Raw genomic sequence first — 56,477 nt, forward strand, 5'->3', positions numbered from 1 at the left:
GATGCGATGGCCGAGGCGGGTGCTGATGTGGACGAAGCGCTCGTGCGGCAGGGCCAGTTCACCTATCGCTCCGGCCTTGATGCAGCGATCGACATGCTGGCTCTCTCCACCCCGCCAAGCGCGATCTTCGCCTCGAACGACGACATGGCGGCGGGCTGCATTGCCGCTGCGCACCGGCGCGGGCTCGATGTGCCGCGCGATCTCACCATCTGCGGGTTCGACGATACCGCGCTCGCCTCAACCATCTGGCCCGAGCTGACCACGATCCGCCAGCCGATCCGGCAGATGGCCGAAACCGCGCTCGATCTGCTGGCGCAAGAGATCCGCAGCGACCGCGCAGCCGATGCGGCAAGGCCGCGGCTTGCAACGCTCGATTACGAGCTGGTGCAGCGCGATTCCGACGCACCGCCGCGCACCTGAATCAAGGCGCGACGGGCAACTGGAAGCCCGGAACAGGCAAGACCGGCAAAGTCGCTTCACCCGCCGCAACGCAGATTGGCCACTGCGGCCAAGCCAGAGCGCCGGGCGCCCCGTCCTAATGACAGCCCAGACAGATTCGGCAGGACCATCCACGCGCCGAAAGCTGATAAACCTGCCGGTGGGCACAATCACCGGACCAAGGTGCTGGCACCACATACGGCGGGGACCAAGGCGTGCTCCGCGAGCGAGGGGAAACCAAATGAGCGACGCGACACTGTTCCTGACCGACGAGCGCACCTTCTGGCACTGCACCGGGGTGCAGGCGCTGTTCTTTCCGATCGGCGATTGGGTCGAGCCGCCTTCGGGCAGCTATGGGGCAGATACGCCCGCCTCGAAGCGGCGCCTGCTCAATCTGGTGCGCGCGGCAGGCCTCGATCAGCATATGGAAGTGCGCAGCGCCGCACCGGCCACGCGCGAGGATCTGCTGCGCATCCATCCCGCCAGCTATATCGACGAGTTCAAGCGGGTGAGCGATGCCGGCGGCGGTGAGCTCGGCCTGTTTGCCCCCTTCAGCAAGGGCGGCTTCGAACTTGCGGCGCTCTCTGCCGGGCTTGCCATCGAGGCGGTGGACGCGGTCGTGACGGGCCGCGCGCGCAATTCCTATGCACTGTGCCGTCCGGCGGGGCACCATTGCCTTGCCGATCAGCCGATGGGCTTCTGCCTGCTGGCCAACATTCCCATCGCCATCGATGCGGCCAAGGCGCGCCACGGCCTCGGCAAGGTCGCGGTGGTCGATTGGGACGTCCACCACGGCAACGGCACGCAGAGCATCTTCTATGATCGCGGCGACGTGCTGACGATCTCGATCCATCAGGATCGCTGCTTCCCGCCGGGCTACACCGGCCATGAGGATCGCGGGACAGGCGAGGGCCTCGGCGCCAATCTCAACGTGCCGCTCCCCGCCGGCAGCGGCCACGAAACCTACCTCAGGGCGCTGGACCGCGTCGTGATCCCGGCGCTGCAGCGCTACCAGCCCGATCTGATCGTGATCGCCAGCGGGCTCGACGCCAATGCCGCCGATCCCCTCGCCCGGCAGATGCTGCATTCGGAAAGCTTCCGGGCAATGACCGAACGCATGATCGCGGTGGCGGACGAGCTGTGCGGCGGACGCCTCGCGGTGGTCCACGAAGGCGGCTACTCGGAAGCTTATGTACCGTTCTGCGGCCTTTCGCTGCTCGAGGCGCTGACGGGTGTGAAGACCGAAGTCGTCGATCCCGAAATGGATTTCTTCGGGCCGCAGCAGCCGGATGAGCGCATGCTGGCGTTCCACTTCGAACTGATCGAGGAAATGCGCGCGGGCGCAGGGCTGTAAAGTCCCTCCCCCCTGCCGCGCCGGGCCGGTTCTCCGCAGGGGGACTGGCCCGGTGTGGCAACGCAGCAAGGCGAATGGCAGCACCGGCCAGTTAGTTGGCAGGCTGCGACGTTGCATCGCGCGTCATCTTGGCGAAATTCGTGACCATAGCCGGAGCGATGCGTGTCGCGACCGGACTCAGGCCGAATGGGAGCGTGATGTGACCGATGTAATGGAAAAGCCGCAGCTGGATACGGGCGCGGCAACGCAGGATTTCGACGTCCTGATCGTGGGTGCCGGCATTTCCGGCATCGGCAGCGCCTATCACCTCAAGACACAGAACCCCGGCAAGAGCTTCGTGATCCTCGAGGCGAAGGACGACATCGGCGGCACGTGGCACACCCACAAGTATCCGGGCGTCCGGTCGGACTCCGATCTCTATACCTTCGGCTACCGCTTCAAGCCCTGGATCGGCCCGCCGATCGCCACCGCCGAGGAAATCCGCAAGTATCTGCGCGATGTGCTGGCCGAGAACGATCTGGACACCGCCATCCGCTTCGGCACGCTGATCACGCGCTGTTCGTGGTCCACGGCCGAGAAGCTGTGGACGGTGGAAACGCGCAAGACCGATGGTTCGGCCGGGCCGACCTATCGCGCCAACTTCCTGTGGATGTGCCAGGGGTACTATGACCACCACAACCCCTATCTGCCCGACTGGCCGGGCATGGCGGACTACAAGGGGCAGCTTGTCCACGCGCAGTTGTGGGATGACAGCATCGACTATGCCGGCAAGGAGGTTGTCGTCATCGGTTCTGGCGCGACCGCCGCAACGGTGATCCCGGTGCTGGCCGACAAGGCGAAGCATGTGACCATGCTGCAGCGTTCGCCGACCTACTTCTACTGCTATCCCAACCGCAGCGATCTGGCTGACAAGCTGCGCGAGATCGGCGTGGACGAGGATACCGTGCACCGCGTTGTGCGGCTCGATTATCTGCACAACCTCAAGATGCTGGACCACCGCGCGCGGGCCGAGCCCGATCTGGTGTTCGAGGAACTGAAGGAACTGATCCGCCAGTATGCCGGGCCGGACTTCGAGTTCGAGCCGCACTTCACCCCGCGCTATCGCCCCTGGCAGCAGCGGCTGGCATTCATCCCCGATGGCGACATGTTCGAGCGCATCCGCGACGGCAAGGTCTCCGCGATCACCGATACCATCGATCATTTCACCGCGGACGGGATCAAGCTCGGCTCGGGCGACGAGCTCAAGGCCGACATCGTCATGGCGGCAACCGGCTTCAAGCTGCTGATGATGGGCGGCATCGAATTCCAGGTGGACGGCAAGACCATCGATTGGTCCGAGAAGGCGACCTATCGCGGCATGATGTTCGAAGGCGTGCCCAACATGGTCTGGGTCTTCGGCTATTTCCGCGCGGCGTGGACGCTGCGGGTCGATCTCCTCGGTGATTTCGTCTGCCGCATGCTGCGGCACATGGACGAAAAGGGCACGTCCGAAGTCAACATCGTGATCCCGCCCGCACTGGCGAATGAACCGCTCATGCCGTGGATCGAGGATGACAACTTCAATCCCAGCTACCTGATGCGCGACATGGACAAGCTGCCCAAGCGGCTTGGCGAGCAGCCGGAATGGCGCCACACGCAGGATTACTGGCGCGAGGCGGTAGACATCCCGGCAATCGATCTGGAAGGCGCCGAGTTCGCCTACAGCTGATACCCTCGGCGGCAGGCCTCAGGCGAGACGCGTGTTGCTCGTCTGGGACTGCCGCCGGAATTCCAGGGCGCCCATGCCCGACCAGCGCTTGAACGCGCGGGAGAAGCTCGACGGTTCGGCGAAGCCGACCGCAACGGCGATCTGCTCGATCGCCATGTGCCCTTCCATCAGCAACTCACGCGCGCGGCAGTAGCGTGCTTCGTCGATCATTGCCGAAAAACGGGTGCCTTCCTCTGCCAGCCGCCGGTGCAGCGTGCGTTCGGAAAGGGCGAGCATGCGCGCCGCCTCCCCGGCAGTCGGGAAATCGCTGTCGCTGCGGCTGAGCCGCGCGGCGAGCCGGCCCTTGATCGTGGCATCGGTCTGCGCGCGGCGCAGCATGGTGTCGCACCGCGAGCTGTAGAGCGTGACGAGATCGCTGTCGGCCATCGGCAGCGCCAGGTTGGCCGAACCCGGCAGGAACAGCCACTGCGTCTGGTCCGCGTTGAACTGCACCGGACATGGGAAGTGGTGCTGCTGCTGCGCCCAGTCCGGCGGGGGCGGCGTGGTGAGCGTGACGCGCTCGAGCGGCAGAACGCCCCCCATCAGATCGGCCACAAGCGTGCGGATCGCGCCGAGATCGCGGTAGTGGGTAAAATCGTGCAGTGGCCCCGCCAGCTTGCTGCAGCTGCCGATCAGCGCGAGAGCGCCGTTGGGCGCAGAGGCATAGCGATAGTTGATGAGCGAATACGTGAGCGACTGGCAGCGGCAGGCGATCTGCATGGCTTCGCCCAGCGTACGCGCCGTCATCATCGCAAGGCCAAGCTCGCCATACTTGATCGCCCGGTAGCGCAGGCCGATATCGAACCAGATGTTGCGCGCACCCACCGTGCAGGCCGCGAACGACTTCTGCAACTGCAGTTCCTCCTGCGCGAGGAGCTGCCCCGAGTAGGCGTCGAAACGCACGGGCCGGACATGGCTGTTGCGGCAGAAATCATCCCAATCGACCCTGGTTTCGCTCGCCAGGGCACTGCGCATGATCCGTGCGCTCAGATCCGGCAACGTCGCGTAGAGTGCATTGGAGTCCATGCTCCATCCCCTCCTCTTTACCCTTGTGCTGCCTTTTTTGGAGGAACGTAGCGGGCGCTGGCCACATCCGTCAATAACTTGGCGCGCAGCGACATGGTGCGCAGCCGCCCATTCGCCTAGCTTTCCTGATACATGCATGTAGCTTTTGGAGTTACTGTTATTTTTCAGATGTTTGCCGCAAGACCCGATCAGATGGACTCCTTCAGTCCAAAACCGGCCGGGATGCGGCAATTCATCCTCGGTGCCCGCGCGCCTCTCCGCAGCGGGCCGAACGTGTTTTTGCAGATGGCAGGAGCCTCTTGATGGAAGAACCCTTTGTCTTGCCCGAGACGGCGGCTGTGCTGGCGGGAATTGCCGAACAGGGCGGCCCGCACCTGGCCGATCTCTCGGCGGCGGACATGCGCGCGACCTACCTGCAAATGGGCGCGCTATTCGATACGCCGCCCGAAGCAGGTGTGCGCTGGAAGGATATTGCGGGCCCCACTTGCGCACTCCGCGCCTATTTCCCCGGTGAAGCGGCAGCGGGGCCGGTCGTGCTCTACATGCACGGCGGCGGCTGGGTGATCGGAGACCTCGAGACCCATCATCCCGTCTGCACGACGATTGCCGCGATCACCGGGCTGCGCGTGGTTGCGGTCGATTATCGCATGGGGCCGGAAAGCCCCTTCCCTGCCAGCCATGACGACTGCGTCGAAGCCGCGCGCTTCGTTCTCGCCAGCCCGGCGGAACTCGAAGCGCCGGTGACCGGGCTTGCCACGGCGGGTGACAGCGCGGGCGGCAATCTGGCATTTCATGTTGCAGCCGCGCTCGGCTCCGCTGCGGTCAAGGCGCAGTTGCTGGTCTATCCCTGGCTCGATTGCACGGCCCCGGATCGCGGATCGTACAAGGCCTTCGGCGAAGGCTTCATCCTCGATGCCAAGCTCCTCGCCCGGTTCGCGGCGGATTACCTCCCCGGCGAGGGCATGGCTGCAGGCGCAGCCGCATCGCCGCTGCTGCACCCGCTGCCGGCAGACCTTGCGCCGGCGGTCATTCTCACCGCCGGGCTCGATCCCTTGCGCGATCAAGGCCGGGCCATGGCCGGCCGCATGGCAGAGGCCGGGATGGAAGTTCATTTCATGGAAGCGAAGGGCCTGATCCACGGGCTTGCCACGATGCGGGCCGCCTTCCCCACCGCCGATCGCATCCTGCGGCGCGCCATCGGCGTTTTCGGAGATCTGGTGAACGGCTGACCGCAACGACAACTGACCACAACAAAAAAACGACAACCCAAAGGAGAGGGAAAATGAGCAAGATCAGGCGCACCGTTCTGGTGGCATCCACGGCAATCGGCTTGGCCGACATCGCGCAGCCGGCCTTCGCGGCTCCGGCAGCAGAAACCGCTGCCGCCGCAGAGGAAGCCCCCGTCGGCGAAATCATCGTTACCGCCAACAAGCGCAGTGAAAGCATCAGCAAGGTCGGCGCGAGCGTCGCCGCGTTCGACACCACCTTGCTCGACAAGCGCAACATCGTGCGGCTGGACGAACTCGCCAAGGCCGTGCCGAACCTCGCGCTCGCCCCCTCCACCCACGGCACGCCGGTGTTCACCCTGCGCGGCATCGGCTTCAACTCTGACTCGCTCGGCGTCTATCCGGCAGTCAGCCTCTCGCTCGATCAGGCGCCGATGCCCTTCCCGGTGCTGGCAGGCCACTCGCTCTATGATCTGGAGCGCGTCGAAGTGCTCAAGGGTCCGCAGGGCACCTTGTTCGGCCAGAACTCGACCGGCGGTGCAATCAACTTCGTCGCGGCCAAGCCGACCAAGGAGCTGCAGGCCGGCTTCAACCTTGATTACGGCCGCTTCAACGAAGTCCACGGCACGATGTATATCAGTGGCCCGGTCAGCGAGACCGTCGGCATGCGCCTCGCGGTCGATGCGATGCACCGCGATGACTGGCAGTACAACTTCACGCGCAAGGACTCGAACGGCGAACAGAACTACATCGCCGCGCGCCTGATCACCGACTGGCAGGCCTCCGACAAGCTGAAGTTCGAGCTCAACCTCAATGGTTCGGTCGATCGGTCTGACCCGCAGGCGCTGCAGATCATTGCTTCGCTGCCGTCGAACCCCGCCGCCCCGACGCCCGAGGAGCTCAATGCGCCGCTCGCCCCGCGCGATCTGCGTGCGGCCAACTGGTCCAATTCGGGCCGCCGCGGTGTGGGCACGCAATCGGATACCGAATCCGCCCGCCCGCGCGGCAACCGCAAGCTGTTCCAGGCCTTCCTGCGCGCCGACTACAACGTGACCGACGATGTCGCGCTGACTTCGATCACCACCTACAACCACCTCAAGCAGAACATGGCGTTCGACCTCGATGGCTCGCAGTACGAGCTGGTCGACAACCCGCGCGGTGATGGCACGATCAGCGATTTCAACCAGGAACTGCGCCTCTCGAACGCTTCGGCGCCGGGTGCGAAGTTCCGCTGGACCGTGGGGGCGAACTACAACCACAGCAAGGTCGACGAACTTCAGATCATCACTTACGGTGCCAACTCGCTGAGCAATGCGGGCACCAACTTCATCCACGAATCCAACGTGCAGAACCGCGGCCGGATGGACAACTACGCCGCCTTTGCCAACGGCGAGTACGACCTGACCGACCAGCTGACCTTCAAGGCCGGCATCCGCTACACCAGCTCGAAGAACAAGAACCGCATGTGCGGCTCGGACACCACGGGCGACCAGCAGCTTTCCTCGCTGTTCCGGCTGCTTGGCAATCTGCTGGGCGGGAAGGACATCCCGATCGGTCCGGGCGATTGCATCTCGCTCAACGCGCAGAACCTGCCGGGCGATCCGATCAACATCACGCTGAAGGAAGACAACGTCTCGTGGCGCGCGGGGCTGGACTTCAAGCCCAACTCCACCACGCTGCTCTATGCGAACATCTCGCGCGGGTACAAGGCGGGCGCGTTCCCGGTGATCACCGGCGCGACGCAGGAAGTGTTCACGCCGGCCAAGCAGGAATCGGTGACTTCGTATGAAGCGGGCGTGAAGACCCGCCTGATGAACAACGCCATCTCGCTCAGCGGCGCGGTGTTCTATCAGGATTACCGCGACAAGCAGATCCAGGGCACGGTCAACACCGCGCTGTTCGGCCTGCTCCAGCGGCTCGACAACGTGCCCAAGTCGCACATCTTCGGCGTCGAGGCTGAAGTGACCATTCGTCCGACGGCAGGCCTGACGCTGTCGGGTTCGATGAGCTACCTCAAAACCAAGGTCGACGAGTATTCGGGCATCACGGTGTTCGGCGATCAGCGCAACTTTGCCGGCAGCCGCCTGCCCTTCGCGCCGTCGTGGTCGCTGGTCGGCGATATCGACTACCGCGTGCCAACCAGTGCCGGCGGCGAAGTCTTCGTGGGTGCGGGGATCAACTACCGCACCTATCAGGATGCCTACATCGCCGGCAGCCAGTTGCAGATCCCCGACAACGGGGTGAACCGCTGGATCGACCGCACCGCGTTCCGCATCGAAGGCTATGCGCTCGTCGATGCCCGGATCGGCTACGTCTTCCCCGGCGAGAAGCTGACCGTTTCGGCCTGGGGCAAGAACGTGTTCAACACGTTCAACGTGCAGAACAAGATCTCGTACAACAACATCATCACCCAGGCGACCGGCATGCCGGCCACCTATGGTGTCTCGCTCAAGGTGCGCTTCAAGTAAGCACCGGCTTCAAGGGGGGAGCAGTGCCGCTGGCGCTGCTCCCTTTTTGCTGCTTGTCGCTCCCCTCACCACCAGCCATTCCAAAGGGTTCCCATGTCAGCGGAAACGCATTCTGATCCGGTTATCGCCCGCGCGCGGGCGCAATCGCTTTCGGCCATGCTCACCCGCGCGGCGGAGCGCCATGGCGCAAAGACCGCGATCATCTGCGGCGATGTGACGTGGAGCTATGCCGGTTTTCACCGCGAAGTGGAGCGGCTGGCTTCAGGCCTGCGCCGGCTGGGGATGCAGCCGGGCGACCGCATCGCGATCCTCGCGCGCAACAGCCATGCCTTCATCGCGCTGCGCTTTGCCATCGCGCGGGCCGATGCCGTGCTGGTGCCGATCAATTTCATGCTCAATGCGGAAGATGTGCGCTACATCCTCGATCATTCGGGCGCGCGGGCGCTGTTCGTGGATGAGACCACGCTGGCGACGGGCCTTGCCGCACGCAGCGCTGCGGTGGAGCACATGTTCGGCATGGCGGGTGAGCTTGTATCGCCGCCGGCGGGCCTTCCTGCCTGGACCGAACTGCTGAGCGACGAACCGCTCGCCCCGCAGGAGCGCGGCGGCGAGGACCTGCTGCAGATCGTCTATACCAGCGGCACGGAATCGCGGCCCAAGGGCGCGATGCTTTCGCACAACAGCGTGCTGTGGGAATATCAGAGCTGCATCATCGATTGCGAATGGACGGCGGGGACGGTCGCGCTCCACGCCATGCCGCTGTTTCACTGCGCGCAGCTCGATTGCATGATCGGCCCGGCACTGCATGTCGGCGCGACAAACGTGATCACGGGATCGCCTGCGGCAGACAACGTGCTTCAGCTTCTGGCGCAGCACAGGATCACCTCGTTCTTCGCACCGCCGACAGTGTGGATCTCGCTCCTGCGCTCACCCCTGATGGAAACCTGCGATCTCACGGCGCTCGAAAAGGGCTACTACGGCGCCTCGATCATGCCGGTCGAAGTGCTGCGTGAAATGAACGCGCGGATCCCGCAGCTGCGGCTGTGGAACCTCTACGGCCAGACCGAGATCGCCCCGGTCGCCACGATCCTGTTTCCGGAGGAACATGCCGCCCGGCTGGGTTCGGCAGGGCGGCCGACGCTGCATGTCGAGACGCGCATCGTCGATGACGCGATGGAACCGGTGGCGCCCGGCGCAGTGGGCGAGATCGTCCACCGCTCGCCGCAATTGCTCAGCGGCTACTGGAACGATCCCGCACGCACGGCGGAGGCCTTTGCGGGCGGCTGGTTCCACAGCGGCGATCTCGGTGTGGCGGATGCCGAAGGCTACATCACCGTGGTCGATCGCAAGAAGGACATGATCAAGACCGGCGGCGAAAACGTCGCCTCGCGCGAGGTGGAGGAAGTGCTCTATCGCCACTCCGCGATCAGCGAAGTGGCGGTGATCGGGATGCCCGATCCCAAGTGGATCGAGGCGGTGACCGCCGTGATCGTGCTGCGCGAAGGTCATGCGCTGGAAGCCGAGGCCGTGCTGGCACACTGCGGCGAGCACCTCTCGGCCTTCAAGATCCCCAAGAAGGTGGTGTTCGCCGAGAACCTGCCGCGCAACGCGAGCGGCAAGATTTTGAAGCGCGAACTCAGGCTTTCGCTGCTTTAGTGGACCACCCCCAACCCACCTTCGTCATTGCGAGCGCAGCGAAGCAATCCAGAGCGGTTCTGCGCGGCTCTGGATTGCTTCGCTCCGCTCGCAATGACGAGGTAAATGCGGCGGATTGCGACTGTCCACCCTAGGCCGCCAGATACGAGCCGCCGGTCACGAACACCACCTGCCCCTGGATCATCGCGGCGGAGGGGCTCGCGAGATATTCGATCAGGCTACAGTAATCGTCATCGACCACATTGCGCCCGCTGGGGCTAGCAGCGGCAGACTGGCGCATGATTTCTTCAGTCTGCGCGCCATAAACCTGCCGCAGCGCTTCGGTGTCGACCGCGCTCGGCGCGACGCAATTGGCCCGCACGCCCAGCGGGGCAAGCTCGAACGAAAGGTAGCGAATCAGGCTTTCCGCCAGCGACTTGCCCGCACCCACGGCGGCGTAGTTCGGGATGACAGTTCGGCTGCCCCGGCTAGAGAGGAAAAACACCGTGCTGCCGCGCCGGAACAGCGGCACCGCGGCCTGCGCCAGATAGACCAGCGCCGTGCCGTTGAGATTGATCGCCTCGGTGAACGCCACCGGATCGACCGTCAGCAGCGGTTCGGGCAGCACTTTCACCGCGCAGTGGACAAGCTGGTCGAGCCGGTCCGTCTTCGCCGCGACCTCAGCCACCACCGCCTGCGCCCCTTCCGGTGTGCTCACATCGCCCTGGATCAGATGGCAGCGCGCGCCCTGCGCCTCGATCTCCGCCTTGGCGCTGTCCGCCGAGGCCTGATCGGCGCGGAAGTTCAGGAACACATCGGTATCGGGCTTCGCAAAACGCTTGGCGATGGCAAGCCCGATACCTTTGGTACCGCCGGTGACGAGAATGGCCATGGCGCGCGCCTAACCGACGTTGCCGATGGAGGACGTCAGCGTCACGCCGAAACGCTCGATCATCCCGCCGGCATCGGTGCGCAGCGCGAGCCATTCCGGCGTATGCTCATCGCGCTCCATCGCGGCCTTGTCCGCCCAGGTCATGATCGCGAAGCGGTAGGCATCGGCCGGGGCGCCCTCGAGCCCTTCGGCGACCAGAATGGTCTCAAGGCTGGTGAGGTTCGGCAGGGCGCGGGCGAGCGGCGCATGCACATTGGCATAGGCCGTTTCGAAGGCATCGCGGTCTTCAGGCTTCGGCGCGGACCACACGGCAACAAGCTTCAGCATCACGTTCTCTCCCGCGCCGTTTTGCGCACAATGGCGGCGGGTTCGGCCCGCCCCTTCTCATCTTGCCGCGATGCTACCAAACAAGCGATTGCTATGGCAAGAGCCGGGTGATAGCCAGATCCGAAATCCGGAGCTTTTCCTGCATCATGCCCACCCGCCAAATGGTCTTCGATCCCCGCGATCCGGACGTCATCCAGCGCCCGCTGGAAACGTTGCTGCGCTTGCAGGCGCAAGATCCGGTGCACTGGTCGCCGCTGCTCAAGGGCTGGGTGCTGACACGGCACGACGACGTGAAGTCGGTGCAGATGAACAGCGGGATCACTTCGGACCGGCTGACCCCGTTTTTCGAAAGCCAGCAGGGTGAAGAGCGCGCGCGGCTGAACGATCTGATCCGCTATCTCAACACCTGGGTCGTCTTCAAGGATCCGCCCGATCACACCCGGCTGCGCACCTTGCTCAACAAGGTGGTGACGCCTGCGGTGATGCGCGACCTGGAAGACGGGATCACCGAACTGGCCGATGGATTGCTGGATCGCATCGCTGCACGCGGCGATGGGCGGTTCGAGTGCATCAGCGAATTTGCCAATCCGCTCCCCGCCAGCGTGATCATGGACCTGCTCGGCGTGCCGCGCGCGGACATGGATTTGCTGCGGGACTGGTCGATGCAGTTGCAGCCGTTCCTTGGCAATGCCACCGGCACCGGCGACAAGTACGAGACCGGACGCGCGGGCATCGTGGCGATGGCGGACTATTTCCGCGCTGCCGCCAAGGACCGGCAGGCGAAGCCGCGCGGCGATGTGATCTCGCACTTCGTCATGCTGGAGCAGACGGGCCAGATTACCGAGGACGAAGTGATCGGCTCGTGCATCCTGTTCCTGTTTGCGGGCCACGAGACGACCACCAACCTCATCGGCAACGGCATCCGCGCGCTGCTCGCCAATCCCGATCAGAAGGCAAGGCTGCTGGCTGACCCATCGCTTGCAGCCAGCGCGGTGGAGGAAATGCTGCGCTTCGAAGGGCCGACCGGCGCCGTCGTGCGCGTGGTGAAAGAGCCGTTCGAAATGCGCGGCAAGACACTTAACAAGGGCGACCGGGTCTATGCCATGGTCAATGCCGCCAACCACGATCCCGCCGTGTTCGAAGCCGCCGCGCAGTTCGACATCGGCCGTTCGCCCAACCGCCATCTCACCTTCAACCACGGCATCCACTTCTGCCTCGGCGCGCCGCTCGCCCGGGCCGAGGCCCGCATCGCGATAAGCCGCTTCTTCGCGCGCTTCCCCGATGCAGCCATGGCGAGCGATGCGGTGGAATACATGGACACGCTGACCATGCGCGGCGTGCGCGAAATGCCGATGGTAACCGGATAAAAGCGCGATGATCGAAGCCCCCGCCTTTGGCATGGCCAGCATCTGGGCCGCCCACGCCCGCTTCGCGCCCGATCGGATCGCGGCAATCTGCGGCACACGGCAGCTGACCTGGGGCGAATTCGACCGCGCGACCTGCCGGGTGGCCAATGCGTTGCGGGCGATGGGCGTGCGCCATGACGAGCCGGTCGCGCTGGTCATGACCAATTCGCTCGAAATGCTGGAAGTGATGTTCGGCATCGTGCGCGCCGGGGCCTGCATGGTGCCGATCAGCGGCCTGCTGACCGGTGCGCAGATCGCGACGATGATGGCCGACAGCGGCGCGCGCACCGTATTCGTCTCCGCCGGAAACCGTGCGCTGGTAGAAGCGGCAGAGCTTCCCGCCAGCGTGCGGCGCATCGCCATCGGCTTTACGGGCGAAGGCTGGGAAGCGGGCGACGCGCTGCTTGCCACCGCGCCGGAAACCGACCCCGGCGTCCGCAACCGCCCGGAAGACCGCTTCAACATCATCTACAGCTCCGGCACCACGGGCCTGCCCAAGGGCATCGTGCAGAGCCACGGCGCGCGCACGCATTTTGCGTGGTCCAATGCGCTGGAGCTGGGCATGTCGCGCGACACCATCGCGCTCGTCACCACCGCGCTCTATTCGAACGGCACGATGTTCATGGTCCTCCCGCCGTTGCTGCTGGGCGCGACCGTGGTCATCATGGAGCAGTTCAGCCCCGCCGGCGCGCTGGCGCTGATCGAGCGGCACCACGTGACCCACGCGTTCATGGTGCCAACCCAGTGCATCGTCACGCTCGATGATCCCGCGCTGGGCGCGCATGATCTTTCGAGCCTCAAGGCGCTGCTCTCTGCCGGTTCCTCGCTGCGGGCCGATACGCGCGAGGCTGTCATCGCGCGGATGACCCCGCATGTCTACGAGCTCTACGGCTTCAGCGAGGGCTTCGCGACGATGCGCAAGCCCGGCGACGCGCCCGCGCGGCCCGGTGCGGTCGGACGGCCGGTGATCGGCTTCGACATGCGCATCGTGGGCGGTGACGACCGGGAATGCGCGCGCGGCGAGGTGGGCGAAATCGTCGGGCACGGCCTTGGCGTGATGGCCGGATACCACAACCGTTCGGACCTCGACGAAGCGATCCTCTGGCACAGCCCATCGGGCGAGGCATTCCTGCGCAGCGGCGATCTGGGTTATGTGGATGAGGAAGGCTTCCTCCACATCGTCGACCGCAAGAAGGACATGATCCTCTCCGGCGGGTTCAACATTTTTCCGGCTGATCTCGAAGCCGTGATCGGCGAGCACCCCGCGGTTCAGGACGTGACCGTGATCGGCATTCCGCATCCCAAATGGGGGGAAACGCCGCTCGCGCTGGTTATCCCGCGTGGTGAGCCTGATCCGGAGACGCTGCTGGAATGGGCCAATGCCCGGCTGGCGCGCACCCAGCGGCTGGCGGGGCTGGAACTGAGGACCGAGTTTCCGCGCAATGCGCTGGGCAAAGTGCTGAAGCGCGAACTGCGCGCACCTTGGTGGGATAACGCGAAATGACGGACGCCTACATCGTCGGCAGCTATTCGAGCAGCTTCGGCAAGTTCCCCGATCGCAGCTTCAAGGATCTGACGCGCGAGGTCTATCTTGGCGTGCTGGCCGATGCGGGGCTGGCAAATGGCAACGATATCGGCATGGCCTGGTTTGGCAATTGCGGCATGTGGACCGATGGCCAGGGCAGCATTCGCGGGCAGGTCTGCCTCACCCCGCTGGTGCGCGAAGGGCTGTTTCCCGAACGCGTGCCGGTCATCAACGTCGAAGGTGGCTGCGCCACCGCATCCATTGCGCTCCACGGCGCGTGGAAGGATGTGCTGAGCGGCCAGACCGATCTCAGCATCGCCATCGGGGTCGAGAAGACGTTCAATCCCGCCATGCCGGAGCGGACCAAGGCGCTGTTCGATGGCGGCATCGACCAGTATGATCCCGCAGAGTGGATGGCCTACTATGCCGAGGCCGGAGAGGCATCGGGCAAGCCGTTCGAACCGGGGCCGGGCCGGACCATCTTCATGGATACTTACGCCATGCAGGCCGCGTGGCACATGCGCACCTACGGCACGACCGAGCGCCAGATCGCCATGGCCTGCGCCAAGAACCACACGGCATCCGCGCACAATCCCAAGGCGCAGTACCGCTTTGCCCTGACCCCGGAGGATGTTCTCGCGGACAGGCCGGTCAGTTGGCCCCTCACCCGCGCGATGTGTGCGCCGATCGGCGATGGCGCGGCGGCGGCGCTGGTCTGTTCGGGCGCATGGCTGGCGCGCCAGCCCGCAGCGGTTCGTGCGCGCGCCGTCCGGATCGCGGCGAGCACGATGACTGCGGGCAAGTATCGCCGGCTGGACGAGCCGGGGCTTTCCAAACTCGCCGCCGAACGGGCCTACAAGGCAGCAGGGCTGACACCGGCCGACATCGATCTCGCCGAAGTGCATGATGCGACATCGTTCTGCGAGATCTACCAGTCCGAGATGCTCGGCTTCTGCGGCATGGGCGAAGGCGGCCGGCTCGTCGAAAGCGGTGCGACCACGCTCGGCGGGTCGATCCCGATCAACCTTTCGGGCGGGCTCGTCAGCAAGGGGCACCCCGTCGGCGCGACGGGGCTTTCGATGATCGACGAGCTCATGCTGCAATTGCGCGGCGAGGCCGGCCCCCGGCAAGTCAGCGGTGCGCGCATCGGCCTGGCCGAGAATGGCGGCGGCGTCATGGGCTTTGACGAGGCGGCCTGCTCGGTTACCATTCTGCAGCGCGATTGAGGCGGTCATGCCGAGGGGAGCTGTGCGAGTGACCAACCGAGTCGCCGAGGCCCCGGCGGACCCCCAGCCCAAGGCCGAAGCGCGCGGGGGCGAAAGCCGGCGCGAGGCGCTGCTGGATGCGGCCGCCGCCATGTTCGCAGCCAAGGGGTATGACGGCACGTCGATCCGCGACATCGCCGGCGCGGTCGGGATGCTGCCGGGCTCGCTCTACTATCACTTCAAGTCCAAGGAAGACCTGCTGATCGCGGTCTACCGCAAGGGCGTGGCGCGCTTCGAAGCCGCGATAGATGAGGCATTAGGCAAAACTGGGGTCAAAACCGTGGGCGAGCCGTGGCAGGCAATCGAGGCGGCCTGCGCTGCGCACCTTTCGATCCTGCTCGATGGCGGCGATTATGCGCGGATCGTCAATCCGGAATTCGTGCGCTCGTTCCCGCCCGCGATGCTGCCCACGCTGAATGCAGAGCGCGACCGCTATGAGCGCCATTTTGAAAAGCTGATCGCCGCACTGCCGCTTGCTCCCGAGACGGATCGCTGGCTGTTCAAGGTCGCGCTTTTCGGCAGCCTGAACTGGTCGCAGACCTGGTATCGCAAGGGCCGGTACACACCCGGTGACATTGCCGCAGCATTCATCGGCATGCTGCGGCAAAAGGGAGCCTGATACGGCCCCTGACTACCCTCGGAAAATGGCACGGAAAGCCAGAAAAATGGCCAGATAAATCATCGTACTGAAGCGCTGCGTATGGTGCAATCAGGCATGGCGGTCTAACCAGTCGATAAACATGGACCCGGGCAACGCCGGGCCGCGAGGAGAGGGATAAAGATATGCGCATTTCCTTTGTGCGAAAGCTTGGCCTGGCATCCAGCCTCGCGCTGGCAGTGGGCGCCATCGCGGTCCCGGGCGCGATGGCCACGGTGACCGAGGCGATGCTGCGCGCCGTGCCGGGCGCCGAATGGCTCACCTACGGCGGCGACTATGCCGAGCAGCGCTTCTCCCCGCTCAAGCTGGTCAACGAGTACAACGTCGATCAGTTGGGCCTTGCCTGGTATGCCGACATGGACACCGCACGCGGGCAGGAAGCGACGCCGCTGGTGCATGATGGCGTGCTTTATGTGACCACCGCCTGGTCGATGGTGAAGGCTTACGACGCGAAGACCGGCAAGCCGCTGTGGGCCTATGATCCCAAGGTGCCGCGCAGCACGCTGTACCGCGCCTGCTGCGATGCGGTGAACCGGGGCGTGGCGCTGTATGGCGACAAGCTGTTTGTCGCGGCGCTGGATGGCCGGCTGATCGCGCTCGATCAGAAATCGGGCAAAGTGCTTTGGGAGAAGGTCACCGTCCCCAACCAGACCGACTACACCATCACCGGCGCGCCGCGCATCGTGAAGGGCCGGGTGCTGATCGGCGCGGCGGGCTCCGAATACAAGGCGCGCGGCTATATCGCGGCTTACGACACCGAGACCGGGAGCGAGGTCTGGCGCTTCAACACCGTGCCCGGCAACCCCGCCAAGGGCTTCGGCAAGGAAGGGCTCAACAAGGCCGCGCACGAGGCCGCGTCCAAGACCTGGGGCAACAAGTGGTGGGAGCTGGGCGGTGGCGGCACCGTCTGGGATTCGATCACCTATGATCCGGAAACCAACCTCGTCCTCTTCGGCACGGGCAATGCCGAACCGTGGAACCCGGCGGCGAACGGGCGTGAGGGTGACAGCCTCTACACCTCCTCGATCGTGGCGGTGAATGCCGATACCGGCCAGTATGCCTGGCACTATCAGGAAACCCCGGAAGACCGCTGGGACTTCGATTCCGATCAGCAGATCACCATCGCGGATATCAACATCGGCGGCGCGAAGCGCCATGTGGCCATGCACGCGCCCAAAAACGGGCACGTGTATGTGCTCGATGTGAAGACCGGCAAGTTCATCTCTGGCACGCCGTGGGTGCCGATAAACTGGGCAACCGGCCTGGATCCGGAGACAGGCCGCCCGTCGATCAACCCCGATGCGCAATATGAAAAAACCGGCAAGCCCTTCATCAGCCTGCCCGGCGCGGTCGGCGCCCATAGCTGGCAGCCGCAGAGCTACAGCCCCAAGACCGGCTATCTCTACATCCCGACCAACCTCGCTGGATGGCCTTACCTTGCCGCCAAGGACTGGAAGCCGGGCACCTTCGGATGGTCGATCGGAATGGACGGCTATGCCGTGGCGATGCCGGCCGATCTCAAGGTGCAGGAAGGCGCCAAGGCGGCAACCAAAGGCCAGCTGGTCGCGTGGGACGTGGCAAACAAGAAGGCCGCATGGCGAGTTGACCTCACCGGTCCTTCGAACGGCGGCGTGCTTTCGACTGCGGGCAACCTCGTATTCCAGGGTACTTCGGGCGGCGAGTTCGTGGCCTACACCGCCGACAAGGGCGAAAAGCTGTGGTCGTTCCCGGCCCAGAGCGGCATCATTGCCGCGCCGATGACCTATGCCATCGGCGGCGAGCAATATGTCGCCATCCTCGTCGGCTGGGGCGGCGTGTGGGATGTCGCCACCGGCGTGCTGGCCAACAAGGGCGGCGCCGGGCGCAATATCAGCCGTCTGATGGTGTTCAAGCTCGGCGCTTCGGGCCAGCTGCCCGCGCCGCCGCCGATGAACCAGATGGTGCTCGATCCGCCGCCGTTCACCGGCACACAGGCGCAGGCGACCCATGGCGGGCAACTCTATGGCCGGTATTGCGCCATGTGCCACGGCGACGCTGCCATTTCGGGCAGTCTGAACCCGGACCTGCGCCATTCCGGCGTGATCGGTTCGGCTGAAGCGGTGAAGGCGATCGTCATCGGTGGCCAGCTGCACCAGATGGGCATGGTCTCGTTCAAGGCGGCACTCAAGCCGGCGGACGCCGAAGCCATCCGCCTGTACATCATCAAGCGGGCCAACGAGGACAAGGCGCTGGCCAGCCGCTGAGGCATTGCTTCAAACTGCCGGCGACGTGGATGCCGGCCCTGCAAATGGGCAGGGCCGGGTCCGCTTCGCCGGCAGTCGGCATCTCACGAAACCGGCGGATCAGCCGTGCGGGTAGAGCTTCGGGAAATCGGGGTGACGGAACCGGTCGCCCGGAACCAGCCCCTCGTAAAACTCGCTGACATCGCGTGAGCCGGTTTCCTGCCGGTTGAAACCCACAGCCGATTCCTTGCTGACCCCCGGCCGAGCCACGAAGTTGCAATCGTCGCCGAAGAAGCGGAGCGAGATCGTGCGCCGCTCGCCATGCGCTTCGGTATGCCCGCCGCCGTGCAGTGTGCTGGGGTGAAACACGAGCGCATCGCCGGGTTCGAACGGCCATGACACGATATCGAACCGCTCCCGGTCCGCCTCGATATCCGGCAGCCGGGGCATCTCGCCCACATCATAGAGCGGGGCGGTATCATCATCGCCGGTGAAGGCCGAGCCATTGTAGAGGCGCCCGCGGTGCGATCCGCGCACGAATTCCAGCGCCTGCGAGGGCGGTACGGGATCGAGGCTGATCCACAGGACCGACATGTCCGCCCCATCCACGGGGAAGTATGACGTATCCTGATGCCAGGGCGTGCGGCGGCTCGCGCCCTTCTTGTGGAAGACCTGCTCGAAGAAGAACCACACGTTCTCGCAGCCCCATAGCCGCGCCATCACCTCGCCGAGCCCTGCCTTGCGCAGCAGCGGATCATAGTGCGGCCAGCTCAGGGTGTTGAACAGGTCCTGATAGAACACCGTGCCGTCCTGCGGGAACAGCTGCTGAGCGGCCGGGCTGGGGTTGGCGAGGCTCCACTCGAAGCCCTGCCGCGCCAATTCCAGCATTTCTGCGTCGAACAGCCCGGGCAAATAGACCACGCCATCCTCGCGGTAGCGCTGCATCAGGGTGTCGGCGTCCCCGGCCTCGGCGGTCATCACGGTCATCGCGGGGTTTCCTTGGAAGGAGGGGATGGGCGCGATCAGCGCGCTTCGGCCAGCCAGGCGATGCAGCGGCGGAGCAGTTCCTGAAACGCGGCTTCGTCCCACGGGCCGCGCACGACCGGCGCCTCATCCATCAGGGGTCGTGCATCAAAGCGGCCGCAGGCGTGGCCGAGCGGGCTGTAGGCCACCTCGCCGCCGCCGAAACTGCGGACATAGAGCTGCGGGCGCGGCGGATCATCGTCCCACTGCCCCAGCAGGTAGCCGGGCGCCTCGCCCTTGTAGCGCGCGGTCAGCAAGGTGCGGTAGTTGCACAGGGGCGCGGCAATATAGGGCTCGTCGGTCACGGTGAAATCATCGAGCCCGCGCGTGATCGGGTGATCCGGATCCTCGACATGGATATGCATGGTCTGCGCCGAGAGATGCGCGACAAAGCGGCTCCCGAGGAGCTCCATGAAGGCCGGAGCCACGGTTTCCGCCGTCGGCTTCACGAGGCCGGGAATGCGCACGCCGCTGGCGACGATTTCCGGCCCGTCGGTAAATTCGAGACCGGCGTTCGCACCGTGCAGCGCCAGCAGCCGGCCGCCCGCCGCGACAAAATCGGCGAGCGCCTGCGCCTCGCTTTCCGAGGGCATGAGATCGCAGGTGTAGAGCACCACGGCGGCGAAGCCCGCAAGATCGCCCACATCGCGGAAATCCGCAGCGCAGCGGACCCGGATGCGATCATCCTCGGCCATGAGGTTCAGCATCACCAGCCGGGCAAGATCGAAATCGTGGTACTTGCCCCCCGAGATGAGATGGATGCGGACGGGCTCGCTCATGCGGCGCTCTCCAGGGGAATGAGGAAGGGTGCGCCGCCGTCCCACCGTGCGGCGGCGCGCTCGGAGAGATCGAAGAAGGCACGGGTTGCCGGGCAATCGGTGATCAGTTCGATGTGAAGGCCCAGCGCGGTGCGGCAATCGTAGTAGCGCAGCTCGACCTCCTCGTTCAGCTTGCCGGTCGAAACCGGCGGTCCGGCATCGAGCGCAACGCCCGCGCTATCGAGATCGGTGACAAGGAACGCATGGTGGTGCGCCTTGCACGCGCCGGCGGGCAGGGGCCCATCACCATAGACGCTGGGCCAGGGCCCATGGGGCTGGATCAGTTCGATCATCTTGTCGCCCAGCTGGCCGAAGGCGATGTCGAGCGTCAGCGCCTGCGGTTCGCCGTGGAAGGTCCAGCCCGCGAAGGCCATGCCCGGCATGTGGATGAAGGGCCCCGCCCCGGTGCGCCGGACCCAATCGTCGACGCTCGTGGCAAGATCCCCGACGACGTAGCCAAGCTGCATGATCGGGCCGTGCATTGTGCGTTTCCTGTTCAATCGAGTGAGGATGGCGTCCCGTGCCAGGCGAAGGGCCGCGCTTTCATCCGGACGAAGAAGTCCTGCAGCCAGGTCGCTTCCTCGGGGATCGGCTGGCCATGGTTTTCGCCGAACTGGAGGAAGCAGTAGAGGTAGATATCCGCCAGCGAGTAGCGGCTGCCGCAGACGAACTCGCGGCCCCGCATCACGCCGTCGAGCCAGACCATGCGGTAGCGCGACTTGGCCTTGAGCACGGCGGCGGCTTCCAGCGGCAGGAGACTCTTGGTCACCGCGCCATCGATGTCCTTGTCGCCCTCGAAGAAGGCGCGGCCTTCCTCGGTGGAGAAGCCTTCGCCCATCGGCCAGGCGATGTTCTGGTCGATCCGGCGCACCCACATGCGGGTTTCCGCCCGCTCTTCGGGCGTGGAGCCGATCAGCGGCGGATCGGGCCGGATATCCTCGAAGTATTCGCAGATCGCGGTGACTTCGGTGATGGCGGTGCCGTCGTCGAGCTCCAGCGCGGGCAGCTCACCCATCGGATTGATCCGGCTGATGAAGGGCTCGCGCCGGTTTTCGCGCGTGAACAGGTCGATGAAGCGTCGCTCCAGCGCGATGCCCTTCTCCTGTGCGAAGATCCAGGCGATCCACGGGTTCGGTGCAAACAGGTCGAAATCATAGAAGATCATGTGCGCCTCGTTCGTGGAAATCGCCCGGATATTGGGGCACGCTCCGCGCTAGAACTTGCCCTCGATCGAGATGCCGATGGTGCGCGGATAGACGATCTGGTTCTGGCCGCCGGGCCGGTTGAGCGGGCCGACCGTGTTCCCCACGTTGTCGCTGAAGATGCCCGCTTCCCAGCGGTCCGTGCCGATGCTGGCGCGGACGTAGCCGATCCCGTTGAACGGCGCATAGACCCCGTTGAAGATGCTCTGCTGGCGCGAGCGGTAGCTGTAGCGCGCGTTCAGCCTGAGTTCGAGGCCATCGGGCCCGATCTCGCGGTTGTAGGTTCCGCCAAGATTGAAGGTGGTCTTGGCGGTGCCGGGCAGCTGGTTGCCCTCACGCAGCTGCGGGATCTTGGCGACAATCGGCGCGGCCACGTTGTGGATCGTGGTCGAGTTGAAATTGCCGTTGAAGTTCAGCGTCAGCCCCTGCACCGGCGTGCGCCAGGTGATCGACGGCTCGATACCGTGCCCGCGCACGTCACCGACTTGCGCGACGATGGTTTGCAGCGCCGGCGAAAGCTCGATCTGGGCGCGTGGCCAATCGACGTAATAGGCCGCCAGTTCAACCTGCACCGTGTTGTTGAAGAGTGCCCACTTGAGCCCAGCTTCGTAGTTCCACAGCGTATCGGGCGGTGAGATGTTGGAGAGGTTGACCCCCAGCACCGCGTTGGACGCACCGACGATCGAGGCCGAGGAAATCGCGCCGCTGCGGAAGCCCTTGGCCGCTTCGACATAAAGCAGCCCGCCGCCCGGTGCGTGGTAGGCAAGGTTGAAGCGCGGGTTGAAGGTGCTGTTGCTGGAACGGGTGGTGCTGCGATTGGGGATCACGCCGCCCGCGATCTCGAGCTGGCTGTTCTCCTCGAACCGGCGCTTCTCCTTGTAGTAGCGCCCACCGACGGTGATATCGAGCTTGCGATCAAACGCCGCATAGGTCGCTTCGCCATAGACCGCCCAGCCCTGGCTGAAGAGCTGGTTCCTGTCGTTGACGGTGTTGAAGCCCAGCACGCCGGGCGCCACCACGAAGTCTGGCAGCTGCACGGTCTGGCCGCCGAAGGTATCGCCCTTCTGGTAGAAGAAGCCGACGATGTACTGCAGCGGCCCCTTGCCCGATGAAGTCAGGCGCACATCCTCATTGAAGTTGTGCGTGGTGAGCGGCCAGAGCGAGGAGAAATTGCCGATGCCGGGGATGAAACCGCCATTGTTCGAGATGACGGTGTTCTTGATGTGGCCGGTCGAGCTTTGCAGCGTGGCAAAGCCCAGATCATATTCGACATCGCCGCTGAACAGCCAGTAGTCCGAGAGCGCCTCGCCGAAGCGCTGGTCGATGCTGGCGGGATCGGCAAAGGTGATGCGATCGGACCAGTTCTGCTTGGTGTTGTTGCGCCAGGCAGAAAGGCGGATCGTGAGGTTGTCGGTGGGCTTGGCCAGCAGCTTGACGCGGCCGGTGAAGCTCGTCGCGTAGTTGTCGTTCTTCACGCCGGTCGGGATGATATCGGCATAGCCGCCCGTCCGCTTGTAGGTGATCACCCCGCGCAGCGCGACCTTGTCGGTCACCAGTGGCAGGTTGACCATGACATCGCTCGAATACCCCGGCTTGCCGCCCGTCACGAGGTTGCCCGAAGCGCGCACCGAGGCGGCGTTGCGGTCAAGCTCGGGATCGTTGGTCAGCACCTTGATCGTGCCGCCGATCGAGCCGAGGCCGTAGAGCGTGCCCGAAGGCCCGCGCAGCACTTCGACGCGCTTGAGATCGTAGAACGCGGCGACCGGCGCATAAGGACGGCCAGGCATGGTGAAGGCAAAGTTGTCGAGATAGTAGCCCACCGCCGGATCGCCGTCGGTCTCCGAGGCGGCGATCGCGCGGATCTGGTAGGTCGTGCTGCCCGCACCGATGGTCGCGCCGGTCGTGGCGCTCGGCACGAGCGAGATCGCCTGCCCGATATCGGTGACACCCGAACGCAGCAGCGTTTCCCCGCTGATGCCCTGCACCGCCTGGGGAACCGAGGTCAGCGTCTGTTCGCGGCGCTGCGCGGTCACGATGATCTCGCTGTCATCCTTGCTCTCGGCGGCTTCGGCCTGCGCTTGCTGGGCCAGTGCGGCCTGCGATGCGAGAAGGACCGCAAGTGCGGCGGACGAGGCGGCGGCGCGCCATGCATAGGCGGCAGATCGGCACGTTTTCATTGGTTCTCTCCCCTCTTCTTGTTCATTGCCGCAGGGTTCGTGCCCGGCGGCTGTTCGGCGCCGGATCAACCGTGATCAAGCCACGGGTAGTCCCCCATCAGGCAGCGATCGATCTGCTGGTGGAAATGGCGGATCCGCACTTCCTGATCGCCCAGGATCATGCCTCTGAAGCCCTGCGACGCGGTTCCATGCTGCATCGTGGTCATGTTCGAACCATCCTGCTTGAGCACATTGGCAAGGAACGGATCGAACGTGCCGTCGAAGGCTTCGGCATAGTCCTGCAGTTCGCCGTGGCGATAGGTCCGGTGATTGACGACAGGCGGCTCCGATCCGGGCGCGCGGCGTTCGGTGATCAGGAAGTCGTAGTAGCAGATGCCCGGATCGGATGGGTGCGGCCGATAGCGGAACATGATCGAGACTTCGGGAGTCTGGGTCAGCGTGGTGCCCGGGAAGAACGTGTAGTGATACTGGTGAACGAGCTGCTCGTCGTTCATCCGGCGATAGGGCATGTAGGTATCGTTCTCGATCGCCCGCTTGGCCTTGATCACCTCGAGATGGATGTCCTTCAGGCTGCCCTTGTAATCCGCCGGGACGAGCGTGCCGATGCCGAGGAACTTCTCGCGCAGCGGTGTCATCTCCTCCGCATTGCCGAGCAGTTCGCTCACCGTCAGGTTGAAGTTGATCATCCGGCTGTGCATGCCGATCAGCTCGATCGGAACGTCATAGCCCTCCGTGATGTTCATGAAGTCTGCGTGCAGCGATTCGAAATGATAGCTTTCGTTGAAAGCATCGTGCGCGTGCTTCCAGTTGCCGTTCCATTCGAAGGTGGCGCTGTCGATCAGCTGGAATTCCTCAAGCTCGTAAGTCTCGAGGTGCGAACCCGCTTCGCCGAGATACTCCCTGAGGCCGATTGCGTGCCGATCGAGATTGAACCAGACCCAGCCGCCCCAGATTTCGGTGCGGATCGCCGCGAGATCGAGTTCGCCGTTTGGCACGCCATCGCGGTATTGCGCGAAGAGTTCGGGCCGCGCGATCCGGTTCAGCGTGCCGTCGTTGTTCCACTTCCAGCCGTGATAGGGGCAGGTGAACGTGTCGAGCGAGCCGGAGTCCACCTGGCAAAGCAGATTGCCGCGATGCTGGCAGATGTTGAAGAAGCCGCGGATCTCGCCATCGTTCGAACGGACGAACAGCAGCGACTCCTTGCCCAGCGTATGGAGGCGGAAATCGCCCGGCTCGGCGAGTTCGGAGACATGGCAGCCGACGTTCCAGGTCTTGGTCCAGACGTGATCCCATTCGCGCTGCATGAATTCGCGGCTGTGGAAGCGTTCCCCATCGATGCGCTGATAGCCGATGACCGGGATGGGCTTGCGCGGGACGAACGCAGGCGCCTGCGTATCCTTTTTTGCCGGCCCCAGCGCCTCGATCAATCGGTCTTCGATCTTTGCCATTACCCAACCATCCTCGCTCACGGCGCTGGCGGCTTCCGGGCTCGTCGAGGAGATTGCCGGTCATGACCGGCGCAGCGCGATCCCGCGGCCAGAGCCCGCAGACGCGCTACCTTGCGTTCTCCCAAACGTGCCGTGGCTTTAAAACATGCCAACCAGCTTGTTTTTGAAAACACCACAGCACCCGAGGGCTGTCAATAAACAAGCGGACTGGCTGGTTTTAATGATAGGGCCTTGCTGCAGGCTTGACTTGGGGCGGCAAATGCCCAGACCAATGCGCCATGAACCTGCAATCGGACCGTATGATATCGATGGATCAGGACGATCCGGCGGTCGATACCGCAATCCCCCGGGTCCGGCGGCCATCGCGCAGCGCCGGGGCCTCCCCGCGCCAGATCGCCAAGAGCGAGGCCATGCGCCTGCGCGTGCTCGAAGCGACGGTCGATTGCCTGCAGGAAGGCAAATCGCACGAGGTTTCGATCGCGGTGATTGCCGAGCGGGCGCAGATTTCACGCGGGGCGGTGCAGTATCATTTCGCAACGCGGCGCGAGCTGCTCTGCGCCGTGATCGCGCACATCAACGCCCGCCGCCTCCAGCAGTTCCGCGCCGATCTTGCGGAAATAGGTCCGGGCGAAGACCTTGCCGAGCGGATCGTCGACACCCACTGGAAGCACCTCGGCGAGCGGGACTTCCTCGCCTATCAGGAACTCGTCCTGCTTGCACGCAGCGATCCCGATCTGACCGAGGGCTTCGCCCCGCTCTATCAGGATTTCCTGGGCGAATGGTACGAGACAGCGCGCCGGGCCTTCGGCTGGAGCTACCGCGACCGCGAGGTGATGAAGGCGGGCAACATCGCGCACTACCTGCTTGAAGGCATGGCCTATGGCCAGCTGGCCGGCCAGCTTTCGAGCGAGGTCGTCGCCGATATGCTGGATCACACCAAATCGATCCTGCGCGCAGCAATCCAGAAGAAGCAGGAAGGCGGCTGACCGCAGCGCCCCTTCCCGAAATCCAAACAAGACCAGCACGGGAGAGCGATATGGGCGGCAGATTTGCAGGCAGGACCATGGTGGTGACCGGCGCCGCATCGGGCATCGGGCGCCGCACGGCAGAGCGGCTGGTGTCCGAAGGCGCGACCGTGCACGGCGCAGACCTCACCCCCGTCTCCATCGCAGGTGTGACCGGACACCGGCTCGACGTGACCAGCGAAGCGGACTGGGAAGCGCTGATGAGCAGCATCGCGGCGCAGCACGGCCATCTCGACGGCCTCGTCAATGCTGCCGGGGTGATCCGCATGGGCACCACCGCCGAAACCTCGATCGAGGACTTCCGGCTGGTCATGGCCGTGAACGTCGAGGGCACGTTCCTTGGCAGCAAGCACGCCATGCGCGCGATGCAGGCACGCGGGACGGGCGTGATCGTCAACATCTCATCCACCGCGGGCATCTGCGGCTCCCCCGGTGCCGCTGCCTACACCGCGAGCAAGGGCGCGGTCCGGCTGCTGACCAAGACCACCGCGCTCGAAGCCATTGCGCTCCCCAGCCGCATCCGGGTCAACTCGGTCCACCCCGCGCTCACCAACACCCCCATGGCCGATGCCATCGTCGACCAGCTTGGCGGCGCTGCCGAAGTTCGCCAGGCGCTCAGCGATATGATGCCATCGGGCCGGCTGGCGGAGCCGGACGAGATCGCCAGCGCGATCCTGTTCCTGCTTTCGGACGATTCAAGCTACATGAACGGTTCGGAACTGGTGGTGGACAACGGCTTCACCGCCCAATGAGCAAACGAAGCCAGGGCGCTACCCGGCAGGGAGGTGCCGTTCGAGGAACGCGGTCACCGCATCGTTGAACGCATCGTTGCGATCACCGGCCACCATATGCCCGGCACCGCCAACATCGGCCACTTCAAGGTCCGGCACGAGCGCACGGAAGGCGGCTACGCCGGCATCGCTCACCACGTCGCTCTTGAGGCCGCGCACCAGCAGCACCGGTACGCCGATCTGCGGCAGCTTTGCCGCTGATTGGCGCACCATGTCATGAAGGTCCTGCGGGCGCGCTGCGACGATCCGGGGATCCCAGTGCCAGTAAAGCCTGCCGTCCTCGCGCTGGCGCAAATTGCGCATCAGCCCGTTCGGATCGCGCGGACGGGGCCGCTCCGGATTGTAGGCCGCAACGGCATCGACCGCCTCGTCCAGCGTGGCAAACCCCTCCGTATGGGCGCGCATGAAGGTGACGATGCGGCTGATCCCCTCGGGTTCGGGATGCGGGACGATATCGACCAGCACCAGCGAGGCTGGCCGCATCGCCCGGGCCACCGCGTGGATCGACGTCGGCCCGCCAAGCGAGGCCCCGACAAGCGCGAAAGGCCGATCGAGCTTCGCGACAATCGCTTCAAGGTCAGCGACACGGTCATTGAGGGAATAGGCTCCCGCTTCGGACCATTCGCTCTCGCCATGCCCGCGCAGGTCGACGTTGATCACCCGGTAGCCGCGCTGCGCAAGCGCCGTGGCGGCGCCCGACCAGCTGTGCCGGGTCTGCCCGCCGCCGTGGAGCAGGATCACCACCGGCGCATCGAGCGGCCCCAGATCATCGACGGCGAGTACGAGCCCATCGTGCGAGGCGATCCGGTGCAGCCGCACTGCACCAGTTTTGGCAGAAGGGCCGGGGGAATTGTGGCTCATTGCGGAAGGCTTTCGATCGAAGTGGTGCCCAAGCGCATTTGCGCAGGCGCGGGTTTGGCCTTGATCCGGCACAGGCGGCCCATCATCGCGGCAGGAACCCCCGTGCGAGAATGCCCACCATCTGTCGGGCAACGGCCTCGGACGAAAGCGCACCGCCATGATCGTGCCAGCGCGCGGGCCAATTGAGCGCACCGGCCAGCGTGAAGGCCATCAGCCGCACGTCGCACGGCGGGATCGAGCCGTCCTCGATTGCGGCGGCAATCAGGCCGCGCATGTCGCTATCGATCTGGCGCTTGAGCGCACGGAAGCGCTTGCGGCTTTCCGGCGCCAGCGCCTCGTCTCCGGTGCGGATCACGCAGCGGCCGAAATCATCCATGTTCACTTCGGCATAGCGCACAAGGAAGGCGATCAGCCGGTCCGCGCCGGTGCCCTCGCGCGCCCGCGATTGCTCCGCCGCCTCGATCAACTGGCCGAGCCCGATCGAGACGCATTCGAGCAGGACCTGATCCTTGTTGCCAAGGTAGTGGTAGATCGTCGGCTTGGAGATCCCCAGACGCGCCGCGACATCATCGAGCGAGGTCTGGTGAAAGCCGCGTTCGTTGAACATCTGGACCGCCGCGCGCAGCACTGCGGCGCGCTTCGCCTCACGCGCGGCGCGCTTCTCCTGCGCGGAGGGAAATGGCGATTGAGCGGCGTCCATGGTCTGCTCGACGTTGACCGAAAACTTGCCAGCAAGCAATCTACTCATGCGTAAAATTTTCGCGTAGGAACGGGCTGCGAGTCGCCGCGGCGGCGCTGAAGGAGATCGGTTTCATGGAGATTGCAGGACTGGCCGCCATCGTGACGGGCGGCGCATCGGGGCTTGGCGCGGCAACCGCAGAACTGCTCGCGGCGCGCGGGGCGAAGGTGACGCTGTTCGATCTCAATGCAGACCTAGGCACGGCCAAGGCGGCGGAAATCGGCGGGCGCTTCGCGGCGGTGAACGTGACCGATGAGGACGCCGTGGCGAACGCCATTGCAGAGGCCGAGGCGGTCAACGGCAAGGCGCGCATCCTGATCAACTGCGCCGGCATCGGCCCGCCGGCCAAGGTGCTCAACCGCGATGGCAGCCCGCTGCCGCTGGCGGACTTCGCGAAGATCATCCAGATCAACCTGATCGGCACGTTCAACGTGCTCTCGAAGTTTGCCGCGCGCATCCACGATGCCGAACCGCTCAACGAGGATGGCGAGCGCGGCGTGATCGTGAACACCGCCAGCGTCGCCGCGTTCGAAGGCCAGATCGGCCAGCCCGCCTATGCCGCATCGAAGGGCGGCGTTGTCGGAATGGCGCTGCCCATCGCGCGCGAATTTGCCCGCTATGGCATCCGCGTGAACACCATCGCGCCGGGGATTTTCTGGACGCCGCTGCTCGGCTCGCTGCCACAGGAAGCGCAGGATTCGCTGGGGCGGCAGGTGCCCTTCCCCAGCCGTTTGGGTAGGCCCGAAGAGTACGCGAAGATGGTAGAAGCCATCGTGACCAACCCGATGGTCAACGCCGAAGTGATCCGCCTCGATGGCGCGATCCGCATGGCGCCGAAGTAAGCACGCGCAGGTTTCAGGAAGGTTTGAGGACATGACGATCAGCAGCGAAGCGCTGGAAATGGCCGCGAAGGTCGAGGCATTCGTTCGGGAAAAGATCTTCCCCTACGAGCAAGACCCTCGGCGCGACCACCACGGCGCGCCGACCGACGAACTCGTCATGGAAATGCGCGAACTGGCGCGCGCGGCGGGCGTGCTGACGCCGCATATCCGCCCGGATGGCAGCCACTTCAACCAGCGCGAGACGGCGGTCATCCTGATCAAGTCCGGTCTTACGCCGCTGGGCATGCTGGCCTGCAACACGCAGGCGCCGGACGAGGGCAACATGTACCTCATCGGTCATGTCGGCAGCCCGGAACTCAAGGAACGGTTCCTGAAGCCGCTGGTCGAGGGCCGCGCACGTTCGGCCTTCATGATGACCGAGCCCGCGGAGCTGAACGGCGCGGGCGCGGACCCTTCGATGATGCTGACGACCTGCCGCAAGGACGGCAACCACTGGGTGGTGAACGGCAAGAAGTGCTTCATCACCGGGGCGGAAGGCGCCAAGGTGGGCATCGTCATGGCGAAGTCCGAAGACCCTGACAGCAAGGGCGGCGCGTGCATGTTCCTTGTTGACCTGCCCGATCCTGCGATCCAGATCACCGGCGTGCCCAACACCATCGACAGCTCGATGCCCGGCAGCCACGCCGAGATCACCATCGACAATTTGCGCATTCCGGCGGACCAGATGCTGGGCGATGCCGGCGAGGGCTTCAAGTATGCGCAGATCCGCCTCAGCCCCGCGCGGCTATCGCACTGCATGCGCTGGCTGGGCGGCTGCATGCGCGCGCAGGAGATCGCGACCGACTATGCCAACCGCCGCATGGCCTTCGGCAAGACGCTGATCGACCATGAGGGCGTGGGCTTCATGCTCGCGGAGAACATGATCGACATCAAGCAGTGCGAACTGATGATCGACTGGTGCGCCTCGGTCCTCGATACCGGCTCGCTTGGCACGGTCGAAAGCTCGATGACCAAGGTCGCGGTTTCCGAAGCGCTGATGCGCATCGCGGACAAGTGCGTGCAGGTGATGGGTGGCATGGGCGTGACCGACAAGACCATCGTCGAGACGATGTTCCGCGAAGTGCGCGCCTTCCGCATCTATGACGGCCCGACCGAGGTCCACAAGTGGAGCCTCGCCAAGAAGCTGCGCCGTGACTGGAAGGCCGCGCAATGACGGCAGACCTTGCGGCAGCGAACAGCGGCGCTGGCAAAGTCCGCACCGCGTTTGACGAGGCATCGCTCGCCGCGTGGATGGCTGGGCATGTCGAGGGCTTTGCCGGGCCGCTGACGGTCGAGCAGTTCAATGGCGGGCAGTCCAACCCGACCTACAAGCTCACCACGCCAGGCCAGCGCTATGTGCTGCGCCGCAAGCCGCCGGGGCCGCTGCTGAAAGGCGCGCATGATGTGCTGCGTGAGGCGCGGGTGCAGCAGGCGCTGGCGGGGAGCGATGTGCCTGTCGCGCGGATCTTCGCCGTGTGCGAGGACGAGAGCGTGATCGGCAGCGCGTTCTACGTGATGGACATGGTCGAGGGGCGGATCTTCTGGGACGCGGCCTTCACCGCAGTGCCCAAGGCCGAACGCGCGGGCTACTTCGATGCGATGAACCGGGTGATCGCGGCACTCCATTCGGTCGATGTCGAGGCCGTGGGGCTGGGCGACTATGGCCGGCCGGGCAACTACTTCGCGCGGCAGATCGGGCGGTGGAGCAAGCAATACCTTGAGGACGAACTCGCCGGTCGCCTGCCGGACATGGACGCGCTGGTCGAATGGCTGCCGACCGCGATCCCCGAGGGCGACGAGACCGCCATCGTCCACGGCGATTTCCGCTGCGACAACATGATCTTCCACCCCACCGAACCGCGCGTACTCGCCGTGCTTGACTGGGAGCTTTCGACGCTGGGGCATCCCCTTGCCGACTTCGCCTATCACGCGATGATGTACCGCATGCCGGGCGACATCGTGGCAGGTCTTGGCGGCGCGGACCCGGTGCCGCTGGGGCTGCCAGCCGAGGCCGAGTACATCGCCGCCTACTGCGCGCGAACGGGGCGCGACGGGATCGCCAACTGGGACTACTACCTCGCGTTCAACTTCTTCCGGCTGGCGGCGATCATGCACGGCATCAAGGGGCGGGTGCTGCGCGGCACCGCCTCCAACGCGCAAGCACGGGAACGGGCAGAAGCCCTCCCCCGGCTGGCGGCGCTGGCGCGGGCGGCGATGGAAAAGGCGATCTGAACCCGACCGAGGCAATCGTGATTAGGGCCGAGACAGCCAGCTCTTGCGCTCTGCCGCAGCTTCCTCGTCCGAGTAGACCGGGGCGTTGTCGTCGAAATGCGTCCAGCCTGCACTGCGATAGGCCTCGCGCCGGTTGCCCAGTTCCACGTGCCGTGAACGGTCCAGCACGGCTTCGACCGATGCCGCTTCCTCATCTTCGACGGTGACGCTCACCAGCGTTCCGCCGCGCCGCACGCCCTCGGCATAGACATCCGCTTCCTCCTGACTGACCCCCGAATTGGTCAGCGCGCCGACAATGCCGCCCGCGCCTCCGCCGACGACACCCCCCGCTACCGCACCGACCGCAGCGGCCGCCAGCCAGCCGGCCGCCACGACCGGCCCAAGACCCGGAATGGCGATCAGGCCAAGCCCGGCCAGCACACCCCCGCCCGCTCCGAGCAGGCCGCCCAAGGTTGCGCCGAGCGCCATGCCGGAGCCTGACGCTTCGGCAGCGGTCATGTCCTGCGGTTCGCGCACGGCTGCCCGAGCACTGCTGACCCCCGATTGATGTGAAACGAGGCTGATGTCGCTATGGGCCACACCGGCGCGCTCAAGTTCGAGCACGGCTTCTTCGGCGTGCTCGAAGCTGTCGTAGAGACGCGTTACAATCTTTCCCATGTCATGGTCCTTGTGTGGGCAGGTCTAATGTTCCGCGACGTTGCCCTTGAAATCGAGCGCCACGCGGACGGGCTGGTCGTTCATTGTAGCGTCGGCTTGCCACAGCCCGTCCCCGTCGAGCCTCAGGCGCGTGATCTTGCGATATCCGGCCTTCTCGAGCCTGTCTTTCGCCTGGCTCGCGGTGAAGGAGTTGTGCCCCTTGGCCAAATCGCCCCAGACGATTGTATCGGGCGACTTGACCGCGGCATTTGGCGCAGCACTATCGCTGGCGACTGGCCGCTCTTGCGCCACCGCCGCAGTCCCCGCAACCATCCACAGCGCAAAGGCGGCGGTGCCCCGGATCAAACTGGTGAACTTCATGGCAACTCTCTCCTCTGTTGCAGAACAAGAAAGCGCGCCGCGCGGGGAAATGTTCCCGCTCGCCATGGACGCCTGTCCGGCACTATGCCGCGATGTCTCACCATGAGCGAACAGGCCTTTGACCTCGTTGCCGATGCGCACTGCCGCCTGCTGGTTCTGGGCAGCTTTCCGGGTGTCCGCTCGCTGCAGGCGCGGCGCTATTATGCGCACCCGGGCAACCAGTTCTGGAAGCTGATGTCGCCGGTTGCCGGGGTCGATCTGGCTGCGCTCGAATACGATGAGCGGCTGGCGGCGCTTGTCGCGCGCGGGATTGGGCTGTGGGATGTTGCACAGACGGCCCAGCGCAAGGGCAGCCTCGATGCGGCGCTGCGCGAAGTGGAGGCGCGCGACCTGCGCACGCTCGCCGCACAGCTGCCGCTTCTGCGCGCGATGGCTTTCAATGGCGGGACTGCATTCAGGATCGGGCAGCGGCAGATGGGCGCAAATCCGCCCGTTGCGCTGATCCCCCTGCCCTCAAGCAGCGGAGCGCACGCGATTCCGCTCGCCGCCAAGCAGGCGGTGTGGAACCAGCTCGGCGCCTGGCTTCAATCGTCCTCCCCACCCGGTCCGAACATGCCGTCCTCGTCGTCGTCGTTGCGCTCGCCGCGATAGGCATCCATGTCGATCCGGCCCGAGCGCACCATGTCGTGCATGTGGTCGACGAGGTCCTGAACATCGTCTTCCTCGTCTTGCGCAGGCGTCTTGTCGCTGTCCTCCAGCACGAAATCGGCGGCATCTCGGCCGCTTGAGGCTGCTGCCAGCGTCTGGCTTTGCGCATCCTCGTCTTCCTGCGACTGGTTCACGGTTTCGGGCGGCAGCGGATCAGCGCCGGGCGGCGCCATCCGCGGTTCGATCGGCTCGTCCCGTTCGGGGTGATCGTCAGGATCAGGAAGGGGCACTTCGGGCGGATCGGGGTTCGGATCGGGGATAGTGGCCATCGGATTTGCTCCTGCCCGGCGTGTGATGGGGTGGCCGGGCAAAGAGGAAACCGCCGAGGCCCTGATCGGTTCCCGCTGCGCCCGGTTGCCGCCAGAGAGCGCTGATGCGCGGAACAACAGCCATCCTGCGCTGTTCTCTCTTCAGAAGGTCATCCTGCCTTCGCGCATCTGGGAGACACATCATGGGTTCGACATCTGATCGCATCGCCGGCGCGGCCAATTCGGTGGCCGGCAAGATCAAGGAAGCCATCGGCAAGGAAACCGGTGACGCCTCGCTCGCTGCCGAGGGCGCCGCGCAGGACGTCAAGGGCAAGGTGCAGACCGCAGTGGGCAAAGGCAAGGCCGCGCTCGGCAAGTAAGGCCCGGAAATGCCCCCGTCCTGCACAGGGCGGGGGAAATCCCCCTTTGTCATCCGCGTCCATCGCAAGAAAAAGGGCTGGAGCGAACTCCAGCCCTTTCCCATTCCGGATCCTGGGGGGGGGATCAGAATCCGGCGTTCGGTCCGTAGGTGATTTCCACCCGGCGGTTCTGCAGTTCGCGCACGCCCGGTGCCGTCGGCACGCGCGGATTGGCCATGCCATAGGCCTTGGTCGCGATCTGCGTAGCGGGCACGCCATGCGCGGTCAGATAGCCCTGAACCGCGCTGTTGCGGCGGGCCGAGAGATCCAGATTGTACCGGGCCGTACCCGAAAGATCGGTATAGCCATCAAGCTGGATCGGTACGTTGGCGCAGTTGCCGTAGGCGGTCACCGCGTTGTCGAGGATCGAGGCGGCCTCTGGCGAGACATCTGCCCGGTCCCAATCGAAGAACACGATGTAGGGGCCCTTGTTGCACACCGGCGCGGGCGGCGGCGGAGGGGGCGGCGGAGGGGGCGGCGGCGGCGGGGGCGGCGGCGGCGGTTCGGTCGCCGGCGCGGGCTCGGGCGGGGCTTCCTGGGCTCGGCCGAAGTTGAACGTCAGCGTCGCCAGCAGCGAATGCGAACGCAGCGAAGCGCGCGCATCCCGGTTGGCTACAGTCTGGAAATTGCCCTCGTCGGGGCGGAAGTACCGATAGCGCACGCCAAGATCGACGGTGCGGCCGAGCGGCACGGTAACCCCGGCAAGCGCCTGCCAGGCGAAGCCCGATGACCTGTCACGCACGTCATCGCCATAGGCGGTCACTTCGTAGAGACGGGTCCGCGCATAGCCGGCACCGCCGCCGACATAGGCCTTGATGCCGCCCCAATGGCCAAGGCCGATAAGCGCGTTGCCCATCGCTGCCCAGGTCGAGGTGTCACCGCCGAGCGTGCCATCATCACGGGTGAGAAACGTCGGCACGCCAGACGCATCCCGGCTCTGCGATTTCAGCTTCGAGCGGGCATAGAAGCCTTCCGCCTCGAGCCGGAAGTGGCCGAAATCGTAGCCGATGGCACCGCCAGCTTCCCAGCCGGTGTTGAACTTGTCCGAACGGACGGACGATCCATCCGCACGGACATCCGAACGCTCCTGTTTGACCGCGCCACCTTCAATGGTGACATAAGGCCCGGACTCATCAGCCCAGGCTGTCCCTGCCATTGCGGTTGACGCAAGGGCAGCAGCTAAGAGCAGTTTTCTCATATGGTTTTCCTCGTTGCGGCGCGTTTCACGCGTGCAAGAAAGCGTTGAATCCGCCGATTGTTGCCTGAGCGGGCCGCCGCAGGTCTGTTTTGTGGTGAGGCCGCCTGATCGTTGCTCAATTGCAACAGCGCGTGGCGGCCCACCCGTGTGTCATGCGATCACGTGTGGATGCGGGGCGATCCGATGCCGCTCAGTACGCCGAAGACCTGCAGCAGCCAGATCACCAGCACGATGACGACGACACCGTTGAGCAGCGATTTGATGGTGCCCTGCATCGGCACGTAAGTGTTGATCAGCCAGAGAAGTACCCCCGCCACGACCAGAACGATAATGATGCTGAAGAGATCCATTGTGCGTGCTCCTTGATCCGCAGAAACGGTGCCGAAACGCCCGGTCGCAAACGCGCCATTACTGCTGGAAACATAACGACGCGCGCCGCGCATTGTTCCGCGCTGGCCTGTGGCGGGAGCGCGCCACACAAAGACGCCGCGCTCCCGGAGGAACGCGGCGCTTCTGTGCTACGGGGCAGGACGGCGATCAGAACCGGAAGCGAATGCCTGCGCGGCCGCCGAAGCCTTCCTGTGTCAGCTGGCCATTGGCGCTGCTGCCGAAGGAATGCTCGTAGGTGCCTTCCATGAAGGTCGTCATCGCGCGGCCATTGGCGATGTTGAAGCCGGCGACAGCTTCGCCGTAATCGCGGCGCTTCTGGCCATCGACGGTGAACGTGCCGCCAAGGTTGCTGAAGGTAACGCGGTCCTGGCCCTTGAATTCATGGACGTAGTTTCCGCCAGCGTAGAAGGCCATCTTGTCACCGTTGCCGATGCCGGTGTTGCCACCGATCCGGGCGCCCAGCTTGCCGCGCACGCCTTCACGGTTGTCGAAATCGACGCGCGTGCCTTCAAAGGCGAAGGGATTGAGCGTGCTGCGGATCCACGAGATCTGGGCAACCGGCTCCATGAAGAAGCTGTTGCTGCCGAAGCGGGCGCCCAGTTCGCCGCGCGCGCCATAGGCATGGCCGCGGAAGTCCTGGCTGAAACCGGCGGTCTGGCTTTCCGCACGGGCCCAGTAGTGATCGTATTTGCCCAGCACCGTGGCGAAGACATTGCCGGTGGTGAAGCTGGCATAAACGCCGCCGTTTGCGCCGTTGATCCTGAGGTTGTCGGTGGAGTGGCCGAGGCTGGTCATCGAGTGGATGAAGCCGCCGGTAACCCCGACCGAGAACCCGCCGCGATCCGAAACCCCGCCGGTCAGATCAAGTCCGACCTGTCCGCCGAAGAAGTCCTGATGCGCGGCCGTGTCGGTCAGGTTGGTCTGGCCGAGCGTGCCGAAGTTGCGATAGCCGCGCGTGTTCTCGACCGAGGCGCCCATCGAGAGCCAGAACCGGCCCGATGGCGCGGTGCCGCCCATGTTCCACAAGGTGTCACGCTTGGTGCGCAGTTCGGTGGTGACGGCATCGGCAGACTTGTACCACATGCTGCCCAGCGCGTTCTGATAGCCGAGCATGTGGTAGGCCGCATCGCTCGGGCCGGCGACGAGGGCATAGTCGGAAGTGGTCGGATTGAAGACCACATCATAGCGCACCAGACCGGCGTTCTGCCGGGCCGGATCGATCACGAAGGCCCCGGCGGTCGAGCCGGTGCCGGCCTGCACGATCGTCGTGCCCATGTTGAACAGCGGCTGCGCACCCGAAGCGAGATCGAAGGCGACCCGGGTCGAACCCGTGGCCGAACCGCCGACGATCAACTGGTCGGCCGGAATGGCCATACCGGGGGCAATCCTTACCCCGAGCTGGGCATTCCCACTGCCGACGTAGTTGCCGGTGGTGGTCAGCGTGTTGCCAATCGCCCCGCTGCGCAGATCGATGAGCCCGGAGTTGTTAAGGGTGCCGAGCCCGGTCAGCGTGGCAGTGCCCGGCACTGCGCCGGCGGATCGCACCTGCAGGAGGCCTGAGTTGTTCAGCGCCGAACCGGCACCAAAGGTGCTGAGCCCTGCAGCATCGAACGTGCCGGTGTTGTTGAAGGTGCTGCCTGTGCCATTGAGGGCCACCGCGCCCCGGACCATGCCGGAGTTGTTGACCGTGGCGGGGCCGCCATTCGCGGAAACCGCGTAGACCCTGCCCTGCAACGTTCCGGCGTTGTTCACCGTGCTGCCGGTGCCGCCAGCGAGCACGGCACCGTTAAGCCCGCCGTTCACTGTCGTGCCGCTTGCCGTGTTCAGCGTGGCGGTGGTGGCGCTCGTGATCATCACGCCGTTGCCGGTGGTCGAGGTGACCTGACCCGGGGTGAGCGTGACAGTCGCCGGACCGGCGGTGGAAGCGGCCACGATCGCATCTCCGGTGGTGGCGCTGGCACTGCCGCTCGTGACGAGGACAGGACCGGTGCCGCGCGCCTGGATGGCATTGCCGCCTGCGCCGCTGACCGTGGTGGTACCGGCATTGACCGTGACCGGACCTGCAGTGCTTATGGCGCGGATGCCATCGCTCGAAAGGCCGGTGGTGGTGACCGCGCCGGTGGTGACGCTGACGGGGCCGGTGGTCGAGACAGCGTAGATGCCGTGGGCAAGCGCGCCGGTGGTAGCAACGGTGCCGCCGCCGGTTACGGTCGCGCCGGTCACGCCGCTGACATAAATGCCGCGGCTGCCGTCACCAGTGGTGGTGACATGGCCGGCATTGGCGACACTGGCAGCTCCCGTAGTGGAGACCGCACTGATGCCATCGGCATTGATGCCCCGGGTCGCAGTATTGCCATTGGCGGTGATCGTTGCATTGCCGCCAGTTGCCGTTGCGGTCAGCGCGCGGGCGCCGGCGCCAAGGGTCGAGGCATTCTGCGCGGTGATCACGGCGTTGCCATTGGTGGCAATCGCGCTCACCGCGTCGCCGCTATAGATCGGCACGCCCGGTTGGGCGGTGCCGCTGGTGGCAGCCGTTCCAGTCACCACGGCGGAGGCGTTTGCGCCGCTGGCGAAAACCGCATTGCCGCCCAGCGCCGCATCCGCAGGATCGGCAGCGACGGTCGAGACGTTGGTCGCGGTGACTGCAGCGTTGCCGGTGAGGGAAGTGGCGATGAGGCCGAGGTTGCCGCGCCCGGAGGAGACGACATCACCGGTGGTGACGATCGAGGCATTGCCCATGTCCGAGGTGGCGGCAGCGGCGGTGTTGCCGGTGCCGGTTGCACGGATTGCGCGAGCCGCAATCGTGGCCGGTCCGCCGATCGAGGTTGCGGTAAGGCCGTTGCCGAGTGCCCCGGCGACGCTCACATCGCGGGCAGCAATAGTGGCTCCGCCCGCGCCGGCGATCGCGGTTACGCCGTTGGTGGCTGCTGCGCCGGTCATGGTCACATCCTGGACCTGCACATTGGCACTGCCGCCGGGCGCATTGGCCTGCACACCATAGGCGTTGGAACCGGCGGCGGAAATCGGGCCATTCACCGTGACGGCGACATTGCCGGTGGTGCTGCGCGCAAAGGCAGCGTTGGTGTTGTCACCCAGCGTGGTGATCGCGTCCGTCGTGATCGCAACGTTCCCGGTATCGGTAAAGCCCACAGCGCCCGAGGCCCCGTTGGCCGCCGTGCCGAGCATTCCGGTGGTTAGGGCAACATTGCCGGCCCCGGTCGTGGCTGCGGTGACGGCGGTGCTGCCAGGCAGCATCAACACCGCGTTTGGCGTCGTGCCCGTGGTCGCGACGTCGCCGGTGCGCACCGAAACAGACTGGCCCGGCCCGCCGGTGGCGATAACACCCGCAGCGAGCGCCCCTGAGGTGCTGACATTGGCGACATTGACCATTGCGGGGCCCGTGCCGGTGATGAGGTACACACCGTTGCTGCCGTCTCCGGTTGTCGACACGGTCACAGCGCCGTCAAGGGTGGCGGCCTGCGTACCGACGATCGTGAAGCCGTTGGTGGCGGGGGTGGTGGTGGCGACCGTGACGTCTGCGGGGGCGTTCACGGTGATATCGGTCGGCGCGATGTAGGTGACGCCGGCGGGGTAATTGCCCGCGCTCGGGGCGCAGGTGACGGTGCCGCCCGAAGGCACGCCGCACTCGTTGGCAGCGAAGGCCGGCGAGGCGAAGCTGCCCACGCACAGGGCGGCAAGGGCGCAGCCGATCCGATATTGCAGCCGTGCATTGGCTGTATTGGCAACGGGCGCATGATTGATTTTATTGAGCATGAATATTTCCTCGATGAACGAAGTTCTAAATATTTGGGCTACGATCTGGTTCCCTGTCGGAATATTTCAGATCGCAATTGGTGAAAGCGTGATATATTTGCCGCAACTTATCCCGATGAGGTGAATGACATTTTCCATATGACAGGGAATGAAGACTGGTTGGGAGGCCTGCGGCTCCCAACTCTGTCTGTTCAGAACTATGGCTGCCGCGCTGCGGGACGCCGCGTGCGCAGGTTAGGCGTGGTGCCGATCGATGACGTGCTGCGGTGCGATCCTGGCAAGCTCGACAACGAATGCGTCCAGCACTTCGCCCTTGAGGACGTAGTTGTGCCGGTGATCGGGCAGGATGCCGCTTTCGATCGTGGCGGAAAGGCTGGCCCGGGCACGGGCGATCCGGCTCTTGATCGTGCCGACAGCCACGCCGCAGATCTCCGCCATCTCGCGGTAGCTGACATGGCCTACCGCGGCGAGGATCAGCACTTCGCGCTGGGCAGCAGGGAGGAGTTGCATGGCGCGCAGCACATCGGTGGCCTCGAGGCCGACATCCTGCTTGGCAGGCGTGCTGAGCACACGTTCGGCCTCGATCTCGTTGTACTCGCCCACGAAGCGCAGGCGGCGGATCTGGCCGAAATAGATATTGCGCAGGATGGTGAAGGTCCAGGCCTTGAAGCTGGTGCCGGCCGCGAACCGTTCGCGCGCAGCCCACGCGCGCATCAGGGTTTCCTGAGTGAGATCGTCAGCCGTATCCCGATTGCCGCACAGGGACCTGGCGAAAGCCCGCAAATGCAGGGCGGATCCGGTCAGCTCGGTTCGAAAGGCACTGTCAGAAAGACAAATTCCGCGAGGGGGAACGACGTCGCCCACGGACTCCAGAACGCCAGCCATCGTTTATCCTTATCGTTATTCACGATGCCTCCCGGGACCCATAATGCTTGCGCAGCCGGGAAGTTCCGCTTTGCAGCGGGCCATCGCAAATAAACTTTCTCGGGTATGGCTGGAGCGACGGATTCCGCCCGCTGGCTGGTCGCGCCTGCCGGCTACTCTGGCCGGGCGGGCGCGATCCTCGTTTCAGGCTGTGACGGCTTCGGACACCTTGCGCAACTCCTTTGCCGCCTTCTTCTTCGCCTTGCGCGCGAGCCTGCGGGCGTCATCAAGGCTGGTGGAGCGGTTCTGCTGCACATAGATCAGTCCGCCGGCGATCAGCCCCACGGCCACAAGGCCCGCCAGCGAGCGCAGCGCGATGCGCGTCGTCGCAAAGGCGGCTGCGGAGGCAAGCAGCGGATTGTTCTCGAGCGCTTCGGTGATCCGCGCCGCAATCGGCGTCGCCAGAGCGCTGCGGATGCCTTCGCTGATGTTTGCTGTCTGTTCCATAAATCTGTTTTCCTTTGAGAAAGTTACGCGGGATTGGTGACGGGCCTGCAATGCTTTGGCGGCAGATCGTTCAGGTGAGGAGATCGCGCAGATCGTCCGCGTGCTCCTCCTCCTGCGCGAGGATTGCCTCAAGCATGATGCGGGTGGTTGGATCACGATCGCCGAGGAACTGGATGAACTCGCGGTAGGCCTCCACCGCGATGCGTTCGGCGATGAGGTTTTCGCGGATCATCTGCTCGGTCGAGTTGGCGGGGACATATTCCGCATGCGAACGTGCGGCGAGCGTAGCGGGATTGAGGTCGGGCTCTGCCCCCAGTTGCACGATGCGTTCGGCCAGCTTGTGCGCATGGGCCTGTTCCTCGCGCGCATGCTGCAGGAAGTGCGCCTTGATCGGTTCGGCGACGACGCCGGTGATGCAATAAGCGTGGCGCAGATAGCGCAGGACGCAGACCCATTCGGTGGCCAGCGCGCGGCCAAGATGCTCGACGATCACATCGCGATCTTCGGGATAAGACACGGTGACCGGGCCCGTTTCGACATGCTGGCGCGCCTGCGCACGCAAGACATCGACGGGCGTGAACGCGGAATGCGGGAGAGTATCGGAGGTGGCCATTGCATGTCCTAGGTCGTCGGGAATAGTTCGGCGCGCGGTGCGGGCCGGGATCCCTCACCAAACGTGCGGGGAGGCGGAGGGTTCCAGCCCGCCCTGACACAAAGCCTGATCAAGCTGCCTCGCAGCACGACGCGAGGTCGGTCGCGTTCATCATGGAGACGCCGTCGGAACGTCCAGCGGACCAAAGCCGGGAACGCTTCGTCACGGGAACAAATCCCCGGCGCGCGGATTGTCCGGACACTGCCACTCGAACCGACAAGGATAACAATATGGGCAAGGGCATACTTCTCTGGCTGCTGGGCATCCCGCTGCCGATCATCATCCTCCTCGTCTTGTTCTGGCATTGACCATGCTGTCCGAACCACGCGCATCGCTCGATCCCGGACTCCTGCAGAAGGCCGCCGACGGTCCTTGATGGACAGACGGCATAGGCATCCGGCATTGCCGAAGGCGCTTCGCCCGTCAGTCGTGGCCCGTCAGTCCTGATTCGCGCGCAGGGTGCCGTTCCCATCGAGATTGAGCGCGACGAACTCCCAATTGATCAGCGCGCCCAGCAGCGCTTCGACGTATTTGGGCCGGGCGTTGCGATAATCGATGTAGTAAGCGTGCTCCCACAGATCGAGCGTGAGCAGCGGCACCATGCCGCCATGTGCGATGGGCGTATCGCCATCATGCAGCGAGGTGACGCGAAGCGCGCCCTCTTCCATCACCAGCCAGGCCCAGCCGCTGCCGAAATGCGCGATCGCGGTCTCGGCCAGCGCCTTGGTGAGCGCCTCAAGCGATCCGAAATCACGCGTGATGAGGTGCAGCAGCGCCTCAGGCGGGCGGGTCGGTTCGGGCGAAAGGCACTGCCAGAAGAAGCTGTGGTTCCACAGTTGGCCGGCATTGTTGCGCAAGGGATCGGACTCCGCCGAACGGATCACGTCGACGAGGGAACGGCCCTGCAGCCCGGCTTCCGCCATCAGCGCATTGGTCTTGTCGACATAGGCCTGGTGGTGCTTGCCGTGGTGGTACGCAAGCGTCTCGGCAGACATGTGCGGCGCAAGCGCATCCGCTGCGTAGGGAAGTGGCGGCAGACTAAAGGGCATGGTTGTTTTTCCTTGGCCGGGGCAAGCACTGGAAAGCCTTCAACCAGCCCCGGGTTCCGGGAGTCTTCTGCAAAAGCCCGTTTTTTCGAAGCGAACGGGCCGAACCGCCCGATCTTGCGCCATGCCGTTATGGCGGCGGGGAACATCATTGGCGCTGGCCCGTTGTAAAGGTGCTTGCCCAAGAAGGACCCGCAATGACCATCAGACAGTACACCGCCATGGCGCCCGGCGCGCCGCTCGCGTCGGTGCCCCGCGCGGACAGGCCTGCCGAACTGCACTCGATCCTCACGCGCCCGGCCTACGGGCTCCACGCCGCGATGCGCGTCGCGGTGGTCGGCACCTATGCGCCGCGCAGCTGCGGCATCGCCACTTTCACCGCCGACTTGTGCGAGCAACTCGCCGCGCACTTTCCCGAGGTTGGCCTCGATGTCTACGCGCTGGAGGCGCAGGGCAGCCAGCACGCCTACGCCGATGACATTGCCCTCATCGCAGCAGAGGCACCCGGCAGTTACGCAGAAGCGGCGCGGGCCATCAACGCCAGCGGCACCGATGTCGTGTGGATCCAGCATGAGTTCGGCATTTTCGGCGGCAAGGATGGCCGGCTGATCACAGAACTGGTCGATCGCGTGGCCGCGCCGATGATCGTCACGTTCCACACCGTGCTTGCCTCGCCCAGCGATGGCCAGCGCGCGGTGATGGAGCATCTCGTCCAGCGCTGCTCGCGGATCATGGTCATGTCGCAGCAGAGCCGCGAAATTCTCGTCTCGGTCTACCGCGCCCGCCGCGAGATCGTCGACGTGATCGAACATGGCGCGCCCGACCGGCCCTTCGGCACGGCCGAAGCCGCCAAGCAGCGGATGGGGCTCGAAGGCCGCAAGGTGCTCACCACTTTCGGCCTGCTTGGCCCCGGCAAGGGCATCGATGTGGCGATCGCCGCGATGCCGGCCATCCTCGCGCAGCACCCCGATGCGATCTACCGCATCATCGGCGCCACGCACCCGGTCACCGCCGCGCGCGAGGGCGAAAGCTACCGCGCGATGCTGGAGGACCTCGCCCTGCGGCTTGGCGTGGCCGGCAGCATCCAGTGGGACAACCGCTTCCTCGCCATCGACGAACTGCTCGGCCAGCTCGAATGCTGCGACATCTATCTCACGCCCTATCGCAGCCTCGGTCAGACCACATCGGGCACACTCAGCTACGCGGTGGCACTCGGCAAGGCTGTCGTCGCGACGCCCTACGTCCACGCCCGCGAACTGCTCGCCGATGATGTCGGCTGCCTGATCGAGCCGGAATCTCCCGAAGCGATCGCCGAGGCGGTCAATGCGCTGCTGTCCGGCCCATCCCGCCTGCTGGCCATGCAGGAGCGCGCCTACGAGCGCGGGCGGCGCACGATCTGGCCGAGTTTCGCCCGCGCCAGCATGCAATTGCTCCGCCGGACCCAGGCCCCCCGCGCCCGGCCGGCGAGCACCGTGGTGGACCCGGCGCTCACCGCCGTCTGGCACATGAGCGAAGCGACCGGCATGCACCAGCACGGCATCGGCGCCATTCCCGATTTCCGCCATGGCTATTGCATCGATGACAACGCCCGGGCGCTCATGCTGATGAACGTCGCGGGCGCGCTCACCGAGGCCGAGCGCCACCGCTGGAGCGTGACCTACGCGGCCTTCGTCCAGTATGCCTGGAACCCTGATCTGCAACGCTTTCGCAACTTCATGGCCTATGACCGCAGCTGGTGCGAGGACATGGGATCGCAGGATTCCAACGGCCGCGCGTTCTGGTCACTCGGCCACACGGTCGAGAACAGCCCGTTCAAGACGTTGCGGAGCTGGGCGGAGAACCTGTTCGCCCACGCGGCCACGGCGCTGGAGGCGCTGGACACGCCGCGTTCGATGGCATTCGGAGCCCTGGGCGCCTGCGCCCTGCTGCGCGCCGGAGCAAGCAGTGCGGCTGCCGAACGCCGCATTGCCGCCACTTGCGATGCGCTGGCCGGCCTCGTCTCCCGGCATCGGCGTCCGGGATGGACATGGTTCGAACCCATGCTCGCTTACGACAATCCGCGCCTGAGCCAGGCCTTGATCGAGTGCGGCGTGCTGCTGGGCCGGCAGGACTGGCTCGATACGGGACTCGAAACGTTGCGCTGGCTGGCCGAAGTGCAAACCGCAGCCGCCGGCCATTTCCGTCCGGTCGGCTCCGAAACCTTCGGCAGCAACGGCACTTCGCTGCCGTTCGACCAGCAGCCGCTCGAAGCGCAGGCCGCGATCGAAGCCGCGCGCGCCGCCTGGCTGGCAACCCGCGACCCGTTCTGGTTGCGCCACGCCGAGCGCGCCTATCAATGGTTCCTTGGTGGCAACGACCGCGGGGTCGTGCTTGCCGATCCCGCAAGCGGCTCGTGCTGCGACGGCGTGACACCGCGCGGGCGGAACGAGAACTGCGGCGCGGAATCGATCCTTGCCTACCATCTCGGGCACTACAGCCTGAAGGCGCTCCAGCAGTCTGCCGATCAGCGCCTGCCGCCCGATGAATGCCTCCCTGCCCATCTGGATACCACGGCGGCGCTGGCCTGAGCCGGCCAGCAGCTCGCCATGTCCGATATGGCATGTCCCGTTCATCCGGTCAGTCCGCTGCGCATTCTGGACCTGCGCCTGCACGCCGATCCTTCGCGCACCGTGCTGCGCCCGTTCCATCTCGGCTGGCAGGCCACCAGCGCGCCCGAGGGGCGCGTGCTCACGCTGGTGCGCGATATCATGGCACTGCCCGAGGATGAGATCGAGACCGAGTACCAGGCCGTGCTGCACGATTTCGGCGATCGCCACTGGCAGACCGAGCATATCTTCGAGGCACGCTATCTCGAGGTGGCGGAAAGCCTGCATCTCGATGGCAGCACCTTGTCCGATGCGCGTCGCCGGCTGATCGGCGCCTATTTCTGCCACGAATACACTTACGCCGCAGCGGCGCTGATGAACCCCAGCATCGTGCCCGCGCCGAGCCAGGTGGGCATGGACGACGGCGCGGTGCGCTTCGTGCTTTCGCTGCGCGCGGTGGGCGAAGGTCACATCAGTTCGATCGCCTTCCGCGACGGCATCGTGGAACCTGATGGCTCGTTCACGCTCTGGCCCGAATCCGCCTTCGCCACCAGCGTCCAGCGGACCGACAGCAATCCGCGCAATGATCCGGATGCGATCGTCACGGTCCAGTGCCATCCCGAAAGTTCGCTCTCGAACACGGTGATTTTCCCGATCACCGAGCAGCAGGCGAACGGGCTCGAGGACCTGCGTCTCACCCGTTTCGATCATGGCGACGGCGATTTCGAATGGCTGGGCACCTACACCGCCTATTCCGGGCGCTCGATCCGCTCCGAACTGATGCGCACGCGCGATTTCCGCAGCTTCGATCTCACTCCGATCAAGGGCAAGGCCGGCCGCAACAAGGGCATGGCGCTGTTCCCCCGCAAGGTCGGCGATCAATATTGCATGCTGGGCCGGCAGGACGGCAAGAACCTTTATCTGCTCCGCTCGGACCGGCTCGATACCTGGGACGATGACGGCGTTCTGCTGATGGAGCCGAAGTTTCCGTGGGAGTTCATCCAGATCGGCAACTGCGGCAGCCCGCTGCTGATCCCGGAAGGCTGGCTCGTGATCACCCACGGCGTCGGCCCGGTGCGCAAGTATGCGCTGGGCTGCGCGCTGCTGGACCGCGACGACCCCAGCCGCGTTCTTGGCCGCTCGGCCTGCCCGATCCTCACGGCGGAAAACGCCGACCGCGCCGGCTACGTCCCCAATGTGGTCTACAGCTGCGGCGGCATGCTGGTGGGCGATGACCAGCTCCTCCTGCCCTACGGGATTTCAGATATCGCAGTCGGCTTCGGCCTGGCGCGTCTGAAGGACCTTCTGGCGACCTTGGTATGATTCCCGCCAGCCCTGACGGAACCGGGGCGCCGCGTGGTCGTTTCTGGCAAATGGCTTGCGCTCGAGACCCGCGGCAGCTTGCAGAACAAGGCCCGGCGGCTCGATCAGCGTAGAATCCGAGCCGCGCGCAGGCTCCATTTTCATCCTATCCATTCCCGTGCGCTGCGCAGGCGAAGAGGAGGACGCTTCATCATGAACAAACGGGCCAGACGAACGTGGGTGGCTGATGCCGCTTTCTGAATCGAACATTCTCTACATCGATGATGATGATGGCCTCTGCCACCTCACCAAGCGCCATCTCGAAAGCCTGGGCTGCACGATGACCTGTGTGCTCTCCGGCCACGAGGGCCTGCACCTTGCCCGCCAGCACCATTTCGATCTCGTCGTGCTCGATCATCTCATGCCCGACACGAGCGGCATGAGCGGCATGAGCGGCATGAGCGGCATGGAGACTCTGGAGCAGCTGATGGCCCTGCCCTCGCCGCCTGCGATCATCTACGTTACCGGGTCGGACGACAGCAGCATAGCGGTTGCCGCGCTCAAGGCAGGCGCGGTGGACTACGTGGTGAAATCGGCCCCGGACGACTACTTCGAACTGTTGACGAGCACGCTGCATCTGGCCCTCGATACCTTGCGCCTGCGCAAGCAGAAGGACCTCGTCGAACAGGAACTGCGCGAGACCAACAAACAGCTCGCCGCCCTGCTCCACGAAGTGAACCACCGCGTGGCCAACAGCCTGCAGATGGTCGCGACACTCGTTCACCTTCAGGGCCGCCGTGCGCTCGGAGCTGAATCCAAGGCGATGCTGCAGGACGTCCAGAACCGGATTCAGGCAATCGCCCGCATCCACCAGCAGCTCTATTCCGGCGCCAGCATTCGCGAGGTCGACATGGCCGACTACATCGAGGGAATGGCCCGCGACCTCTCGCGCACCTATTCGACCCACAGCGTGCGGCGCGATATCCTTGTCGAGGCCGAGAGCGCACCGCTGCCCGCCGCCACTGCCGTGACGCTCGGCGTCCTGATCAACGAGCTGGTGAGCAACGCCTGCAAGTATGCCTACGAAAGGGATGAACCCGGCCAGGTACGGATCACGTTCCACACCGAAGGGAGCGACGGCTACAGGTTGCGCGTGGAGGATGATGGCGTGGGGATGGGCAAGAGCATGACGCCCTCGGGAACGGGGCTCGGCTCGCAGATCATCCGATCGATGGTGCTCTTCCTGGGCGCCCGGCTGGAGCAATCGAGCCCCGGGCGCGGGCTCTGCATCGAGATCCACCGGCCCGCAGGCGAACTTCCCGGTCCACGATCAGCGTCGCAGTAGAAACTCCGCTCCCGCACTGCCCATATCCGCGTGCCCGTTGGCAACCTTCGGCGGCGCTGCGCGGCAGCGCCGCCGAAGGACCTGTGGCCGTTTCTGCTCGGGCAAAGGGGGTTCGGGAGCAGACCCGGCCGCAGATGTCAGACGGGCACTACGCCGCGCGGTTCAGATAGTGCGCTGCGATGGCCCGAAACCTGGCGAGAAAGGCGTCGAAGACTTCGCCTTCCAGCACGAAGGCGTGCCGCGCATCGGGAAGGATACCGCCTTCGAGGATGGCGGAAAGCGCCGCCCGAGCACGCGCAATCCGGCTCTTGATGGTGCCGACCGCCACGTTGCAGACCTGCGCGATCTCCTCGTAGCTCATCGAGCCGATGGCCATCAGGATAAGCACTTCGCGCTGCGTTGCCGGCAGGCACTCCAGCGCGCGCAGCACGTCGATCGTCTCCAGCCGCGATTCCTGATCGCCCTTGCAGTTGAGGATGCGCTCGGCCGCAGCTTCGTCGTAATCGGCCGAGAACCGCTCGCGCCGCAGCTGGCCGAAGTAGTGGTGCCTCAGGATCGTGAAGGTCCACGCCCGGAAACTGGTTCCGGCCCTGAACCGTGCGCGGGCGGCCCAGGCCTTGAGCATGGTTTCCTGCGCCAGATCATCGGCGGTATCGCGGTTCCCGCACAGGCTGCGGCCAAAGGCGCGCAAGTGCGGGATCGAAGCCACCAGTTCCTTGTGAAAATCCGCGTCGGACAAGGTATCACCCTGCTCGACGTCGGCATTGCGCTCGATCAGCTTGGTCATTGGACTTTCCTGACAAAGTGGTTCGGGCAATCACTCTCCGGGATAAGCGGGCGGAACGCGAAAATGGTTCCCCATCCGCGAAAAATATTGCCGAATCAGTGCTTAACCGGAAACGGGCATGGGCGGGCCCTTCTTGCGGCAAAGCGTGGCAATTGCCGTACCGACAGCACTTTGGCGCTGATTATTTGCCGGTGCGCCGGAACAAGCGCTCGTCTGGCCATTTATCACATGATCACTTCACGCCCCGATCCGGTTCGGCATCCGGGCATTGCCACACGGGACTTCGCATGGGCACGCAATCCTATCCTTCAAGCCCGACAGAACCAGGGCCGGCAAACCGCGATCGGGCGGGTGCCGAACTCGCGCGGACACTGCCCTACCTGCGGCGCTACGCGCGCTCGCTGACAGGCCGGCAATCGGCGGGAGACGCCGTTGTGCGTGCTCTGCTCGAATGCTCGCTGCACGATCCCGATGTTCGCGCCGAGATCCGCAATGGCCCGATCTCGCTGTTTCGCGCCTTCACCCGGCTCTGGAAGTCGATGGAGCTGCCCAGTCCCGCCGGGGCCATGTCCGACCCCGGATCGCAGATTGCCCGCGTGCCGAGCCTGCCCCGCCAGGCGCTTCTGCTCCACCAGCTGGAAGGCTTCTCGGTGGCGCAGACCGGGGCCATTCTTGGCCTGCCTGAAAGCGAAGCGGAGGGGCTGGTGCAGCAGGCCATCGGTGAACTGGGGCTCGATGAGCCGGTGCGGGTCCTCGTGATCGAGGATGAAGGGCTTATCGCCAGCCATCTCGAAAGCATCGTCGCCGAAGCCGGACACCGGGTCGTCGCCAATGCCACCACCGCAGCGCAGGCTAGGGTCCTGTTCGAGCGGGAGAGGCCCCATCTCGTGCTCAGCGATGTGCAACTGGCCGATGGCAGTTCGGGCGTCGACGCGATGGACGCGATTGCCGAACTGAGCGACGTGCCCGTCATCTTCATCACGGCCTTTCCCGAGTTGTTGCTGACAGGCGAGCGGCCGGAGCCGGCGTTTCTGATCGGCAAGCCGTTCCGCGACGAGACGGTGCGCACGGCGATCAGCCAGGCGCTATTTTTCGGCTCGCACGGCCGGCAATGAGGCGTCCCGGGCGGCCACTAAAGGCCGCCGGGATTGAACCAAGATGACAATGGAATCCGGGGACGGAATATGCTTTTACATTCGGGCGACGGGCGGAAAACGAGCACGCTGACAGGGGGTGTCAAGCTCGCTAGGATACAACTTGTGGCAAAAGATCCATTCCTTGACCCGAGAATTGCGCCGAAAGGCCAGACGACCGCCAGCGCTGCGCCCGAAGTGAACGATGGCTCCATGCCCGACCCGGCGTGGAGCAAGGACATCCGCGACTACTACAATTCGGTGATGCAGGAGCCCGTGCCGCAGGAATTTCTCGACCTGCTGGCAAAGATCGCCTCGGACAGTTCCGAGTAGGCCGCCGCTGCCATTCAGTAGTACGTCAGCCCGTAGTGCGAACGGATCCGCTCGTTGTAGTCACGGTCGTATTCGGGCGTCACGGAGACGTGGTAGTGCGGCGCGGAGCCGAGCTGTTCCCTGGTGATATCGACGACATAGCCGCCCTGGTCCGGCTGATAGACCAGCAATTCCCAAGGGATCGGATAATAGTCATTGCCGAGGCCCATGATGCCGCCGAACTGCATCACGGCGTAGTGTGCCTTGCCCGAATTCTTGTCGACCATGAAGCGCTGAATGGTGCCGAGGCGCTCACCTGCGGCATCGTAGACCACGGTCCCCTCAACCCGATCAGAGGCAATCAGGTCGCGCGTCCCACAGGAATTCAATGTGTCGGGCATGTCTTCGCTCCTGGCGTTTGAAGGGCCGGGCCGCGCCCCCGGACATATTCTGAACCGCGCGCGCGGCGAGATGTTCCAGCCTCGCAGTCCGCTGACATTCCATCCCGGGTCAGTATCTGGCGCCCGGGTCACTCGCCGGAAAGCTCTCGTCGGAGGCCTGATCGACTTCGTCCCAATCCTGTTGCGGCGTCGCAGTGGCGTCCGCGCCGGCATTGCGGATCTGGGTCATGTTCTCCGGCACCGCTTCCATGTCTGAAAAGGCGGCGGGCGAGGTTGCCGGGGCGGGCGCCGATTGCCGCAGTACGCGGTACAGCCCGTAGAGGCCGGCGATAGTGATCAATCCTGATATCCAGCGCATGAGCGCATCTCCTTGTTGGCGGGTGTCGCCACGAGACCTAACGCGCCGCGCACGGGCGATGTTCCGCACGGCTCGCCTCAAGGATGGCGCGGCGCGTCGGCCAAGCCGCCATGCGCCGGGAACTCCGGCCCTCCTTCTGCGTAGTCGCTCCATGCCGGCTCACACCGGTTCACAATGGAGGTCGACATGAAGAATCTTGCCCTTTGCAGCGCTGTCATCCTGTTCGGCGCGTGCGCTGCGAATGCCCAGGCGGCTCCCCCCGCAAGCACCACCGCGCCTGCACCGCAATCGGCAACGCCTGCGCCGGTCGCGCCCAAGGCGGGCGACGTCGTCTATGACAACACCGGCCAGCAGGCCGGCTCGGTCGAGAGCGTCAACGGCAATGTTGTCGTGGTGGCGACCGAGCAAGGCAAGGGCTCGATGCCGCTGACCGAGTTCGCGATGGGCGAAAAAGGCCTGACGATGAACCACACCAAGGCCGAGCTCGAGACAGCGATCCGCAATGCAAGGGCGCCGGAGGGACCGGCCGCCCAAGCGCCGAGCACCGCTGGCGAGACCCCCAAGGCGCCCTCCAGCTAGGCCGTGATCGGGGGCGGTCCGGTCTCTGCGCCGGGCCGCCCGCTGCCCGTCTTGAGCGCCTGGCAGGGCACCCCCATCACCGACGGCAGAAGATCAGTCGTCCAGCCCCAGCCATTCGAACCATTCGGCATAGGGATGGCAACGCGCCGCCAGCCTGGGTTGACCGGAGTGGAGACGGCCATCCCATTGGGTGACGCGCACTTCCACTGCGGTTCGGCCCTCGTTCCATTCGAGCCCCACGCGGACAAGCGGCCGATCCGGCTGTGCGCGTGTGCCGGCGGTGTCCAGCAAGCGATCGATCGAAAGGCGCTCCGCCTCCGGAAGGTATTGCAGCACCATCGAATGGAACACCACGCGCCGCTCCCCGGCCGCCTGCGGCAGCGCCAGCTGGCGAGCCAGCCAGGTGCCGGCGCTGCCCTGCTCGATCCGGGGCGGCAACCGCTGCGCCAGCGCAATGGCGCCGCGCAGCCGCTCGCCGCGGTCGCGCTCGCCGGGCCAGACATAGGCATGGAGGCGCTCGGCATCACCGGGCCTCGCCACATCAAGCGGGCTGAGATCGACCCCCTCGGCGCTGATGATCCTGAGCTTGCCCGGTCTGGGTGACCGTCCCGACCAGCGCGGGGCGATATGGACATCGCTGGCGGCATCGCCGACGCGCACCCCGCCGATGCACAGATCATAGTGCGCAAGATTGAGATTGAGCCCGGCGCTGGAGCCGAGTTCGAACAGGCGGCAGGGCATTTCCCGCTGCGCCGAAAGCTCCATCAGGACTGCCGCCAGCCCAGCGACGCGAGCCACCTCGTTGGTCTGGGTCGGCCCGGTCAGCCACATCAGCAGATCGTCCTCGCCATCGCGCAGTGCCAGCGTCAGCGCCGGATCCAGCCGCAGCGGATCCGGCACAGTGGCGGTGGTGGCAGCGGTGTAGATCGCCTCGAGTTCGGGAAACCGGCCCGAGCGCGCAAGTGCGTGGAGACCGGCATTGAGGCGGAAGATGACGCCGGCGCTGGCCAGATCGCCCGGCCATTCCTCGATGACACGGACGAGCGCGGGTGCGTACCAGAGCGTCCGCGCGAGGCCTTCGAGCAGCGCCGCGACAAAATGCTTGCCGAAACTCTGCGCCTTGGCCGCTTCGAGCAGGAGCTGCGCTTCGCCGCGCAGAGCGGGGCGAAGGCGGCAAGCGGGCTGGGCCCCGATGGCAGCAGTATACATGGGGGCTTACCTTTACGTCAGGATCGAGCCCCGATCTGCGGGAATTCGTCCCAAATTTCAGGGAAAGCGCCCCACGTAGAAGCACCTAAGGCGCGCGCTACGGAACTGAAAAGCAGGCAATTAACCATCGTAGAACTGCGTAAGCATGGGCTTGGCAGCACTTAAGGTGATGGCAGTATCGACCAGCCTCGACGTTTCCACATGAGGTACCCATGCGACACGCGCATCTCCTGGCTTCCACCCTGCTTGCGGCCACGCTGGCCACCCCCGCTCTGGCTGGAGAGGCGAATTCCGGCACTGATCCGGCAAAGGCTACCGCCAATTCCGGAGCCAAGCCCGCAGCAGGCGGCAAGACCTTCAGCACCGGTGTAGCCAAGGGGCGAGACCTCCTCGATACCGCAATCTCGGCCAGCGTGATCGACGAAGCCGATCTCGCCAAGCTTTCGGTGAGTTCGGTTGCGGGCATCATGCAGAACATCCCGGGCATCCGCGCCGAGACGTCTGATATCGACGGCTTCTCCTCGATCACGGTGCGCGGCCTGCCGCTTTCTGCAGACGGATCGAAGTTCCTGCAGATCCAGGAAGATGGCCTGCCGGTCCTCGAATTCGGCGATCTTCATTTCGCCGGTGCCGATCAGTTCGTGCGCGCCGATCTCACGCTCTCGCAGGTTCAGGCGATCCGTGGCGGCTCGGCCTCCACCTTCGCATCGAACTCGCCGGGCGGCGTGGTCAATCTCATCTCGCGGACTGGCGAGACCGCCGGCGGCGCGATCCAGGTTTCGAGCGGGGTCGACCATGACCTCAAGCGCATCGATTTCGCCTATGGCAGCCCGCTGGGCGCTGGCTGGCGCTTCCATGTCGGCGGCTTTTTCCGCGAAGGCGAGGGCCCGCGCAATAGCGGCTACGACGGCTTCCGCGGCGGCCAGATCAAGGCCAACATCACCAAGCAGTTCGCCAACGGCACCATCCGCGTCTATGGCAAGTACCTCGATGACCGGCAGCCGAACTATGCGCTGACCCCGGTGGCAATTTCGGGGACCAACGCGTCGCCCACGATAACCGATCTGCCCGGCAACAGCATCCGCAGCGATGCCTATGAATCGCAATACACGGCGCGCTATCTCGGCGTCGACCAGACCAACAGCCCGACGACCTATGATGCACAGAACGGCATTCACGGCATCAGCAAGTCCATCGGCCTCGAAGCGCAGTTCGATGTGGCGGGCTGGGCGCTGAGCAACCGCTTCCGCTTTTCCAGCAATAGCGGCGAATATAACGAGAGCATTCCGATCGTGACCGTCCCGGCCCCGTTTCTGGCAGGTCTGCTCGGCGGTGCGGGAGCCAGGTTCACCCACGTGAATGGCCCGAGTGCGGGCGCGGCGATCACCGACGCACGCCTTGCCTCGCTTGCGATCCGCGCCAACGGGCGGCTGAACAGCATCGATAATCTCACCAATGATCTGCGGGCCAGCCACGTGTGGAAACTGGGCTCAGGCCATCTGACGACCACGGCGGGCGTCTACAAGTCTACCCAGACGGTCGATATGTTCTGGAATTTCGTGAATACCTTCAATGATGTGGCGGGTGGCGGGCGCAACGGCTTGCTCGATCTCACCACAGCGAGCGGCACGGCGCTGACTGAAAACGGCGTCTATGCCTATGGCTTCGGCATCGCCTTTCCGACCGCGTCCTATCACACCCATTACGACGTCCGGTACAAGATCCTCGCGCCCTACGGCTCGGTCAATTACCAGATGGGCAAGCTTTCGCTGGGCGCCAGCCTGCGCTGGGATAACGGCAAGGTGTCCGGCAACGTGACCAGCCCCGATTTCGGCCTGCCGCGGCCCGCAACAGCTGCGGTTGACGTCAATGGCGATGGGCAAATTTCCTTGCCCGAAAGCAAGGTTGCCATCCTCACGCTCGGCAGGTCCGGCACGGTCGATTACGATTACCACGCCGTGTCCTATTCGACCGGCGTCAACTACCGCTTTGCCGAACCGTTCTCGGCCTTTGCCCGCTACAGCCGCGGCATCCGCGCCAATGCTGAACGCATTCTGGGGGCCGGCTCGCTCCATCCGGCAACCGGCAAGCTGCTTGATCCCACGATTGCCTACGGTGTCGTCAAGCAGGCCGAAGCGGGCGTTAAATTCCGCAAGGGTGGCATCACGGCCTATGTCACGGGCTTCTGGGCTTCGACCACCGAGCGCAACTACCAGGTCGGTGCCGACGCTTCGGGCCAGGTCGTCGTCAATTCGGTAAACCGCACCTACAGCGCCAAGGGCATCGAGTTCGAGGGCGAGGCGCACCGCGGTCCGTTCTCGCTGACCTTGGGCGCGACGTGGACAAAGGCGAAGATCGACAAGGATCGCACCGATCCGACGCTCAATGGCAATCGTCCGCGCCACATCCCGACGCTTTCGTTCCAGGCCCGCCCGCAGGTGGAGTTGGGCAAGTTCACGCTCGGTAGCGTGATCAACGGCACGAGCAGCAGCTTCGCGCAGGACACCAATATCCTGAAGCAGCCGGGCTATGTGATCTTCAGCCCGTTCCTGCAGGTGCGCCCGGTCGATCGGGTGCAGATCGGCATCAATGCCTTCAACGTGTTCGACAAGCTGGCGATCGTCCAGCTTTCTTCGGCAGCGATCCCGCCGGGGGGCGTGCTGAATGCGCAAGCGATGAACGGCCGGACCATAACCGCTTCCGCGCGCTACTCGTTCTGATGCGAGCCGCCCGCAGGGCTTCGGCCTGGCGGGCGGTTCCCGTCGCTTTCGACCCCCAGTTCACCGCCATCAAGGATACCGGACACCGTGTTCGACCGCATGAACATTCCGCGCAGGCTTGGTCTGTCCTTCGTCTCGCTCATCGCCGCGGCGGCGATCATGATGATCGTGTTCGGTGTCAGCCTTGCCATGGTCTCGAACGTAACGGCTCGCAACACGGCGAGCCAGGGCGTGCTGGCCGATACGCTGACCCTCGAGACGGCGCTGCTGCGCCAGAACAGCCAGTTGCGCGGATTCCTGGTGACGGCCGACGAGAGCTATCTCAAGTCCTACTACGAAGGCCGCGACGATTACGACAAGGCCTCGGCTTCGCTTGAAGCCCGGTTGGCCGAACCGCAACTCAAGGATCTCGTGCTGCGATCACGCGCCGAAACGCTGAAATGGCGTGAGAACTGGGGTGACAAATATGTCGCGCTGGTCAAGTCCGGGCAGCGTGATGCCGCGCAGGAAGCGATCCGCGCTGCCGGCAAGGCCGTACTGGTGACAGAGGCAGTCTTGCCCTTGCGCGAAATCAGGGATGCCAAGGCCAAGGAAATCATCGTGGAAACGCAGCGCCAGGCCTCGGCGATCCTGTTTGCGTGGATCGCTCTCGGCCTGGGCGGAGCGACGCTGATCGGCCTTGCACTGTTCATGGCGCGCCGCCTCTCGCGCTCGATCGCCACGCCGATCACCGAGCTGACCCGGACCATGTCGGCGCTGGCGCAGGGCCAGACGGATGGCATGGTCCCCGGCACGGACCGGGTCGACGAACTGGGCGACATGGCCAAGGCCGTGCTGGTGTTCCGCGATGCCACGCTCGAGCGCGACCGTTCGGTCAAGGAACGCGAGGAGGCCATGGCCAAGATCGGGAGCCATCTTGCTGCGGTCGCGCACTCCGATCTCTCGGTCCGGCTGCACGATGTCCCGCCGGCCTTCCAATCTGTCGCGAATGACTTCAACGATGCGATGGAGCGGCTCTGCCAGGCGATGGGCCTGGTCCAGCAGAGCATCGTCGCGATTAATCTCACCTCCAACGAGATCCAGCTGGCGACCACCGACCTCGCCGGGCGCAGCGAGCAGCAGGCGGCCAGCCTTCAGGCATCCTCATCGGCAATGGACCGGCTGACCACGCAGATCGAGGATTATGCCAAGATTGCCTCCAATGTCAGCGGCTCGATGGTCGAGGCTCGCGGCGAGGCGGAAAGCGGCGGCAAGGTGGTGAGCCGCGCAATCGAGGCGATGGATAACGTGGCCCGCGCCAGCGGCGAGATTTCCGACATCACCACGATGATCGACGGGATTGCCTTCCAGACCAATCTCCTCGCGCTCAATGCCGGGGTCGAGGCCGCCCGTGCGGGCGAGGCAGGCAAGGGCTTTGCCGTTGTCGCATCCGAAGTGCGCGCGTTGGCGCTGCGCGCGACCGAAGCGGCCAATGCGATCAAGCTGCGTGTTGCCGCGGTGACCGGCCACGTCGAATCCGGCGTCTCGCTGGTCAACG

The 56,477-nt window shown here is 65.0% G+C and carries 52 protein-coding genes (2 of these 52 only partly in view); 27 read left to right on the plus strand and 25 right to left on the minus strand.

What is annotated here, in order from left to right; genetic code table 11:
* The 3 genes from ACO06X_RS06045 to ACO06X_RS06055 form a co-directional block, all read left to right on the plus strand.
* On the plus strand, nt 1-420 hold the 3' end of the coding sequence (locus ACO06X_RS06045) for a LacI family DNA-binding transcriptional regulator (protein ID WP_421839053.1). It extends 633 nt beyond the left edge of the window; only the last 420 of its 1,053 coding nucleotides appear in the window; its start codon lies off the left edge, out of view; it ends in the stop codon at nt 418-420.
* 259 nt (nt 421-679) lie between these two features.
* Entirely contained in the window at nt 680-1,792 is a 1,113-nt protein-coding gene (locus tag ACO06X_RS06050; RefSeq protein ID WP_421839054.1) for a class II histone deacetylase, read from the plus strand.
* Between the two features lie 199 nt (nt 1,793-1,991).
* A complete protein-coding gene (locus ACO06X_RS06055) occupies nt 1,992-3,500 on the plus strand; it encodes a flavin-containing monooxygenase (protein ID WP_421839055.1) in 1,509 nt (502 codons plus the stop codon).
* An 18-nt stretch (nt 3,501-3,518) separates the two neighbouring features.
* Here ACO06X_RS06055 and ACO06X_RS06060 read toward each other — a convergent pair whose 3' ends face one another.
* Nucleotides 3,519-4,565, minus strand: coding sequence for a helix-turn-helix domain-containing protein (locus ACO06X_RS06060; RefSeq protein WP_421839056.1), 1,047 nt, complete (start codon nt 4,563-4,565; stop codon nt 3,519-3,521).
* A 302-nt stretch (nt 4,566-4,867) separates the two neighbouring features.
* Here ACO06X_RS06060 and ACO06X_RS06065 point away from each other — a divergent pair, with 302 nt between their 5' ends.
* The 3 genes from ACO06X_RS06065 to ACO06X_RS06075 all read left to right on the plus strand — a co-directional run bounded on the left by ACO06X_RS06065 (nt 4,868) and on the right by ACO06X_RS06075 (nt 9,915).
* Nucleotides 4,868-5,794 carry an alpha/beta hydrolase gene (locus ACO06X_RS06065; protein WP_421839057.1) on the plus strand — a complete coding sequence of 309 codons (927 nt, stop codon included), beginning with the start codon at nt 4,868-4,870 and terminating at the stop codon, nt 5,792-5,794.
* Between the two features lie 53 nt (nt 5,795-5,847).
* Nucleotides 5,848-8,259 (plus strand): TonB-dependent receptor, encoded by a 2,412-nt coding sequence (locus ACO06X_RS06070; RefSeq protein ID WP_421839058.1) that lies wholly within the window; start codon nt 5,848-5,850, stop codon nt 8,257-8,259.
* A 93-nt stretch (nt 8,260-8,352) separates the two neighbouring features.
* Nucleotides 8,353-9,915 (plus strand): fatty acyl-CoA synthetase, encoded by a 1,563-nt coding sequence (locus ACO06X_RS06075; protein ID WP_421839059.1) that lies wholly within the window; start codon nt 8,353-8,355, stop codon nt 9,913-9,915.
* 130 nt (nt 9,916-10,045) lie between these two features.
* Here ACO06X_RS06075 and ACO06X_RS06080 read toward each other — a convergent pair whose 3' ends face one another.
* Nucleotides 10,046-10,786: an SDR family oxidoreductase gene (locus ACO06X_RS06080; RefSeq protein WP_421839060.1), complete on the minus strand. Its 741-nt coding sequence runs from the start codon at nt 10,784-10,786 to the stop codon at nt 10,046-10,048.
* Nucleotides 10,787-10,795: 9 nt separating this feature from the next.
* Nucleotides 10,796-11,113, minus strand: a complete 318-nt coding sequence (locus ACO06X_RS06085; RefSeq protein ID WP_421839061.1) for an EthD family reductase — start codon at nt 11,111-11,113, stop codon at nt 10,796-10,798.
* 146 nt (nt 11,114-11,259) lie between these two features.
* Here ACO06X_RS06085 and ACO06X_RS06090 point away from each other — a divergent pair, with 146 nt between their 5' ends.
* From ACO06X_RS06090 to ACO06X_RS06110, 5 genes are all read left to right on the plus strand, one after another.
* Complete coding sequence (locus ACO06X_RS06090) at nt 11,260-12,480, plus strand: cytochrome P450 (protein ID WP_421839062.1); 1,221 nt, start codon at nt 11,260-11,262, stop codon at nt 12,478-12,480.
* A 7-nt stretch (nt 12,481-12,487) separates the two neighbouring features.
* A complete protein-coding gene (locus tag ACO06X_RS06095; RefSeq protein ID WP_421839063.1) occupies nt 12,488-14,023 on the plus strand; it encodes a class I adenylate-forming enzyme family protein in 1,536 nt (511 codons plus the stop codon).
* A complete protein-coding gene (locus ACO06X_RS06100; RefSeq protein WP_421839064.1) occupies nt 14,020-15,270 on the plus strand; it encodes a thiolase family protein in 1,251 nt (416 codons plus the stop codon). Before ACO06X_RS06095 ends, ACO06X_RS06100 begins: the two co-directional genes overlap by 4 nt.
* Before the next feature lie 28 nt (nt 15,271-15,298).
* Complete coding sequence (locus ACO06X_RS06105) at nt 15,299-15,928, plus strand: TetR/AcrR family transcriptional regulator (protein ID WP_421839065.1); 630 nt, start codon at nt 15,299-15,301, stop codon at nt 15,926-15,928.
* 164 nt (nt 15,929-16,092) lie between these two features.
* Complete coding sequence (locus ACO06X_RS06110; protein ID WP_421839066.1) at nt 16,093-18,210, plus strand: PQQ-dependent dehydrogenase, methanol/ethanol family; 2,118 nt, start codon at nt 16,093-16,095, stop codon at nt 18,208-18,210.
* Between the two features lie 99 nt (nt 18,211-18,309).
* Here the strand turns inward: ACO06X_RS06110 and ACO06X_RS06115 are convergent, their stop codons facing one another.
* The 6 genes from ACO06X_RS06115 to ACO06X_RS06140 all read right to left on the minus strand — a co-directional run bounded on the left by ACO06X_RS06115 (nt 18,310) and on the right by ACO06X_RS06140 (nt 24,857).
* Nucleotides 18,310-19,176 (minus strand): phytanoyl-CoA dioxygenase family protein, encoded by an 867-nt coding sequence (locus tag ACO06X_RS06115; RefSeq protein ID WP_421839067.1) that lies wholly within the window; start codon nt 19,174-19,176, stop codon nt 18,310-18,312.
* Between the two features lie 35 nt (nt 19,177-19,211).
* Entirely contained in the window at nt 19,212-19,991 is a 780-nt protein-coding gene (locus tag ACO06X_RS06120; RefSeq protein ID WP_421839068.1) for a ThuA domain-containing protein, read from the minus strand.
* Complete coding sequence (locus ACO06X_RS06125) at nt 19,988-20,512, minus strand: VOC family protein (protein ID WP_421839069.1); 525 nt, start codon at nt 20,510-20,512, stop codon at nt 19,988-19,990. Before ACO06X_RS06125 ends, ACO06X_RS06120 begins: the two co-directional genes overlap by 4 nt.
* A 14-nt stretch (nt 20,513-20,526) precedes the next feature.
* Complete coding sequence (locus ACO06X_RS06130; protein WP_298163987.1) at nt 20,527-21,195, minus strand: glutathione S-transferase family protein; 669 nt, start codon at nt 21,193-21,195, stop codon at nt 20,527-20,529.
* Nucleotides 21,196-21,243: 48 nt separating this feature from the next.
* Nucleotides 21,244-23,409, minus strand: a complete 2,166-nt coding sequence (locus ACO06X_RS06135; RefSeq protein ID WP_421839070.1) for a TonB-dependent receptor — start codon at nt 23,407-23,409, stop codon at nt 21,244-21,246.
* A 65-nt stretch (nt 23,410-23,474) separates the two neighbouring features.
* Nucleotides 23,475-24,857, minus strand: coding sequence for an aromatic ring-hydroxylating oxygenase subunit alpha (locus tag ACO06X_RS06140; protein ID WP_421839071.1), 1,383 nt, complete (start codon nt 24,855-24,857; stop codon nt 23,475-23,477).
* Between the two features lie 278 nt (nt 24,858-25,135).
* On the opposite strand from ACO06X_RS06140, the gene ACO06X_RS06145 reads away from it, so the two are divergent.
* Together ACO06X_RS06145 and ACO06X_RS06150 are read left to right on the plus strand one after the other, a co-directional pair.
* Nucleotides 25,136-25,843, plus strand: a complete 708-nt coding sequence (locus tag ACO06X_RS06145) for a TetR/AcrR family transcriptional regulator (protein ID WP_421839072.1) — start codon at nt 25,136-25,138, stop codon at nt 25,841-25,843.
* Nucleotides 25,844-25,893: 50 nt separating this feature from the next.
* Entirely contained in the window at nt 25,894-26,634 is a 741-nt protein-coding gene (locus ACO06X_RS06150) for an SDR family NAD(P)-dependent oxidoreductase (RefSeq protein ID WP_298163995.1), read from the plus strand.
* 18 nt (nt 26,635-26,652) lie between these two features.
* Here ACO06X_RS06150 and ACO06X_RS06155 read toward each other — a convergent pair whose 3' ends face one another.
* Both ACO06X_RS06155 and ACO06X_RS06160 read right to left on the minus strand, forming a co-directional pair.
* Nucleotides 26,653-27,534, minus strand: coding sequence for an alpha/beta fold hydrolase (locus ACO06X_RS06155; RefSeq protein ID WP_421839073.1), 882 nt, complete (start codon nt 27,532-27,534; stop codon nt 26,653-26,655).
* An 82-nt stretch (nt 27,535-27,616) separates the two neighbouring features.
* Nucleotides 27,617-28,282, minus strand: coding sequence for a TetR/AcrR family transcriptional regulator (locus tag ACO06X_RS06160; RefSeq protein ID WP_421839074.1), 666 nt, complete (start codon nt 28,280-28,282; stop codon nt 27,617-27,619).
* Nucleotides 28,283-28,347: 65 nt separating this feature from the next.
* Between ACO06X_RS06160 and ACO06X_RS06165 the strand changes: the two genes are divergently transcribed.
* From ACO06X_RS06165 to ACO06X_RS06175, 3 genes are read left to right on the plus strand one after another with little or no spacing between them, the layout of a single operon-like run.
* Entirely contained in the window at nt 28,348-29,115 is a 768-nt protein-coding gene (locus ACO06X_RS06165) for an SDR family NAD(P)-dependent oxidoreductase (RefSeq protein ID WP_298164001.1), read from the plus strand.
* Between the two features lie 31 nt (nt 29,116-29,146).
* Nucleotides 29,147-30,328, plus strand: a complete 1,182-nt coding sequence (locus ACO06X_RS06170; protein ID WP_421839075.1) for an acyl-CoA dehydrogenase family protein — start codon at nt 29,147-29,149, stop codon at nt 30,326-30,328.
* Complete coding sequence (locus ACO06X_RS06175; protein ID WP_421839076.1) at nt 30,325-31,386, plus strand: phosphotransferase; 1,062 nt, start codon at nt 30,325-30,327, stop codon at nt 31,384-31,386. Before ACO06X_RS06170 ends, ACO06X_RS06175 begins: the two co-directional genes overlap by 4 nt.
* A gap of 21 nt (nt 31,387-31,407) precedes the next feature.
* Here ACO06X_RS06175 and ACO06X_RS06180 read toward each other — a convergent pair whose 3' ends face one another.
* Together ACO06X_RS06180 and ACO06X_RS06185 are read right to left on the minus strand one after the other, a co-directional pair.
* On the minus strand, nt 31,408-32,043 hold the full coding sequence (locus ACO06X_RS06180) for a hypothetical protein (RefSeq protein ID WP_421839077.1): 636 nt from the start codon (nt 32,041-32,043) through the stop codon (nt 31,408-31,410).
* Nucleotides 32,044-32,067: 24 nt separating this feature from the next.
* Nucleotides 32,068-32,403 (minus strand): hypothetical protein, encoded by a 336-nt coding sequence (locus ACO06X_RS06185; RefSeq protein WP_421839078.1) that lies wholly within the window; start codon nt 32,401-32,403, stop codon nt 32,068-32,070.
* 102 nt (nt 32,404-32,505) lie between these two features.
* Between ACO06X_RS06185 and ACO06X_RS06190 the strand changes: the two genes are divergently transcribed.
* A complete protein-coding gene (locus ACO06X_RS06190) occupies nt 32,506-33,054 on the plus strand; it encodes a DNA-deoxyinosine glycosylase (RefSeq protein WP_421839079.1) in 549 nt (182 codons plus the stop codon).
* Here ACO06X_RS06190 and ACO06X_RS06195 read toward each other — a convergent pair.
* The gene (locus tag ACO06X_RS06195; protein ID WP_421839080.1) at nt 32,988-33,380 is read right to left on the minus strand and encodes a hypothetical protein; all 393 of its coding nucleotides are present in this window, start codon (nt 33,378-33,380) and stop codon (nt 32,988-32,990) included. The two genes, ACO06X_RS06190 and ACO06X_RS06195, sit on opposite strands and share 67 nt — an antisense overlap.
* 182 nt (nt 33,381-33,562) lie before the next feature.
* Here ACO06X_RS06195 and ACO06X_RS06200 point away from each other — a divergent pair, with 182 nt between their 5' ends.
* Nucleotides 33,563-33,739 (plus strand): CsbD family protein, encoded by a 177-nt coding sequence (locus ACO06X_RS06200; RefSeq protein WP_421839081.1) that lies wholly within the window; start codon nt 33,563-33,565, stop codon nt 33,737-33,739.
* Between the two features lie 124 nt (nt 33,740-33,863).
* Here ACO06X_RS06200 and ACO06X_RS06205 read toward each other — a convergent pair whose 3' ends face one another.
* From ACO06X_RS06205 to ACO06X_RS06230, 6 genes are all read right to left on the minus strand, one after another.
* The gene (locus tag ACO06X_RS06205) at nt 33,864-34,976 is read right to left on the minus strand and encodes an OmpA family protein (protein ID WP_421839082.1); all 1,113 of its coding nucleotides are present in this window, start codon (nt 34,974-34,976) and stop codon (nt 33,864-33,866) included.
* 158 nt (nt 34,977-35,134) lie between these two features.
* Nucleotides 35,135-35,326, minus strand: coding sequence for a Thivi_2564 family membrane protein (locus tag ACO06X_RS06210; RefSeq protein WP_421839083.1), 192 nt, complete (start codon nt 35,324-35,326; stop codon nt 35,135-35,137).
* A 187-nt stretch (nt 35,327-35,513) separates the two neighbouring features.
* The gene (locus tag ACO06X_RS06215; RefSeq protein ID WP_421839084.1) at nt 35,514-39,140 is read right to left on the minus strand and encodes an autotransporter outer membrane beta-barrel domain-containing protein; all 3,627 of its coding nucleotides are present in this window, start codon (nt 39,138-39,140) and stop codon (nt 35,514-35,516) included.
* A 234-nt stretch (nt 39,141-39,374) separates the two neighbouring features.
* Nucleotides 39,375-40,025: a sigma-70 family RNA polymerase sigma factor gene (locus ACO06X_RS06220; RefSeq protein WP_421839085.1), complete on the minus strand. Its 651-nt coding sequence runs from the start codon at nt 40,023-40,025 to the stop codon at nt 39,375-39,377.
* A 183-nt stretch (nt 40,026-40,208) separates the two neighbouring features.
* The gene (locus ACO06X_RS06225) at nt 40,209-40,511 is read right to left on the minus strand and encodes a hypothetical protein (protein ID WP_421839086.1); all 303 of its coding nucleotides are present in this window, start codon (nt 40,509-40,511) and stop codon (nt 40,209-40,211) included.
* A gap of 70 nt (nt 40,512-40,581) precedes the next feature.
* Nucleotides 40,582-41,124, minus strand: a complete 543-nt coding sequence (locus ACO06X_RS06230; protein ID WP_421839087.1) for a ferritin-like domain-containing protein — start codon at nt 41,122-41,124, stop codon at nt 40,582-40,584.
* Nucleotides 41,125-41,276: 152 nt separating this feature from the next.
* On the opposite strand from ACO06X_RS06230, the gene ACO06X_RS06235 reads away from it, so the two are divergent.
* Nucleotides 41,277-41,471: a hypothetical protein gene (locus tag ACO06X_RS06235; RefSeq protein ID WP_421839088.1), complete on the plus strand. Its 195-nt coding sequence runs from the start codon at nt 41,277-41,279 to the stop codon at nt 41,469-41,471.
* A gap of 129 nt (nt 41,472-41,600) precedes the next feature.
* On the opposite strand, the gene ACO06X_RS06240 is transcribed toward ACO06X_RS06235, so the two are convergent.
* Nucleotides 41,601-42,212 (minus strand): superoxide dismutase, encoded by a 612-nt coding sequence (locus ACO06X_RS06240; protein WP_421839089.1) that lies wholly within the window; start codon nt 42,210-42,212, stop codon nt 41,601-41,603.
* Between the two features lie 194 nt (nt 42,213-42,406).
* On the opposite strand from ACO06X_RS06240, the gene ACO06X_RS06245 reads away from it, so the two are divergent.
* The 3 genes from ACO06X_RS06245 to ACO06X_RS06255 all read left to right on the plus strand — a co-directional run bounded on the left by ACO06X_RS06245 (nt 42,407) and on the right by ACO06X_RS06255 (nt 47,441).
* Nucleotides 42,407-44,776 (plus strand): glycosyltransferase family 4 protein, encoded by a 2,370-nt coding sequence (locus tag ACO06X_RS06245; protein ID WP_421839090.1) that lies wholly within the window; start codon nt 42,407-42,409, stop codon nt 44,774-44,776.
* Between the two features lie 18 nt (nt 44,777-44,794).
* Nucleotides 44,795-46,117 (plus strand): glycoside hydrolase family 130 protein, encoded by a 1,323-nt coding sequence (locus ACO06X_RS06250; RefSeq protein WP_421839091.1) that lies wholly within the window; start codon nt 44,795-44,797, stop codon nt 46,115-46,117.
* 226 nt (nt 46,118-46,343) lie between these two features.
* The gene (locus tag ACO06X_RS06255; RefSeq protein WP_421839092.1) at nt 46,344-47,441 is read left to right on the plus strand and encodes a histidine kinase dimerization/phosphoacceptor domain -containing protein; all 1,098 of its coding nucleotides are present in this window, start codon (nt 46,344-46,346) and stop codon (nt 47,439-47,441) included.
* 148 nt (nt 47,442-47,589) lie between these two features.
* Here ACO06X_RS06255 and ACO06X_RS06260 read toward each other — a convergent pair whose 3' ends face one another.
* Entirely contained in the window at nt 47,590-48,228 is a 639-nt protein-coding gene (locus ACO06X_RS06260; protein ID WP_421839093.1) for a sigma-70 family RNA polymerase sigma factor, read from the minus strand.
* Between the two features lie 287 nt (nt 48,229-48,515).
* On the opposite strand from ACO06X_RS06260, the gene ACO06X_RS06265 reads away from it, so the two are divergent.
* Nucleotides 48,516-49,343 carry a response regulator gene (locus ACO06X_RS06265; protein WP_421839094.1) on the plus strand — a complete coding sequence of 276 codons (828 nt, stop codon included), beginning with the start codon at nt 48,516-48,518 and terminating at the stop codon, nt 49,341-49,343.
* Between the two features lie 144 nt (nt 49,344-49,487).
* Nucleotides 49,488-49,694, plus strand: a complete 207-nt coding sequence (locus ACO06X_RS06270; RefSeq protein WP_421839095.1) for a NepR family anti-sigma factor — start codon at nt 49,488-49,490, stop codon at nt 49,692-49,694.
* 14 nt (nt 49,695-49,708) lie between these two features.
* Here the strand turns inward: ACO06X_RS06270 and ACO06X_RS06275 are convergent, their stop codons facing one another.
* Nucleotides 49,709-50,074 (minus strand): PRC-barrel domain-containing protein, encoded by a 366-nt coding sequence (locus tag ACO06X_RS06275; RefSeq protein WP_421839096.1) that lies wholly within the window; start codon nt 50,072-50,074, stop codon nt 49,709-49,711.
* A gap of 109 nt (nt 50,075-50,183) precedes the next feature.
* Nucleotides 50,184-50,432 (minus strand): hypothetical protein, encoded by a 249-nt coding sequence (locus ACO06X_RS06280; protein ID WP_421839097.1) that lies wholly within the window; start codon nt 50,430-50,432, stop codon nt 50,184-50,186.
* A gap of 186 nt (nt 50,433-50,618) precedes the next feature.
* Here ACO06X_RS06280 and ACO06X_RS06285 point away from each other — a divergent pair, with 186 nt between their 5' ends.
* Nucleotides 50,619-51,011 carry a hypothetical protein gene (locus tag ACO06X_RS06285; RefSeq protein WP_421839098.1) on the plus strand — a complete coding sequence of 131 codons (393 nt, stop codon included), beginning with the start codon at nt 50,619-50,621 and terminating at the stop codon, nt 51,009-51,011.
* A gap of 93 nt (nt 51,012-51,104) precedes the next feature.
* On the opposite strand, the gene ACO06X_RS06290 is transcribed toward ACO06X_RS06285, so the two are convergent.
* Nucleotides 51,105-52,220, minus strand: coding sequence for a DUF2332 domain-containing protein (locus ACO06X_RS06290; RefSeq protein ID WP_421839099.1), 1,116 nt, complete (start codon nt 52,218-52,220; stop codon nt 51,105-51,107).
* A 212-nt stretch (nt 52,221-52,432) separates the two neighbouring features.
* Here ACO06X_RS06290 and ACO06X_RS06295 point away from each other — a divergent pair, with 212 nt between their 5' ends.
* A complete protein-coding gene (locus ACO06X_RS06295) occupies nt 52,433-54,940 on the plus strand; it encodes a TonB-dependent siderophore receptor (RefSeq protein ID WP_421839100.1) in 2,508 nt (835 codons plus the stop codon).
* 87 nt (nt 54,941-55,027) lie between these two features.
* Nucleotides 55,028-56,477 carry the 5' portion of a methyl-accepting chemotaxis protein gene (locus tag ACO06X_RS06300; protein WP_421839101.1) on the plus strand. 377 nt of this gene lie beyond the right edge of the window, so only the first 1,450 of its 1,827 coding nucleotides appear in the window; it begins with the start codon at nt 55,028-55,030; the stop codon falls past the right edge of the window.

The organism is Novosphingobium sp. (genome assembly GCF_965229225.1).
GTDB lineage: Bacteria > Pseudomonadota > Alphaproteobacteria > Sphingomonadales > Sphingomonadaceae > Novosphingobium.

Coding starts and splice junctions, on each gene's coding strand:
- ACO06X_RS06050 (WP_421839054.1), top strand. CDS start 680: ATGAGCGACGCGACACTGTTCCTGACCGACGAGCGCACCTTCTGGCAC.
- ACO06X_RS06060 (WP_421839056.1), bottom strand. CDS start 4,565: ATGGACTCCAATGCACTCTACGCGACGTTGCCGGATCTGAGCGCACGG.
- ACO06X_RS06065 (WP_421839057.1), top strand. CDS start 4,868: ATGGAAGAACCCTTTGTCTTGCCCGAGACGGCGGCTGTGCTGGCGGGA.
- ACO06X_RS06070 (WP_421839058.1), top strand. CDS start 5,848: ATGAGCAAGATCAGGCGCACCGTTCTGGTGGCATCCACGGCAATCGGC.
- ACO06X_RS06075 (WP_421839059.1), top strand. CDS start 8,353: ATGTCAGCGGAAACGCATTCTGATCCGGTTATCGCCCGCGCGCGGGCG.
- ACO06X_RS06080 (WP_421839060.1), bottom strand. CDS start 10,786: ATGGCCATTCTCGTCACCGGCGGTACCAAAGGTATCGGGCTTGCCATC.
- ACO06X_RS06085 (WP_421839061.1), bottom strand. CDS start 11,113: ATGCTGAAGCTTGTTGCCGTGTGGTCCGCGCCGAAGCCTGAAGACCGC.
- ACO06X_RS06090 (WP_421839062.1), top strand. CDS start 11,260: ATGCCCACCCGCCAAATGGTCTTCGATCCCCGCGATCCGGACGTCATC.
- ACO06X_RS06095 (WP_421839063.1), top strand. CDS start 12,488: ATGATCGAAGCCCCCGCCTTTGGCATGGCCAGCATCTGGGCCGCCCAC.
- ACO06X_RS06100 (WP_421839064.1), top strand. CDS start 14,020: ATGACGGACGCCTACATCGTCGGCAGCTATTCGAGCAGCTTCGGCAAG.
- ACO06X_RS06110 (WP_421839066.1), top strand. CDS start 16,093: ATGCGCATTTCCTTTGTGCGAAAGCTTGGCCTGGCATCCAGCCTCGCG.
- ACO06X_RS06115 (WP_421839067.1), bottom strand. CDS start 19,176: ATGACCGTGATGACCGCCGAGGCCGGGGACGCCGACACCCTGATGCAG.
- ACO06X_RS06120 (WP_421839068.1), bottom strand. CDS start 19,991: ATGAGCGAGCCCGTCCGCATCCATCTCATCTCGGGGGGCAAGTACCAC.
- ACO06X_RS06125 (WP_421839069.1), bottom strand. CDS start 20,512: ATGCACGGCCCGATCATGCAGCTTGGCTACGTCGTCGGGGATCTTGCC.
- ACO06X_RS06130 (WP_298163987.1), bottom strand. CDS start 21,195: ATGATCTTCTATGATTTCGACCTGTTTGCACCGAACCCGTGGATCGCC.
- ACO06X_RS06135 (WP_421839070.1), bottom strand. CDS start 23,409: ATGAAAACGTGCCGATCTGCCGCCTATGCATGGCGCGCCGCCGCCTCG.
- ACO06X_RS06140 (WP_421839071.1), bottom strand. CDS start 24,857: ATGGCAAAGATCGAAGACCGATTGATCGAGGCGCTGGGGCCGGCAAAA.
- ACO06X_RS06145 (WP_421839072.1), top strand. CDS start 25,136: ATGAACCTGCAATCGGACCGTATGATATCGATGGATCAGGACGATCCG.
- ACO06X_RS06150 (WP_298163995.1), top strand. CDS start 25,894: ATGGGCGGCAGATTTGCAGGCAGGACCATGGTGGTGACCGGCGCCGCA.
- ACO06X_RS06155 (WP_421839073.1), bottom strand. CDS start 27,534: ATGAGCCACAATTCCCCCGGCCCTTCTGCCAAAACTGGTGCAGTGCGG.
- ACO06X_RS06160 (WP_421839074.1), bottom strand. CDS start 28,282: ATGAGTAGATTGCTTGCTGGCAAGTTTTCGGTCAACGTCGAGCAGACC.
- ACO06X_RS06165 (WP_298164001.1), top strand. CDS start 28,348: ATGGAGATTGCAGGACTGGCCGCCATCGTGACGGGCGGCGCATCGGGG.
- ACO06X_RS06170 (WP_421839075.1), top strand. CDS start 29,147: ATGACGATCAGCAGCGAAGCGCTGGAAATGGCCGCGAAGGTCGAGGCA.
- ACO06X_RS06175 (WP_421839076.1), top strand. CDS start 30,325: ATGACGGCAGACCTTGCGGCAGCGAACAGCGGCGCTGGCAAAGTCCGC.
- ACO06X_RS06180 (WP_421839077.1), bottom strand. CDS start 32,043: ATGGGAAAGATTGTAACGCGTCTCTACGACAGCTTCGAGCACGCCGAA.
- ACO06X_RS06185 (WP_421839078.1), bottom strand. CDS start 32,403: ATGAAGTTCACCAGTTTGATCCGGGGCACCGCCGCCTTTGCGCTGTGG.
- ACO06X_RS06190 (WP_421839079.1), top strand. CDS start 32,506: ATGAGCGAACAGGCCTTTGACCTCGTTGCCGATGCGCACTGCCGCCTG.
- ACO06X_RS06195 (WP_421839080.1), bottom strand. CDS start 33,380: ATGGCCACTATCCCCGATCCGAACCCCGATCCGCCCGAAGTGCCCCTT.
- ACO06X_RS06200 (WP_421839081.1), top strand. CDS start 33,563: ATGGGTTCGACATCTGATCGCATCGCCGGCGCGGCCAATTCGGTGGCC.
- ACO06X_RS06205 (WP_421839082.1), bottom strand. CDS start 34,976: ATGAGAAAACTGCTCTTAGCTGCTGCCCTTGCGTCAACCGCAATGGCA.
- ACO06X_RS06210 (WP_421839083.1), bottom strand. CDS start 35,326: ATGGATCTCTTCAGCATCATTATCGTTCTGGTCGTGGCGGGGGTACTT.
- ACO06X_RS06215 (WP_421839084.1), bottom strand. CDS start 39,140: ATGCTCAATAAAATCAATCATGCGCCCGTTGCCAATACAGCCAATGCA.
- ACO06X_RS06220 (WP_421839085.1), bottom strand. CDS start 40,025: ATGGCTGGCGTTCTGGAGTCCGTGGGCGACGTCGTTCCCCCTCGCGGA.
- ACO06X_RS06225 (WP_421839086.1), bottom strand. CDS start 40,511: ATGGAACAGACAGCAAACATCAGCGAAGGCATCCGCAGCGCTCTGGCG.
- ACO06X_RS06230 (WP_421839087.1), bottom strand. CDS start 41,124: ATGGCCACCTCCGATACTCTCCCGCATTCCGCGTTCACGCCCGTCGAT.
- ACO06X_RS06235 (WP_421839088.1), top strand. CDS start 41,277: ATGGAGACGCCGTCGGAACGTCCAGCGGACCAAAGCCGGGAACGCTTC.
- ACO06X_RS06240 (WP_421839089.1), bottom strand. CDS start 42,212: ATGCCCTTTAGTCTGCCGCCACTTCCCTACGCAGCGGATGCGCTTGCG.
- ACO06X_RS06245 (WP_421839090.1), top strand. CDS start 42,407: ATGACCATCAGACAGTACACCGCCATGGCGCCCGGCGCGCCGCTCGCG.
- ACO06X_RS06250 (WP_421839091.1), top strand. CDS start 44,795: ATGTCCGATATGGCATGTCCCGTTCATCCGGTCAGTCCGCTGCGCATT.
- ACO06X_RS06255 (WP_421839092.1), top strand. CDS start 46,344: ATGCCGCTTTCTGAATCGAACATTCTCTACATCGATGATGATGATGGC.
- ACO06X_RS06260 (WP_421839093.1), bottom strand. CDS start 48,228: ATGACCAAGCTGATCGAGCGCAATGCCGACGTCGAGCAGGGTGATACC.
- ACO06X_RS06265 (WP_421839094.1), top strand. CDS start 48,516: ATGGGCACGCAATCCTATCCTTCAAGCCCGACAGAACCAGGGCCGGCA.
- ACO06X_RS06275 (WP_421839096.1), bottom strand. CDS start 50,074: ATGCCCGACACATTGAATTCCTGTGGGACGCGCGACCTGATTGCCTCT.
- ACO06X_RS06280 (WP_421839097.1), bottom strand. CDS start 50,432: ATGCGCTGGATATCAGGATTGATCACTATCGCCGGCCTCTACGGGCTG.
- ACO06X_RS06285 (WP_421839098.1), top strand. CDS start 50,619: ATGAAGAATCTTGCCCTTTGCAGCGCTGTCATCCTGTTCGGCGCGTGC.
- ACO06X_RS06290 (WP_421839099.1), bottom strand. CDS start 52,220: ATGTATACTGCTGCCATCGGGGCCCAGCCCGCTTGCCGCCTTCGCCCC.
- ACO06X_RS06295 (WP_421839100.1), top strand. CDS start 52,433: ATGCGACACGCGCATCTCCTGGCTTCCACCCTGCTTGCGGCCACGCTG.